The organism is Pseudomonas tructae (assembly GCF_004214895.1).
Classification (GTDB): Bacteria; Pseudomonadota; Gammaproteobacteria; order Pseudomonadales; family Pseudomonadaceae; genus Aquipseudomonas; species Aquipseudomonas tructae.
The window spans coordinates 5,601,962-5,657,218 of record NZ_CP035952.1 but is presented as its reverse complement, the minus strand read 5'-3'; the positions used below and the strand labels follow the sequence as shown (position 1 = coordinate 5,657,218).

Annotated in this window: 57 protein-coding genes and 2 tRNA genes (2 of these 59 only partly in view); 28 read left to right on the top strand and 31 right to left on the bottom strand. The window is 62.3% G+C overall.

The features are described from left to right. The 3 genes from tssC to tssA form a co-directional block, all read right to left on the bottom strand. Positions 1-464: the 5' portion of a type VI secretion system contractile sheath large subunit gene (gene tssC, locus EXN22_RS26035; protein ID WP_130266718.1), read on the bottom strand. It extends 1,030 nt beyond the left edge of the window; only the first 464 of its 1,494 coding nucleotides appear in the window; its start codon is at positions 462-464; its stop codon lies off the left edge, out of view. Positions 465-479: 15 nt separating this feature from the next. After that, positions 480-995, bottom strand: coding sequence for a type VI secretion system contractile sheath small subunit (gene tssB, locus EXN22_RS26030; RefSeq protein ID WP_010221277.1), 516 nt, complete (start codon positions 993-995; stop codon positions 480-482). Between the two features lie 95 nt (positions 996-1,090). Then, complete coding sequence (tssA, locus tag EXN22_RS26025) at positions 1,091-2,122, bottom strand: type VI secretion system protein TssA (RefSeq protein WP_130266717.1); 1,032 nt, start codon at positions 2,120-2,122, stop codon at positions 1,091-1,093. 392 nt (positions 2,123-2,514) lie between these two features. Between tssA and tagH the strand changes: the two genes are divergently transcribed. From tagH to rfaD, 15 genes are all read left to right on the top strand, one after another. After that, positions 2,515-3,846, top strand: a complete 1,332-nt coding sequence (tagH, locus tag EXN22_RS26020; RefSeq protein WP_130266716.1) for a type VI secretion system-associated FHA domain protein TagH — start codon at positions 2,515-2,517, stop codon at positions 3,844-3,846. Between the two features lie 36 nt (positions 3,847-3,882). Beyond that, positions 3,883-4,380 (top strand): type VI secretion system lipoprotein TssJ, encoded by a 498-nt coding sequence (tssJ, locus tag EXN22_RS26015; protein WP_130266715.1) that lies wholly within the window; start codon positions 3,883-3,885, stop codon positions 4,378-4,380. 15 nt (positions 4,381-4,395) lie between these two features. Further along, positions 4,396-5,730: a type VI secretion system baseplate subunit TssK gene (gene tssK, locus EXN22_RS26010; RefSeq protein WP_130266714.1), complete on the top strand. Its 1,335-nt coding sequence runs from the start codon at positions 4,396-4,398 to the stop codon at positions 5,728-5,730. Between the two features lie 6 nt (positions 5,731-5,736). Continuing rightward, positions 5,737-7,047 (top strand): DotU family type VI secretion system protein, encoded by a 1,311-nt coding sequence (locus EXN22_RS26005; RefSeq protein WP_130266713.1) that lies wholly within the window; start codon positions 5,737-5,739, stop codon positions 7,045-7,047. After that, the gene (tssM, locus tag EXN22_RS26000; protein ID WP_130266712.1) at positions 7,044-10,547 is read left to right on the top strand and encodes a type VI secretion system membrane subunit TssM; all 3,504 of its coding nucleotides are present in this window, start codon (positions 7,044-7,046) and stop codon (positions 10,545-10,547) included. The genes EXN22_RS26005 and tssM overlap by 4 nt, the downstream gene beginning before the upstream one ends. Next, positions 10,547-11,197, top strand: coding sequence for a type VI secretion system-associated protein TagF (gene tagF / locus EXN22_RS25995; protein ID WP_130266711.1), 651 nt, complete (start codon positions 10,547-10,549; stop codon positions 11,195-11,197). The genes tssM and tagF overlap by 1 nt, the downstream gene beginning before the upstream one ends. Continuing rightward, positions 11,198-11,917, top strand: a complete 720-nt coding sequence (locus tag EXN22_RS25990) for a PP2C family protein-serine/threonine phosphatase (RefSeq protein WP_130266710.1) — start codon at positions 11,198-11,200, stop codon at positions 11,915-11,917. A gap of 11 nt (positions 11,918-11,928) precedes the next feature. Next, a complete protein-coding gene (locus tag EXN22_RS25985; RefSeq protein WP_130266709.1) occupies positions 11,929-14,868 on the top strand; it encodes a serine/threonine-protein kinase in 2,940 nt (979 codons plus the stop codon). Next, positions 14,868-15,584 carry an ABC transporter ATP-binding protein gene (locus tag EXN22_RS25980; RefSeq protein ID WP_130266900.1) on the top strand — a complete coding sequence of 239 codons (717 nt, stop codon included), beginning with the start codon at positions 14,868-14,870 and terminating at the stop codon, positions 15,582-15,584. The genes EXN22_RS25985 and EXN22_RS25980 overlap by 1 nt, the downstream gene beginning before the upstream one ends. Next, positions 15,584-16,786 (top strand): ABC transporter permease, encoded by a 1,203-nt coding sequence (locus tag EXN22_RS25975; protein ID WP_130266899.1) that lies wholly within the window; start codon positions 15,584-15,586, stop codon positions 16,784-16,786. The genes EXN22_RS25980 and EXN22_RS25975 overlap by 1 nt, the downstream gene beginning before the upstream one ends. Continuing rightward, a complete protein-coding gene (locus EXN22_RS25970) occupies positions 16,779-18,518 on the top strand; it encodes a formylglycine-generating enzyme family protein (protein ID WP_130266708.1) in 1,740 nt (579 codons plus the stop codon). The genes EXN22_RS25975 and EXN22_RS25970 overlap by 8 nt, the downstream gene beginning before the upstream one ends. 81 nt (positions 18,519-18,599) lie before the next feature. Next, positions 18,600-19,559 (top strand): type VI secretion system-associated lipoprotein TagQ, encoded by a 960-nt coding sequence (tagQ, locus tag EXN22_RS25965; RefSeq protein ID WP_130266707.1) that lies wholly within the window; start codon positions 18,600-18,602, stop codon positions 19,557-19,559. Between the two features lie 80 nt (positions 19,560-19,639). Continuing rightward, complete coding sequence (locus tag EXN22_RS25960; RefSeq protein WP_130266706.1) at positions 19,640-20,572, top strand: NAD synthetase; 933 nt, start codon at positions 19,640-19,642, stop codon at positions 20,570-20,572. A gap of 2 nt (positions 20,573-20,574) precedes the next feature. Beyond that, a complete protein-coding gene (locus tag EXN22_RS25955) occupies positions 20,575-20,997 on the top strand; it encodes a hypothetical protein (protein ID WP_130266705.1) in 423 nt (140 codons plus the stop codon). A gap of 70 nt (positions 20,998-21,067) precedes the next feature. Next, positions 21,068-22,060, top strand: coding sequence for an ADP-glyceromanno-heptose 6-epimerase (rfaD, locus tag EXN22_RS25950; protein ID WP_130266704.1), 993 nt, complete (start codon positions 21,068-21,070; stop codon positions 22,058-22,060). A gap of 33 nt (positions 22,061-22,093) precedes the next feature. Here the strand turns inward: rfaD and EXN22_RS25945 are convergent, their stop codons facing one another. From EXN22_RS25945 to EXN22_RS25920, 7 genes are all read right to left on the bottom strand, one after another. After that, positions 22,094-22,432, bottom strand: a complete 339-nt coding sequence (locus EXN22_RS25945; RefSeq protein WP_130266703.1) for a hypothetical protein — start codon at positions 22,430-22,432, stop codon at positions 22,094-22,096. Between the two features lie 212 nt (positions 22,433-22,644). Beyond that, positions 22,645-22,720: transfer RNA gene (locus tag EXN22_RS25940), tRNA-Thr, on the bottom strand. A gap of 97 nt (positions 22,721-22,817) precedes the next feature. Next, the gene (locus EXN22_RS25935; RefSeq protein ID WP_130266702.1) at positions 22,818-23,084 is read right to left on the bottom strand and encodes a hypothetical protein; all 267 of its coding nucleotides are present in this window, start codon (positions 23,082-23,084) and stop codon (positions 22,818-22,820) included. Between the two features lie 24 nt (positions 23,085-23,108). Further along, positions 23,109-23,249 (bottom strand): hypothetical protein, encoded by a 141-nt coding sequence (locus EXN22_RS26270; protein ID WP_165392264.1) that lies wholly within the window; start codon positions 23,247-23,249, stop codon positions 23,109-23,111. A gap of 87 nt (positions 23,250-23,336) precedes the next feature. After that, on the bottom strand, positions 23,337-23,717 hold the full coding sequence (locus tag EXN22_RS25930) for a hypothetical protein (RefSeq protein WP_130266701.1): 381 nt from the start codon (positions 23,715-23,717) through the stop codon (positions 23,337-23,339). 18 nt (positions 23,718-23,735) lie between these two features. After that, a complete protein-coding gene (locus EXN22_RS25925; RefSeq protein WP_010221299.1) occupies positions 23,736-23,942 on the bottom strand; it encodes a helix-turn-helix domain-containing protein in 207 nt (68 codons plus the stop codon). A gap of 9 nt (positions 23,943-23,951) precedes the next feature. After that, a complete protein-coding gene (locus EXN22_RS25920) occupies positions 23,952-24,530 on the bottom strand; it encodes a hypothetical protein (RefSeq protein ID WP_010221300.1) in 579 nt (192 codons plus the stop codon). Positions 24,531-25,040: 510 nt separating this feature from the next. On the opposite strand from EXN22_RS25920, the gene EXN22_RS25915 reads away from it, so the two are divergent. Together EXN22_RS25915 and mdtI are read left to right on the top strand one after the other, a co-directional pair. Continuing rightward, positions 25,041-25,400 carry an SMR family transporter gene (locus EXN22_RS25915; protein ID WP_130266700.1) on the top strand — a complete coding sequence of 120 codons (360 nt, stop codon included), beginning with the start codon at positions 25,041-25,043 and terminating at the stop codon, positions 25,398-25,400. After that, positions 25,394-25,723, top strand: coding sequence for a multidrug/spermidine efflux SMR transporter subunit MdtI (gene mdtI / locus EXN22_RS25910; protein ID WP_010221302.1), 330 nt, complete (start codon positions 25,394-25,396; stop codon positions 25,721-25,723). The genes EXN22_RS25915 and mdtI overlap by 7 nt, the downstream gene beginning before the upstream one ends. 230 nt (positions 25,724-25,953) lie before the next feature. On the opposite strand, the gene EXN22_RS25905 is transcribed toward mdtI, so the two are convergent. The 5 genes from EXN22_RS25905 to EXN22_RS25885 are packed head-to-tail and all read right to left on the bottom strand — an operon-like array spanning position 25,954 to position 30,207. Beyond that, entirely contained in the window at positions 25,954-27,174 is a 1,221-nt protein-coding gene (locus tag EXN22_RS25905) for a methyltransferase (protein ID WP_130266699.1), read from the bottom strand. Between the two features lie 45 nt (positions 27,175-27,219). Beyond that, the gene (locus tag EXN22_RS25900; RefSeq protein ID WP_130266698.1) at positions 27,220-27,909 is read right to left on the bottom strand and encodes an ABC transporter permease; all 690 of its coding nucleotides are present in this window, start codon (positions 27,907-27,909) and stop codon (positions 27,220-27,222) included. Beyond that, the gene (locus EXN22_RS25895) at positions 27,906-28,601 is read right to left on the bottom strand and encodes an ABC transporter permease (protein ID WP_130266697.1); all 696 of its coding nucleotides are present in this window, start codon (positions 28,599-28,601) and stop codon (positions 27,906-27,908) included. The genes EXN22_RS25900 and EXN22_RS25895 overlap by 4 nt, the downstream gene beginning before the upstream one ends. 57 nt (positions 28,602-28,658) lie before the next feature. Then, positions 28,659-29,420: an ABC transporter substrate-binding protein gene (locus EXN22_RS25890; RefSeq protein ID WP_130266696.1), complete on the bottom strand. Its 762-nt coding sequence runs from the start codon at positions 29,418-29,420 to the stop codon at positions 28,659-28,661. 13 nt (positions 29,421-29,433) lie between these two features. Then, on the bottom strand, positions 29,434-30,207 hold the full coding sequence (locus EXN22_RS25885; protein ID WP_095163137.1) for an ABC transporter ATP-binding protein: 774 nt from the start codon (positions 30,205-30,207) through the stop codon (positions 29,434-29,436). A gap of 600 nt (positions 30,208-30,807) precedes the next feature. Between EXN22_RS25885 and gabP the strand changes: the two genes are divergently transcribed. Then, positions 30,808-32,202 (top strand): GABA permease, encoded by a 1,395-nt coding sequence (gene gabP, locus EXN22_RS25880; protein ID WP_130266695.1) that lies wholly within the window; start codon positions 30,808-30,810, stop codon positions 32,200-32,202. A 215-nt stretch (positions 32,203-32,417) separates the two neighbouring features. Here the strand turns inward: gabP and EXN22_RS25875 are convergent, their stop codons facing one another. The 3 genes from EXN22_RS25875 to EXN22_RS25865 all read right to left on the bottom strand — a co-directional run bounded on the left by EXN22_RS25875 (position 32,418) and on the right by EXN22_RS25865 (position 34,547). After that, the gene (locus EXN22_RS25875; protein ID WP_130266694.1) at positions 32,418-32,855 is read right to left on the bottom strand and encodes a hypothetical protein; all 438 of its coding nucleotides are present in this window, start codon (positions 32,853-32,855) and stop codon (positions 32,418-32,420) included. 70 nt (positions 32,856-32,925) lie between these two features. After that, positions 32,926-33,960 (bottom strand): polyphosphate kinase 2, encoded by a 1,035-nt coding sequence (gene ppk2, locus EXN22_RS25870; RefSeq protein ID WP_130266693.1) that lies wholly within the window; start codon positions 33,958-33,960, stop codon positions 32,926-32,928. A 98-nt stretch (positions 33,961-34,058) separates the two neighbouring features. Beyond that, the gene (locus tag EXN22_RS25865) at positions 34,059-34,547 is read right to left on the bottom strand and encodes an HPP family protein (RefSeq protein WP_130266692.1); all 489 of its coding nucleotides are present in this window, start codon (positions 34,545-34,547) and stop codon (positions 34,059-34,061) included. Between the two features lie 108 nt (positions 34,548-34,655). Here EXN22_RS25865 and EXN22_RS25860 point away from each other — a divergent pair, with 108 nt between their 5' ends. After that, complete coding sequence (locus EXN22_RS25860; RefSeq protein ID WP_130266691.1) at positions 34,656-35,189, top strand: TetR/AcrR family transcriptional regulator; 534 nt, start codon at positions 34,656-34,658, stop codon at positions 35,187-35,189. On the opposite strand, the gene EXN22_RS25855 is transcribed toward EXN22_RS25860, so the two are convergent. The 5 genes from EXN22_RS25855 to EXN22_RS25835 all read right to left on the bottom strand — a co-directional run bounded on the left by EXN22_RS25855 (position 35,186) and on the right by EXN22_RS25835 (position 39,456). Further along, positions 35,186-35,590: a hypothetical protein gene (locus EXN22_RS25855; protein ID WP_130266690.1), complete on the bottom strand. Its 405-nt coding sequence runs from the start codon at positions 35,588-35,590 to the stop codon at positions 35,186-35,188. The two genes, EXN22_RS25860 and EXN22_RS25855, sit on opposite strands and share 4 nt — an antisense overlap. A 119-nt stretch (positions 35,591-35,709) precedes the next feature. After that, positions 35,710-35,785: transfer RNA gene (locus tag EXN22_RS25850), tRNA-Phe, on the bottom strand. 91 nt (positions 35,786-35,876) lie between these two features. Then, a complete protein-coding gene (locus EXN22_RS25845; protein WP_130266689.1) occupies positions 35,877-36,149 on the bottom strand; it encodes an oxidative damage protection protein in 273 nt (90 codons plus the stop codon). Further along, the gene (gene mutY, locus EXN22_RS25840; protein ID WP_130266688.1) at positions 36,146-37,213 is read right to left on the bottom strand and encodes an A/G-specific adenine glycosylase; all 1,068 of its coding nucleotides are present in this window, start codon (positions 37,211-37,213) and stop codon (positions 36,146-36,148) included. The genes EXN22_RS25845 and mutY overlap by 4 nt, the downstream gene beginning before the upstream one ends. Further along, on the bottom strand, positions 37,210-39,456 hold the full coding sequence (locus EXN22_RS25835) for an AsmA family protein (RefSeq protein ID WP_130266687.1): 2,247 nt from the start codon (positions 39,454-39,456) through the stop codon (positions 37,210-37,212). Before EXN22_RS25835 ends, mutY begins: the two co-directional genes overlap by 4 nt. Before the next feature lie 338 nt (positions 39,457-39,794). Between EXN22_RS25835 and EXN22_RS25830 the strand changes: the two genes are divergently transcribed. The 6 genes from EXN22_RS25830 (at position 39,795) to hisF (ending at position 44,727) form a co-directional block, all read left to right on the top strand. Continuing rightward, positions 39,795-41,456, top strand: a complete 1,662-nt coding sequence (locus tag EXN22_RS25830; RefSeq protein ID WP_130266686.1) for an OFA family MFS transporter — start codon at positions 39,795-39,797, stop codon at positions 41,454-41,456. 218 nt (positions 41,457-41,674) lie between these two features. After that, entirely contained in the window at positions 41,675-42,268 is a 594-nt protein-coding gene (hisB, locus tag EXN22_RS25825) for an imidazoleglycerol-phosphate dehydratase HisB (RefSeq protein WP_130266685.1), read from the top strand. Continuing rightward, entirely contained in the window at positions 42,268-42,906 is a 639-nt protein-coding gene (hisH, locus tag EXN22_RS25820) for an imidazole glycerol phosphate synthase subunit HisH (RefSeq protein WP_130266684.1), read from the top strand. The genes hisB and hisH overlap by 1 nt, the downstream gene beginning before the upstream one ends. Beyond that, positions 42,906-43,166, top strand: coding sequence for a DUF2164 domain-containing protein (locus tag EXN22_RS25815; RefSeq protein WP_130266683.1), 261 nt, complete (start codon positions 42,906-42,908; stop codon positions 43,164-43,166). The genes hisH and EXN22_RS25815 overlap by 1 nt, the downstream gene beginning before the upstream one ends. Before the next feature lie 42 nt (positions 43,167-43,208). After that, positions 43,209-43,946, top strand: coding sequence for a 1-(5-phosphoribosyl)-5-[(5-phosphoribosylamino)methylideneamino]imidazole-4-carboxamide isomerase (hisA, locus tag EXN22_RS25810; RefSeq protein ID WP_130266682.1), 738 nt, complete (start codon positions 43,209-43,211; stop codon positions 43,944-43,946). A gap of 10 nt (positions 43,947-43,956) precedes the next feature. After that, entirely contained in the window at positions 43,957-44,727 is a 771-nt protein-coding gene (gene hisF / locus EXN22_RS25805; protein ID WP_130266681.1) for an imidazole glycerol phosphate synthase subunit HisF, read from the top strand. Positions 44,728-44,792: 65 nt separating this feature from the next. Here hisF and choV read toward each other — a convergent pair whose 3' ends face one another. From choV to EXN22_RS25790, 3 genes are all read right to left on the bottom strand, one after another. Further along, entirely contained in the window at positions 44,793-45,971 is a 1,179-nt protein-coding gene (gene choV, locus EXN22_RS25800; protein ID WP_130266680.1) for a choline ABC transporter ATP-binding protein, read from the bottom strand. Continuing rightward, positions 45,968-46,816, bottom strand: coding sequence for a choline ABC transporter permease subunit (gene choW / locus EXN22_RS25795; protein ID WP_176794313.1), 849 nt, complete (start codon positions 46,814-46,816; stop codon positions 45,968-45,970). The genes choV and choW overlap by 4 nt, the downstream gene beginning before the upstream one ends. A gap of 67 nt (positions 46,817-46,883) precedes the next feature. After that, complete coding sequence (locus tag EXN22_RS25790) at positions 46,884-47,831, bottom strand: choline ABC transporter substrate-binding protein (RefSeq protein WP_130266679.1); 948 nt, start codon at positions 47,829-47,831, stop codon at positions 46,884-46,886. A gap of 447 nt (positions 47,832-48,278) precedes the next feature. Between EXN22_RS25790 and EXN22_RS25785 the strand changes: the two genes are divergently transcribed. Further along, positions 48,279-49,655, top strand: a complete 1,377-nt coding sequence (locus EXN22_RS25785) for an L-serine ammonia-lyase (RefSeq protein WP_130266678.1) — start codon at positions 48,279-48,281, stop codon at positions 49,653-49,655. 408 nt (positions 49,656-50,063) lie between these two features. Continuing rightward, positions 50,064-51,167: a choline metabolism transcriptional regulator GbdR gene (gene gbdR, locus EXN22_RS25780; protein WP_130266677.1), complete on the top strand. Its 1,104-nt coding sequence runs from the start codon at positions 50,064-50,066 to the stop codon at positions 51,165-51,167. Between the two features lie 83 nt (positions 51,168-51,250). Here the strand turns inward: gbdR and EXN22_RS25775 are convergent, their stop codons facing one another. The 5 genes from EXN22_RS25775 to choX form a co-directional block, all read right to left on the bottom strand. After that, the gene (locus EXN22_RS25775) at positions 51,251-51,505 is read right to left on the bottom strand and encodes a hypothetical protein (protein WP_130266676.1); all 255 of its coding nucleotides are present in this window, start codon (positions 51,503-51,505) and stop codon (positions 51,251-51,253) included. A 161-nt stretch (positions 51,506-51,666) separates the two neighbouring features. Continuing rightward, positions 51,667-52,137 carry a thioesterase family protein gene (locus tag EXN22_RS25770; RefSeq protein WP_130266675.1) on the bottom strand — a complete coding sequence of 157 codons (471 nt, stop codon included), beginning with the start codon at positions 52,135-52,137 and terminating at the stop codon, positions 51,667-51,669. 13 nt (positions 52,138-52,150) lie between these two features. Further along, a complete protein-coding gene (locus EXN22_RS25765) occupies positions 52,151-53,116 on the bottom strand; it encodes an L-carnitine dehydrogenase (RefSeq protein ID WP_130266674.1) in 966 nt (321 codons plus the stop codon). 15 nt (positions 53,117-53,131) lie between these two features. Then, positions 53,132-54,016, bottom strand: a complete 885-nt coding sequence (locus tag EXN22_RS25760; protein WP_130266673.1) for a BKACE family enzyme — start codon at positions 54,014-54,016, stop codon at positions 53,132-53,134. Positions 54,017-54,077: 61 nt separating this feature from the next. Then, positions 54,078-55,022: a choline ABC transporter substrate-binding protein gene (choX, locus tag EXN22_RS25755; RefSeq protein ID WP_130266672.1), complete on the bottom strand. Its 945-nt coding sequence runs from the start codon at positions 55,020-55,022 to the stop codon at positions 54,078-54,080. Positions 55,023-55,190: 168 nt separating this feature from the next. Here choX and EXN22_RS25750 point away from each other — a divergent pair, with 168 nt between their 5' ends. After that, on the top strand, positions 55,191-55,257 hold the start of the coding sequence (locus EXN22_RS25750) for a GlxA family transcriptional regulator (protein WP_130266671.1). Its footprint extends 884 nt past the window's final position; the window shows 67 of its 951 coding nt (coding positions 1-67); its start codon is at positions 55,191-55,193; the stop codon falls past the right edge of the window.

The window sequence follows — 55,257 nt, the reverse complement described above, 5'->3', positions numbered from 1 at the left end:
CCGAACTGGCCGTATTCTTCTTCGTACATCTTCTTGAACAGCGGGCTCTGGTCCCAGGCCGTGCCCTTGAATTTCTTCAGGGTCTTGTGCAGGTCCGGCTTGGAGATGTTGAGCACACGAATCTTCAGTTGCTCGTCGCTCTCGGTGTTGTTGACCAGGTAGTGCAGGCCACGCCAGGCGCTTTCCAGTTTCTGGAACTCGGGGTGGTGAATCACCTGGTTGACCTGGGCGGTGAGCTTGGCGTCGATGGCGGCGATGATCGATTCGATCGACTTGATCGCGTCATTGGACACCAGGTCGGTTTGCGCCAGGGCCTGTTCGGCCAGAGTGCGAACCGCGGTTTCGACGGCTTCGCGAGCGCGCTCGGTCTTGGGTTTGAATTCTTGCAGCAACAGCGAAGCGAACTCGCTGGCTTGCTCGGTGGCCGCTGGCTGGGCCTGGGTATCACGCATCGGATCGGTCATGAGGCAATGTCCTGGTTAAGCGTTCGGCTCGGCGTCCTGGGGCTTTGGCGCGCTGGCCAAGGCCTGGAGCAGGGCCGGATCCTTGATGGCTTTCATGATGATTTCTTCGGCGCCAGTCTTGCCGTCCATGTAGGTCAGCAGGTTGGCCAGCTGGGTCCGCGCTTCGAGCAGCTGGTTCAGCGAGTCGACCTTGCGCGCCACGGCGGCGGGGCTGAAGTCGTCCATGCTTTCGAAGGTGATGTCCAGGCTCAGGTTGCCTTCGCCGGTCAGCTCGTTGGGCACGTGGAAGGCCACCCGGGGCTGCATGGCCTTGAGGCGCGAGTCGAAGTTGTCGACGTCGATTTCCAGGAACTTGCGCTCGGCGACCGGCGCCAACGGCTCGGCAGGCTTGCCGGCGAGGTCGGCCATGACACCCATGACGAACGGCAGCTGGACCTTCTTTTCGGCGCCGTAGAGCTCGACGTCATACTCGATCTGCACCCGCGGCGCGCGGTTGCGCGCAATGAATTTCTGAGAACTGGGGTTCGCCACGTTGTTCCTCCTGGTCGCAGGTGCGACGGTATTGGCGTCATCGATCGTTGCCGGTAACGGTGGTGCGTAATTGCGTTGGATCTTGCCCGCAGGCGTCAGTCAGTCTCGGGGCCACGCAAGGTTTCGAACTGCGACAGCCCATCGGGAATCAGGTCGCGGACGATCGCGGCAAAATCGGCGTTCACCAGATTTTTCGCGCGGTTCAACAGCACCGGCAGCGGGCTCGAGGGCTCGTGACGGGCGTAGTACTTGAGAATTCGGTCCAGGCTGCGCAGCACCTCGTCGCGGCTGGCGATATCGGCCGAAGCACGGGCAACAGCGGGCGCAGGAGCAGCACTGGCCAGCACTGTCGGGCTGTCTTCAGGGCTGCTGGTTTCGCTGGCGTCGTTGGCGGCTCGCTCGGCTGCCGGCGCATGCTCGGCAAGAATCTGTGCGGCCTGGCGCAGCGGCTGCTTGAGCGCACTCAAATCAACACCGCTGGCCGATCCGACCTGCTCGTTGACGTACTGCTCGATTGCCTCGGCGGCCTCACGGGCTTGCTGTAGCGCCTCGCGGATGGCCTGCAACTGCTCGCTATCGCTGTCGCGCAGGGCACCGCCGAGCTCGTCGGCGTTCAGTGTCTCACTGGCAAAGTGCTGCAAGCCGCTGGCATGCAGGGCCGCGCGCAGGCTGACCGGGCCGAAGGCGCGGGAGCGGATCAGCAGGCTTTCGCGCAGCAGGGCGATGTTGCTGTCGCAAACCAGGCCAGCCAGGGCGTTGATGCGCACGGTCGGGTCGTTGTCATCGTCGGCGTCGAGCTGCGGATGCAACTGCGACCAGTATTGGCGCAACAGGTCGTTGATCAGTTGCAGGCTGCTGGCCAGGCCCACGATGCCGTGCAAGGCGAGGGCACTTTGCACCAGAAAGTGGGTGACGCGCAGGTCTTTGCTGCGTTGCAGCAGGGCGGTACAGGACTGTTCGATCTGCCGCCATTGGGGAGGCTCGGCAGGCTGGATGGCATCCCCCATGACACGCTCGGGCCGGCCTTGGGCATCACGCTCCAATTGCAGGAAGTCCGGGTCGTATTCAAGGTCGTCGCCGCAGGGGAAGTTTTCCGAAACGGCAGCGAGCAAAGGCGCTGAGTTCACCAGATATCGATCTCCATATCGTCCCTTGGTAGGGGTCGCTAATGTGCGCAAGTTGGTTTTGTGACACAGCGCACATAATTTGCCGAGTTATCCTTAGTTGATATCAAAGTGATATCACTGCCGTTCAGCAAGTTGCGCATTTTTGGTTTATTTCCAATTGGCTGTCAAGGTAAGCTATCGGGCCACCGTGACCTGAGTACTGGGCCGTGCAGGCTTACTGACCTGCTGGTCAGGGTAGCGGTGGATGCCGTTTGTACATGACATTGGTCAGTGAAAAACGGCGAAAATTGGACATTTGGTAGACTTTTTCAGGGATTTGAAGCGAATCGCGCTATGTGCAGCAGGCCTGCGACGGGCCAGCGAGCGATTCGGGATGTTGCTAAGGAGGCGTGATGTCGCTGAGTCTTACTATTACCAGTTATCACAAGATTACCCCTGGCCAATGTCCTGAGAAGTTCATCGAAACGGGTGCCATCAGTATTGGTCGCGGCCCTGATAATGACTGGGTGTTGCCCGATCCGGAACGCCTGGTTTCTTCGCAGCATTGTGTTGTTCAATATAAAGATGGCCGTTATTACCTGACCGATAACAGCACTAACGGTGTCGAATTAATTCACGCCGGTATTCGTTTGCGTCGCGGTAACAGCGAACCGCTGATGGACGGAGAGGTTATCCGCATTGGCGAGTACGAGATCCAGGCGCGGATCGATTCCAGCTTTCAACTGGGCGACAGCCATCTGCCTGGCGCGGACGCCGCCAACAGTTTCGAGGCACTGATGGCCAACCAGGCCAATGCCGTCCCCCAGCCGACAGGCGGTAGCGCACCGGCATTCATCCAGGGTGCTTCGAGCAACGATACCCTGCCGGACCTGTTCGACTTCCTGGCACCTGCAAGCATTGCACCGGTCACCCAGGCCGATCATGTACCGGCCCAACAGCATGATTTTCGCCCGCCAACGCCTGTCATGCCGGCGCCGGTGCCGGTAGCGCCGAGCCCTGGCGTCATTCCCGAAGACTGGGACCTGTTTGCCGAACCTGCAGCCCCCGTGGCGCCCGTACCTGTAACCACGCCTGCCGCAACGGCCATGCCCAGCCCGGTGGCAATGCCCGAAGCGCCTGCACCGGCCAGTGATTCAAGTGCACTAGTGCAGGCGTTTCTACGTGGCGCGGGCCTAGAGCACCTGCGTATCGACAGTGCCCAGGTCGAGGCGCAGATGGAAGCGCTCGGCCGCAGTTACCGCTTGATGGTCGAGGGCCTTATCGATGTGCTGCGCGCGCGCAGCAGCCTCAAGGGCGAGTTCCGCATGCAGCAGACCATGATACGCCCGGCCGAGAACAACCCGCTCAAATTCGCCCCGAATGCCGATGAGGCCTTGCTGTTGCTGCTGCGTCACGGCAACCACGCGTTCATGGCCCCGGATCAGGCAGTACGCGACAGTTTTGACGATCTGCGCGCGCACCAACTGGCGGTCATGGCCGGGGTGGAAGCGGCGATCAAGCACCTGCTCGGTCGTTTCGAGCCGGCGCAGCTGGAGTCGCGCCTGGGTGAGCCGGCCGGTCTGTCGAAGTTGTTCGGCAGCTCGCGCCAGGCGCAGTACTGGCAACAGTTTACCGAGCTGTACAGCAAGATTTCCCAGGAAGCCGAAGACGACTTCCAGGACCTGTTCGGGCGCGAGTTCAGCCGCGCCTATGAGGCGCACAGCGCGCGTTTGCAGCGCTCCTGAAACAAACGCAAAGTGCCACGTCATTGAGGACGCAGGATGATTCGAACAATGCTGATGGCAGCGGTAACTGCACTGCTGCTCAGTGGTTGTAGCAAGGATGAAGTCGCAGCACCGGTCCAGCCCGCGCTGGCAGGGCCTACCAGCGTCACCTTGTATTTCAGTGCCGCCGCCGGGCTCAACCCGGGCGCCAACGGTCAGGCCGCGCCTGTGCGCGTGCGTATCTACGAGTTGAAGAACAGTGCCAATTTCAATCGTGCCGACTATTTCGCTCTGGCCGAACGGGCGTCCACGACCCTGGGCGCGGACCTGCTTGATCAGGACGAAGTGCTGGTGCAACCGGGCGAACAGCTGCGTATCGAACGTGCGCTGAGCCCGGCCACACGCCAGATAGGCCTGGCCGTGGGCTATCGCGAAATCGACCAGGCGCAGTGGCGCAGCCTGTTGCCGGTGCCGCCGCTGGATTACCAGATCAGCCTCGATGTTCGTGCTGTGCGCAGCGCTGTCCATACCTCCCCAACCAGCACCGCCCAATAGGCAATCGGAGAAACCATGTCCTGGAACAATCGTGTGGTCTGGTCGGAAGGCATGTTCCTCGCAACCCAGCACTTCCAACAGCATGACCGTTACCTGGAAAACCTTATCGATGCCCGCAGCCGGCCGTTGTCGGCGGGGGCCTGGGGTTTTTCCGAACTGCTGATCGACCAGGGCCTGCTGGCCCAGGGCAAGCTGGCCATCATCTCGGCCCGCGGCCTGCTGCCAGATGGCACACCGTTCAACATTCCCCAGGATGACCTGGCGCCGAGCCCGCTGAACATCGACGACAACCTGCGTGATGGCCTGGTTTACCTGGCCTTGCCGCTCAAGCGTGCCGGAGCCCGCGACACGGTGGACGAGGGTGAGCAGGCGGGTGGTGCGCGCTATGTCAGCCGGGTGGCCGAAGTGCGCGACGACAATGCCCCGTTCGAGAACCGGGCGCCGGTCGCTCTTGGCTCCCGCGCCTTGCGCCTGATCACTGCCGACGAGGGCCTGAGCGACTACGCCGCGCTGGGCCTGGTGCGCATCAAGGAAAAGCGCGCCGACCGCGCCCTGGTGCTGGATGACAGCTACATCGCTCCGGTGCTGGATGTGTCGGCGAGCAAGAGCCTGTCGGCCTTTCGCAGCGAGTTGCTGGGCCTGCTACATCAACGCGGCGAGGCCCTGGCCGGACGAGTGGTGGCCTCGGGCGCGGGCGGCGCCTCGGAAATCGCCGACTTCATGCTGCTGCAACTGGTCAACCGCGCCCAGCCCCTGGTCGAACACCTGAGCCAGGTGAGCCCGCTGCACCCGGAGCGGCTGTACAGTGAATTGCTCGGCCTGGCCGGTGAGTTCGCCACCTTCTGCGCCAGCAATCGGCGCCCGGGCGAGTTCCCGGTGTATCAGCATGATGACCTGGCAGCGAGTTTCACCCCGGTCATGCAGGCGCTGCGCGAAGCCCTGTCGATGCTGATCGACAGCAAAGCCACGCCGATTCCGATTGTCGAAAAAGCCTATGGCATTCATGTGGCCATGCTTGCCGACCGCAGCCTGCTCGACAACGCCAGCTTCATCCTCGTGGTGCGCGCCGATGTGCCGAGCGAGACCCTGCGCGGGCGCTTCGCTCAGCAAAGCAAGATCGGTGCGGTCGAGCACATCCGTGACCTGGTCAACCTGCAATTGCCGGGCATCGGCCTGCTGCCATTGCCGGTGGCGCCACGGCAGATCCCGTTCCACGCCGGTTCCACCTACTACGAACTCGACCGCGGCAGTGAGCATTGGCAACAACTGCAGAACGCCGGGGGCTTTGCCTTCTACGTCGCCGGCGAGTTCCCGGGGCTGAACCTGGCCTTCTGGGCCATCCGAGGATAAGCCGCGATGCAGCCTAACGACCCGTCGGCACCCGCAGCCAACGACCGCACCCAGTTCATGCCGCGCCCCGGTGGCCGCAGCCCGCAGGCGGGCACGCCGGAGCCGGCGGCAACGCCGTCGATGCCAGCGCAACCGTTGCCCGGTGGCCAGGCCCTGGGCTTGAACCCATTGGAAAGCGCCGCAGGGCCGTTGCTGGCGTTGCTCACCCGCTTGCGCAGCACCATCGCCCATCCGGCCCCGGCCAGCCTGCGTGCGCAGTTGCTGGCTTATCTGCGTCAGTTCGAAGAGCGCGCCGAAGCCGCTGGTGTGGCGCGCAACGAAGTGTTGCTGGCCCGCTACGCGCTGTGTACCGCGCTCGATGAAGCGGTGCTCAGCACGCCCTGGGGCAGCGGCAGTGACTGGGGCAAGCAGAGCCTGCTGATCACCGTGCACAACGAAGCCTGGGGTGGCGAGAAGGTCTTCCAGCTGCTTGAACATTGCCTGCAGAGCCCGCGCGAGCGCCTGTTCCTGTTGGAGTTGCTGTACCTGTGCATGTGCCTGGGATTTGAAGGCCGCTACCGGGTGATGAACGGCGGCCGTGCCCAGCTTGAAGCACTGCGCGAACGCACTGCCGCCGCCATTCGCAGCGCCCGTGGCGAATTCGAGCGCGAGCTGTCGCCGAATTGGCGCGGGGTCAGTGTCAGCCGTGATCGCTTGTCGCAGTTCATGCCGCCCTGGGTAGGCCTGGCTATTGCCCTGGCGTTGCTTCTGGCCTTGCTGTTCGCCCTGCGCTTGATGCTCGCCGCCGACGCCGAGCCGGTCTTCAAGAACATTCATGCCCTGGGCGAAATCCCGGTGCAGGCCATCGATCGCCCTGTGACCCAACCCAAGCCGGTTGAGCGCCCGCGCCTGGCGGGTTTTCTGGCCAGTGATATCAAGGCCGGGCGGGTCAGTGTCGAAGACGCCGTCGACCGCTCGGTGGTGACCCTCCGTGGCGATGAGCTGTTCGCTTCGGCCAGCTCCAGCATCAACGACAGCCTGCAGCCGCTGATGCTGCGCATCGCCGACGCCATCGGCCAGGTCAAGGGCCAGGTACGCATCACCGGCCACAGTGACAACCGGCCGATCGCGACCTTGCGCTTCCCGTCCAACTGGGCGCTGTCCCAGGCCCGCGCCGAGCAGGTCCAGCAGATTCTGGCCGCCAAGACCGGCCAGCCAGCACGTTTTAGCGCCCAAGGCCTGAGCGACACCGAGCCGCTGGCGCCGAACAACACGGCCGAAGGCCGGGCAAAGAACCGCCGGGTTGAAATCACTGTATTGGCGGAGGGGGTCGAGTGAAGGCGTTTTTCGGTTTTGTCATTCGCTGGGTCATCCCGCTGCTGGGTCTGATTGCCCTGAGCTTGATCATCTGGTTCGTCGGCCCGCTGTGGGACGTGCTGGTTCCGGCAGGGCGCCGCTGGACGCTGATTGCGCTGCTGTTTGCGGTGTGGATCGGTTATCGCCTGTGGCGCCTGATTCAGGCTCGTCGCCAGGCAGCAGAAGTCATGCGCAGCCTGGCCGCAGAAACCGCTCCCGACCCTGCCAGCGTCGCCACCGCCGAAGAGTTGGCCACCCTGCGCCAGCGTATGGACGAGGCCCTGGCGTTGCTGAAAAAAGCCCGCCTCGGTGGTGATGAGCGGCGTAATCTGTACGAACTGCCTTGGTACGTGATCATCGGCCCGCCAGGCTCGGGCAAGACCACGGCGCTGGTCAATTCCGGTCTGCATTTCCCATTGGCCGCACAGCTTGGCGCCGGAGCGATCCGTGGCGTGGGCGGTACCCGCAACTGCGACTGGTGGTTTACCGACCAGGCGGTGTTACTCGACACCGCTGGCCGCTACACCACCCAGGACAGCCACGCCCAGGTCGACAAGGCGGCCTGGCTGGGCTTCCTCGACCTGCTGAAAAAACAGCGCGCACGCCGGCCCATCGATGGCGCTTTCATTGCCATCAGCCTGTCCGATCTGCTGCTGGGCAGTGATGCCGAACGCGCCGCCCATGCCGCGGCTATCCGCTCACGTATTCAGGAGCTGTACAGCCAGTTGGGCGTGCGCTTTCCGATCTACCTGATGCTGACCAAGCTCGACCTGGTGCCGGGTTTCATGGAGTTCTTCGACACCCTGAGCAAGGAAGAACGTGCCCAGGTCTGGGGCATGACCTTCGGCCTGGACGACGACACCTCGGCGCAAGGGCCGCTAGCGCAGTTCCAAAGCGAGTTCGCCGGCCTCGAGCAGCGCCTCAACCAACGCTTGGTCGAGCGCCTGCAGCAGGAACGCGACCCGGCACGGCGTGACCTGGTCTATGGCTTTGTCCAGCAGTTCGCAGCCTTGCGCTCGAACCTGCAGAGCTTTCTCGACGGCGTGTTCAAGCCCAACGCCTATGAAGAGCGCGCCCTGTTGCGTGGGGTGTACTTCACCAGTGGCACCCAGGAAGGCAGCCCGATCGACCGCCTGATCGGCGCCATGGCCCAGAGCATGGGCCTGGACCGTCAGCACCTGGCGCGCCAGAGCGGCACGGGTCGCAGCTACTTCATCGAAAAACTGTTCAATGCCGTGGCCTTTGCCGAGCGTGGGCTGGTCGGGGTCAACCCGCAGGTCGAGCGCCGACGCAAGTGGCTGGCCCGCACTGCGCTGGCCGCAAGCGTTGCCCTGGTGGTGCTGGTCGGCACCTTGTGGGCCGTAAGCTATCGCGCCAACCAGGCCTACATTGCCCAGGTCGAGCACAAGCTCCAGCCCTTGGGGCAAACCTTGCAAACCTTGAGCCCAGCCCAGCGCGACGTGCTGGCCGTGCTGCCGCTGCTCAATGCCGTGCGCCATCTGGCCGAAGATCCACCCGGCTGGGCCGAGGGCCTGGGGCTGTACCAGGGCGACATGCTCGAAGCCGAGTCGGCCAGCGTTTACCGCAAGTTGCTGATCGCGGTGTTTGCCCCGCGCCTGGTCACGCGCATTGAAGAGCAACTGCACAGTGGTGGTGGTTCCGACTTCCTCTACGAAGGCCTCAAAGCCTATCTGATGCTGGCCGATGGCGAGCACTACGACCCGGACTTCATCAAGGCCTGGGTCAGCCTCGACTGGGAACAGAGCCTGCCCCGCGACCTGGCGCCCGAGCAGCGTGCAGCCTTGGGTGAACACCTGCAGGCGCTGTTCGAAAAGCGTCCGCCCAATGCGCGCCTGGATGCCAACCTGATCGAAGACTTGCGTCGCCAGTTGCAGCAGTTGCCAGTGGCCCAGCGCGTCTATGACCGGGTCAAGCGCCAGAAACTGCCGGAGGGTGTCAGCGATTTTCGCCTGAGCGAAGCTGCCGGCCGCGATGCCGCACTGGTGTTCAGCCGCAAGAGCGGCAAGCCGTTGGGCGAACCCTTGAGCGGGTTGTTTACCGTTGAGGGGTATCGCAAGGCGTTCCTCGCCACCAGCCTGCAACACAGCAATACCCTGGCCGAAGAACGTTGGGTGCTGGGCCGCGAGCAGGCCGATGAGGGCGATGTCAGCAGCCTTGCCGCCGACGTGCGCCGCCTGTATTTCGCCGACTACATCCGCCACTGGGATGCGCTGCTGGCCGATCTCGACTTCGTGCCGATTACCAGCGTGGCCCAGGCTGCCGATGTACTGCGGGTGATTTCCGGTCCCACCTCGCCGCTGAAAAAGCTTCTGAGCGCTGTGGCCAAGGAAACCAACCTGCAACAGCAGGACCCGCTTGCGGCCGCCCAGGCTAAAGCCAGTGAGGCCGGTGTCGACCAACTCAAGCAGCGCCTGGGCAACTTGCTGGGCCAGGATGCACCGGCCGATAGCCGCCAGGTGCAGCAAGACCAAGACCCGGTGAGCGCGCACTTTGCCGACCTGGCCAGTCTGGTCAGCAAGGGCGAGGGCGAGCCTGCGGCTATTGACGGCCTGCTCACCGACATGAACGCCTTGTACGTGCAGGTCAGCGCCATGGTCGGTGCCAGCGGCGACGCCTTGCTCGGCGAGGCCAAGAACCAGGCAACTGCCGCTGCCAGCCGTGTCAGCCTCAGTGCACAGCGTCAGCCACCGATGGTCCAGGGCCTGGTCAAATCGGTGGTGAGTTCGACCACCAATACCATGATGGGTGGCGTGCGCAACCAGCTCAACGCTGCCTGGGTCAGTGAAGTGGTCAACGTTTACCGCCAGTCCCTGAGCGGTCGTTACCCGCTGGCGCCGGGTAGCTCGCGCGATGCCACCCTGGACGACTTCGGCCAGTTCTTCGGAGTCGGCGGGGTGATGGACAGCTACTTTCGCAAGTACCTGCAGCCTTATGTCGACACTTCGGCCAACCCTTGGCGCTGGCAGCCGGGCGCGGCGCAGAAACTCGGCATCGGCCCTGGCGTGCTGCACACTTTCCAGCGCTCGGCGGCAATTCGTGATGCGTTCTTCCGCTCCGGCGGCATGCAGCCGACCGTGCGCTTCGAGCTCAAGCCGGTGGCCATGGACGCCTCGATCACCCAGTTCCTGCTTGACCTCGACGGCCAGCAAATTAGCTATGACCACGGCCCGAGCCGACCGGTAGCCATGCAGTGGCCGAACCCCAACAGCATCGGCGTGGTGCGCCTGTCGATCATGCCGCCGGCGGCCAGCGGCCGTTCCGGCCTGACCCTGGAAGGGCCGTGGGCCTGGTTCCGCTTGCTTGACCAGTCCGATCTGGTGGCCGGCAACGGCCCGGACCGCTTCAGCCTGCGCCTGCGGGTCGATGGCGCCAGCGTGTCCTATGAGCTGCGCGCCAACAGCGCGTTCAACCCATTCAAGAGCCGCGTGCTCAGCGGCTTCAGCCTGCCGGAGCGGTTGTGATGGGCGACGTTGGCTTCTACGGCAAGCTGGCCAGCCGCGGTGACTTTGTCAGCCGGGGCTTGCCGCACAGTTTTATCCAGCCCTGGGACCAGTGGTTGGCTGCCGGGCTAATGGCCAGCCAGCAGCAGTTGGCCGAACAGTGGTTGCCGGCCTATCTGGTCAGCCCGTTGTGGCGCTTCGCCCTGGCGCCGGGCGTCTGTGGGCCGCAGGCCGTGGTCGGCGTGCTGATGCCCAGCATCGATCGGGTAGGGCGCTATTTTCCTCTTACCCTGGCCCAGCTTCTGGCGCCGGATGAGTCGCTGGCGGCGGTGGTCAGTGGCCCGGATGACTGGTTCGAACACTGCGAAGCGCAGTTGCTGGCTACCCTGGAGCCGCACGCTGCGTTTGAAGCCTTCAACGAGGCGCTTCGAGGTGTTGCTGTGCCGCGCCTGAATACGCTGTCGAGCCCGACAGTAGCTGGCTTGCAGCGTTTCACTGCAGTGACCCCCGAGGCTCGCCAGGCGGCCCTGGCCGAAAGCGCCTGCGCTGACATGAGCCTGTGGTGGGGGCGGGGTTCGGAACGTATCGAGGCGGGATTGTTGCGTTGTGCCGGCTTGCCGCGCAGCGAGGATTTCGCCAGTTTTCTACTCGGCAGTGAGGCGGCGCGCTAGATGACGGCTTTGCACTACAGCGCAGCCAGCTACAGCCATGTTGGCATGGTGCGCAGCATCAACGAAGACGCTTGCCTGGATCTTGCCAGCGAGGGCCTGTGGGCGGTTGCCGATGGCATGGGTGGGCATGCGGCGGGTGATTACGTCAGTTGCCTGATCGTCGATACCTTGCGCCGGTTGCCGGCCACGCCGTCCCTGGATGAATACACGCAGGTGCTGCGCGAGCGGCTGTCGGCGGTCAACGCGGCGGTGCGTGAGGAAAGCGTCCGGCGCGGTGTGGCGATGATGGGCAGCACCCTGGTGTTGCTGGCAGTACGCGGTGATCAAGGCATCTGCCTGTGGGCCGGTGACAGTCGCCTGTATCGGCTGCGCGACGGGCGTCTGGAAGGCATTTCCCGCGACCACAGCTACGTCCAGGAACTGCAGGACAGCGGCCTGCTCAGCGAAGCCGAAGCGCGGGTGCACCCGCGCGCCAATATCGTCACCCGGGCCATTGGTGTCGAGCCTGCGCTTGAGCTTGAGGCCGTGCCCCTGCAGATCCTCGCCGGCGATACCTACCTGCTGTGCAGCGACGGCGTCAACAAGACCGTCGAGGACCATGAAATCCGCGAAGTGCTGGGCCACAGCGATCCCTATCAGGTGGTCCGCAGCCTGGTGCACCTGGGCCTGACCCGGGGCGCCCCCGACAACATTACCGCCGTCGTCATCAAGGCCAGCTGAAGACCCTGCACATGGACAAAGTGATCCCCGGATACGACATCGACGGCGAGATTGGCGAAGGCGCCATGGCCACTGTCTACCTGGCCACCCAGCGTTCATTGGAGCGCAAAGTGGCCTTGAAGGTCATGGCCGCCGCCTTGGCTGCCGACCCGACCTTCTGCGAGCGCTTCTTGCGTGAAGGCCGCACCCTGGCGCGGCTGTCACACCCGCACACGGTGACCATCCACGACATCGGCAATGTCGGCGAGCTGTACTACATGGCCATGGAGTACCTGCCCAACGGTACGCTCAAGGAGCGTATCGCCGCCGGGGTCACGCCGGAGCAGGGCCTTGTGTACATCCGCCAGATCGCTTCGGCGCTGGGTTATGCCCATGCCCAGGGCCTGGTGCACCGTGACGTGAAACCGGCCAACATTCTGTTTCGTGCCGACGGCAATGCAGTGCTGTCGGACTTCGGCATCGCCAAGTCACTGGATGACCGAACCCAGTTCACCCAGGCCGGCTTTGCCGTCGGTACCCCCAGTTACATGAGCCCGGAGCAGGCACGCGGCCAGGAGATCGATGGCCGCGCCGACCTTTATGCCCTGGGTGTGGTGTTTTACGAGATGCTGGTGGGCAAGCTGCCGTACAGCGGCAACGATGCCCTGTCGACAGCACTGGCGCACCTGACCGAGCCGTTGCCGGAGTTGCCGATCGAGCACGGTCGATACCAGGACATCCTGCGCGGCCTGTTGGCCAAGGACCCGGCTGAACGTTTTGCCGATGCCCGGACCTTGCTGGCGGCGCTCGACCGGCTGCCTGTGCAAGAGGCTGACAGCACCTTGATCCAGCCCCTGCCGATTGCCAACGCGGTAGCCCTTGAGCCGCCACAGGCGCCTCCCGCACCGAAGCCGGAACCCATGGTCAAGGCTGCGCCACCTGCAGCTGCGCGCAAGCGTCCGGCACTGGCCTTGCTCGCGATTGCCGTTGCCGCCGCACTTGGCCTGGGCGGGCTTGGTTATTGGGCCATGAGTGGTGATCAACAGGTGGTTGAGGCGCAGCCGGTGCAAACCCGCGAGCCAGTGCCGCAGACACCTGTAACCGCAAGCAACGACGACAATCGCCCGCTGCTGATGGCCGGCAAGAAAACCCTGTTCCAGCGCGTGCTGAGCAGGCCCGGCGCGCAGGTGGTCAGCCAGCCGGGGGCCACGCCCAGCGACACTTTACCGGCCTTCACTGTGCTCTATGTCTATCAGCGCCAGGACTTCGACGGCAGCCCCTGGCTGCAGGTTGGCACCGCCAGTGACGGCCGCCGTGACGGCTGGTTGCCGGCTTCCCAGGTCAGTGACTGGAAGCAGAGCCTGGTGCTCAAGTTCACCGAACGCTCGGGGCGTGCGCCAGTGATGTTCCTGCGTCAGGCCGATCAGCTCGAACGCTTGCTCGGCGATACCTCGGCTGCCCGTGCCGAACTGCTCAAGGCGCAGAACACACCGGAGCAAGTACCTCAAGTGATGGCCCTGGAACCCAGTGCCAGCGCCGTGCCACAGGATCAGTTCTACCTGATGCCAATTTTCGAGGCGCGCGAGAGCTTCGACGAAAACGGCCAGCCGTTGCAGCTGCTCAATGTTGCCTCCATCGACCCGGGCAGCAGTGCCCGCAGCAGCGAGCCCAAAGCTGCGGGCGTGGCCACCTCCAGCGATGCGTTCCGCACCGCTGTGGTGCTGGTGGTGGATACCTCGGTATCGATGCAGCCCTATATCGATCAGGTGCGCCAGGTGGTGCACGAGTTGCACGGGCAAATCTCACAACGAGGCGAGCTGGACAACGTCAGCTTCGGTCTGGTGGGTTTTCGCAACAACACCACGCGCACGCCGGCCCTGGAATACCTGACCAAGACCCTGGTGACCCTGGACCAGGGCCGCGACCCAGAGCGCTTTTTGAAGCTGGCCGAACAGGTGAAAGCCACCAACGTCTCCAGCCACTCGTTCAACGAAGACGCCTTTGCCGGGATCATGCAGGCGGTCGATGGCATGGACTGGTCCGGCTATGGCGGGCGCCTGATATTGCTGGTCAGCGACGCCGGCTCGCTGCGCAAGAACGACCGCTACAGCAGCACCCAGATGAACGAGGCCGAAGTTCGCCAGGCGGCCCTGAGCAAGCAGATCAAGATCTACGCCCTGCACCTGCGCACCGATGCCGGCAAGAAGAACCATGCGTACGCCGAGCAGCAGTACCGGGTGCTGACCGCCGACGCCAACCCGAAAATCGGCGACCTGTACGTCTCGGTGCCCGGTGGTGATGTGAACAAGTTCGGTGAGCGGGTGCGCGAAATTGGCTCAAGCTTCGCCGACCTGGTCCACCAGGTGCGCAGTAATCCGACGCAACCCGCACCGTTGCTGGCGGCTGCGCCAAGCGTTGTGGATAAATCAGCGGCCATTGGTTATGCCATGCACATGGATTTTCTTGGCCGCAAGAGCGCAAGCCAGGCCCCGCAACTGGTCAGCGCCTGGACTTCAGACCGCGACCTGACCAACCCGGCGCTGCCCACCCTGCAGGTCTGCGTGATGCTCACCAAGCTGCAACTGAACGACCTGCAGCAGTCGCTGAAACTGATCGTCGATGCGGCGCGCAAGACCCGCACCTCACCCAGGGACTTCTTCCAGGAAATCGCCAGCGCCAGTGCTTACATGAGCCGCGACCCGGCCGCCCTGCGCAAGGGCGCCAACCTCGCCGAAGGCGGAGTACTGGGCGAATACCTGGACGGCCTGCCTTACCGCAGCAAGTCTTTGAGCATGACCCAGGACCTGTGGTTGTCGCTCAGCGTGGCCGAACAGGAGGACTTTATCGACGAGCTGGATTCGAAGATCCGCCTGTACGAAACCTTCCACAACGACATGGCCAACTGGGTGCGCTTCGGCAATGCCGAGCCGGGTGACGCCTTGTACCGTGTACCGTTGTCGACGCTGCCGTGATGATCAGTCTGCAGGCGCTGCGCAAGACCCGTGGCCTCGGTACCCAGCGCTTCAGCCTGGAAATCGAGCGCCTGGAGCTGCGCGCCGGTCAGCAGTTGGCCCTGGTCGGCCCCAGTGGTTGCGGCAAGAGCACCTTGCTCGACTTGCTGGCCATGGTTCTGCAGCCAGACCATGCGCAGCAGTTTGTGTTCAGCAGCGACTTGCAGGTTTTCGATGTTCGTCAGCTCTGGCAGGACCAGCGCCAGGACCAGTTGGCCCACGTACGCCGGCGGCATCTGGGTTATGTGCTGCAGGCGGGTGGTTTGTTGGGGTTTCTCGATGTGCGCAGCAACATCGCCCTGCCGCGCCAGGTGCTTGGCCTGGGCGACGACGGCAGCGTGCAGCGCCTGGCCGAGCAACTGGAGATCGCTGATCAGTTGGACAAGAAGCCGGCGGCGTTGTCGATCGGCCAGCGTCAACGGGTCAGCTGCGCCCGCGCCCTGGTGCACAACCCCACGCTGCTACTGGCCGACGAGCCGACCGCAGCCCTGGATCCGGTCAATGCCGAACGGGTGATGCAGTTGTTGTTGCGTCAGGCCCAGGCGCGGCAGGTGGCTTGCCTGATCGCCACCCACGACGAGGCATTGGCCCGCGCTGCCGGGTTGCAGGTATTGCGCATGGCCTGTCGCCGCGATGCCGATGGCGGTGTCACCGCCACGCTGGAGCGCCAACCATGATGCGCCCGCTGCTGATTGCCGCCCTGGCCTGGCAGGACTACCGCAGCGACGCACGCCTGTCCGCCTGCAGCGTACTGGCGCTGGTGGCGGTGATCGCGCCATTGCTGGTGCTGTTCGGTTTGAAGTTCGGCCTGGTCAGCAGCCTGACCGAGCGTCTTGAGCGCGACCCAATGGTGCGTGAAATCATCCCGCTGGGTGGTGGCCGCTTTAGCGCCGACTTCGTCGCCGAACTGGCCGAGCGCGACGATGTGGCCTTCGCTTTGCCACGCACCCGGCAAATTGCCGCGACTGCCGACCTGGTGTTGCCGGCGCGCAAGGTGGTGGTCAACGTCGAGATGATTCCGACGGCGCTTAACGACCCGCTGCTGCAAGGGCTTCAGGTCCCCAGCGCTATCGACCAGATCGTCCTTAGCCGCACGGCGGCAGAAAAGCTCGGCGCGCAGGCGGGGGATCAACTCGATGCCGCGTTCACCCGTCAACTGGCGGGGCAGCTTCAGGTGCAGCGCAGCACGTTGCGGGTGTTGGCTGTTTTGCCGCTGGAGGCCTTTGAACGTGATGCGTTGTTTGCCCCGCTGACACTGCTGGAGGCCGCCGAAGACTACCGCGATGGCCGCGCCGTACCGGCGCTGGGCTGGCAAGGCAAGACAGATGCTGGCGAGGCGCAACGGGTCTATCCAGCCTTTCGCCTGTATGCGCGAAACCTCTCTGACGTCGAGCCGCTACGCCGCTTCTTTGCCGACCGCCAGTTACTGGTGTCGACCCAGGCCCCGGCCATTGCCCAGGTGCAGTCGTTGAGCCGCAACCTGACCCTGGTGTTCTGGATCATTGCCAGCCTGGCGCTTGTTGGGGCGTTTGCCGCAGTTTGCGCGGGCGCCCTGGCTGCCGTCGAGCGCAAGCGCCGCGAGCTGTCGGTGATGCGCCTGCTGGGCTTCAGTACAGCGGCCTTGCTGGCATTCGTGGTGCTGCAGGCGCTGTACAGCGCTGTGTTTGCAGCCGGCATTGGCGCTGCGCTGTACGCCCTGGCCGAAAGCGGCCTCAACCAATTGTTCATGCAGATGCCCGGCGAGTACGCCAGCCATCTGCTCCCGTCGCATTACCTCGTTGCCCTGCTCGCTGTGCTGCTGGCCAGCGCAGCCGCTGCCGCCCTGGGGGGCTGGCGCGTGGCGCGAATAGACGCTTGTGAAGGAATTCGAGATGTTTGACCGTCGCCTACCCGCCCTGGCGCTGATCGTTGCCGCCCTGAACCTGGTGTCCTGCGCCCAGGCCGAAGACGAGCCCAAGCCCGCCAGCAGCAAACTGGACAACCCCAAGCCCCTGGCTGACGACATCAGCCTGCCGTTGCCCTGTGACGGTGAGATGGTGTTCCGTCACGTCTATGTCCTGGCTCAGGGCAGCCTGGATGATCGCGAAGTAAGCCTGGGTTACCCCTTCAGCGAAGGCGAGGCGGGTTACAAGCAGTCGTTTATTTCCGGTTATCGCCGCGACTTCATCAACGGCCAGTTCAGCCTGCAGGACTTGTCCGCAGACTGGAAAAAGCGCATCAGCCCGAGCCTGCCGAAAACCGATGCCGGCAGCCCGCTCAAACCGATGATGTACTTTATCGGCAAGTACGAAGTCACGGCCCAGCAGTACGCCCGGGTGATGGCCCAGGCCCAGTCGCTGGCCAGCGGTGAACCGGCGCCGGCCTGTGAAGCGGCGAGCGGCATGGCCGGGCGATTGCCCAAGGTCAAGCTGTCGCGCTTTGAGGCCGAGCGGTTCTCGGCGGTTTACAGCGCCTGGTTGATGAAGAACCACCGCGACCTGCTGCCGGTCAGTGGCCGGGGCAAGCAGGCTGAAGACGGCGGTATTGGCTTCGTCCGCCTGCCGACCGAAGTGGAGTGGGAGTTTGCCGCCCGGGGTGGCTCCGCCGTCAGCCGTCAGGAACTCGAAGGGCGGTTGTTCCCACGACGTCTTGAGGGCAGCGAAAGCGACGGCCCGCTGGCCGACTGGGCAGTGTTCAACCAGGTCGCCGGCGGCACCGGTCAGGCCGCACGCCTGACCCCGATCGGCACCAAACTGCCCAACCCCCTGGGGCTGTTCGACGTGATCGGCAACGCCGCGGAAATGGTCCAGGAGTCGTTCCAGCTGGTGCATGCCGGGCGCCGTCAGGGGGCTTACGGTGGCTTCGTGGTCAAAGGCGGCAATTACCTGGAGGGCGAGGGCACGTTGTTCACCGGCATGCGCCGCGAGTACCCGCTGTTCGGCGCCGATGGCACTGAGCAAAGCAATGAAACCACCGGTTTTCGAGTCGCCATCGGCGCCCTGTCGGCACCGCGCTCGCGCTACGAGGAACTGTTCGAGCAGTGGCAGAAAGAAGGCCGCCTGGCGGCGCTGACCGACGCCATCGACGACGCCCAGGACCCGACCAAGCGCCTGGACAGCATCATCGCGGCAAGTGCCGACCCGCAGTTGCAGGCCGAGCTTGGCCTGGTCAACGAAGAGCTCAAGCGCAACGTCTCGCTGATCGCCCAGCAGCGTGAAGAAGCGGCCGGCAACCTGATCCAGTCCGCCGCCCTGGTGGCCGAAACCATCAACAACTACAACATCCGCCTGACCAACCTGCAAAAGACCCAGCAGCAGGCCAAGGCCTCCGGTGACGAGACCAGCGCCAAGCTGTTTGCTGCCGCGATCAACAACGGCCGCAGCGCCCTCGATGGCGCCGTGGCGATCTACATCGACAACCTTGCCACTGGCACGCGCTACACCGATGCGGTGATCCAGGCGCAGTTCCAGCGGGTCAAGGAAGAACTCAATCGCAAACCGGTACTGGGCAAGAGCCTGCTCAGCCGGGCGACCCTGTTCGTTCGCCATGTCGGGGCTTATCGCCAGCAACGGCGTGCGGACCCAGGGGCGATTTTGAAAGAACTGCTCGCATCAGCCGCTGTGCAACCTTGAGCGGCTGTGGAGTGAACATCGTAGTGACCGGGGCGGCATGAGGCTGTCCCCAGCGTGTTTCAACAGAGAGAGAACCTGACCATGCTTTCAACTCGCAAGCCCTTCTTCACTGCTTCCAACGGCCGGGCCGCGCTGCTGCTGGCGGCCGGTTTCAGCACCGTCCTGCTGACTGGCTGCGCCAGCTCGCCGGCATCCAAGGTCGGCGCGACGACCAAGGTCGAGTACTACCCAAGCTGCTACGAACCGGTCCAGCACCTGCGCTCGACTGATTCGGACATGACCAAGTCAGTCGCCACCGGCGCCCTGATCGGTGCAGTCGGCGGCGCCCTGACCGGCGCGCTCACCGGCAACTCCGACACCCGAGGCCGCAATGCTGCCATCGGTGCTGCCGGCGGTGCCCTGGTCGGCGGCGCCGCCGGTTACTACACCGAGCGCCAGAAGCAGATCAGCGACGACAACCAGCGCATCGGTTCCTACGCCACCGACATCAACAAGAGCGCGGCCGACATGGACCGCAGCACCGCTTACGCCAAAGCCTCCCAGGCTTGCTACCAGCGTGAGTTCGCCAACCTGATGGACGGCCGCAAGAGCAACACGATCAACGACAGCGAGGGCCGCAAGCGTCTGGCGGAAATCATCGCCGGCCTGCAGGAGTCGAACAACCTGATCAGCGCGGTCAATGGTCGTCTGGGTGAGAACCTGAACAACTACACCCAGGCCTACGAGCAAGACCTCAAGCAGGTCGGCGTACAGCGTAACGACGTTGTGGTGGTTGCCGAAGCCGAAGCGCCAGTACTGGCCACCGGCAACGCCAAGAAAGCCACGACGGCCAAAGCCAAGACCAAGGCTCCGGCCCAGGCGAAGAAAAAGCTGCCTGAAGTACCGAAGGAAGCCGTCGCCACCGAGAAGACCCTGCAGGACGCCAACGCCAAGAAGGCTGAAAGCCAGAAGGTTGCCAGCGCCGGCCAGAGCCAGGTCAACAACATGTGCAAAAACCCGGACATGGGTGACTGGGCACCGGTGCCTTGCCCTAACGTGTAAGGCTTGAGCAGCGCAGTTGCCCGCCACCTTGGAGGCAAGGCGGCGGGTGATTTGCGTTGCAGGTTCAAGGAAACGAATCAATGAGCAGCGCCATCCCCCGTTTTGGCTACATCGATCCCCAGTTCAACGCGCGCCAGCGCATCCAGTCCACCATCAATCTGCCCAGGCTGTTTGCTGGCATCGATGCCGATCCCTCGATCGTCGGTGCTGGCGTGGTGTACATCGACCTGGACTACAACGTTGTCGTACTGCGCGAGTTCCAGCCGATCTGCAGCATCCGGCCCAAGCGCATCATTTTGCGTGAGCTCAAGCGTTACCAGACACCTGACCAGTACACCCAACAGCTACAGACCAACCCGCGCGAATCGAAGGCACTCAAGGAAGGCGTCAACACCACCTTGTCCTGTGCGGGTGCGGTACTGGGCTGGATGGTGGTGGTCAGCGGCACTATCGCCGCGCCATTTTCCGGTGGTGCGAGCATGGTTGTGACCTACATCGGCATCGCTGCGGCCACGGCCAGCAGCGTGCAGTGCGGTGTCGGTGTCATGCGTACCGTGCGTGAAGCAAACAACCCAGGCGCCAACGACGCGCTCGACCAGGAAGAGTGGTACCAGAATGCAAGCATGGTGCTGGATGCGGTGTCTTTGCTGGGCGTCGGCACCTCAGGGCTGACCACCTTCAAATACCTGCAGATGCACAAGGCAGCTACCGGACGTAAGTGGTTCGAGCTGAGCAAGGGTCTGAGTCGTCAGCAACGCAAGGCGCTTACCGATGAACTGTTGTCGGTCAAGCACCCGTCACTGACGGCCAAGCAGCTCAAGTTGCAGCAGAGCGCAGGCTTGCTGACCAAGCGTTATACCCCGACCGAAATCAGCCATGCGACCAAGACCCTGCTCAAGGATTCGATTGGTGCCGGTTTCGGCCTGGCTGGGAGTTCTTCCGTGCAGGGGGTTGTAACCTCCGCGAGCAGTGAGATCAAAACCATCGCCATCGGTTTGTACGAGGAGTTCTGAGCATGAGTGTGAGTCAGGATTACGCCGCGTTCATGACCCGTTACTTTCCGACGTTCATCTGTACGTTTTTTCTTTCGTTGTTTTCCCTGGCCTGCGCGGTGACCTTGTGGACTGACACTCACTTGCGCAACCACCCCGATAATTCGGCCTTCAGCGTTGGCTTGATGGCCGGCAGTATCGTGCTGCTGTGCCTGGGCAATTTCCTGATCATTCGTGGCAGGGCCTGGAGCCTCTGGCTGATCGTGCTATTGCTGCTGCTCAGCCTGCTGACAGTGATCAGCCTGTTCGATGAGCGAATCAACAAAGGTCTGTTTGCTTTTGCCTTGTTGTTGCCGCTGCTTGCCGGGCTGATGCTCAATGGCAAGCGTCATCGGCAGATGCGCGAGTACCTGGTCGAGCTCCGGCAAAAACGCCAAAACCATTGACCCTGGTTAATAGTTGCGCAAAAGCCACCCCCTAGACTGAGGCCTCTGCACCCTCAAAGGGGGACATGGCATGACCATTATCGTCACCGGCGCCGCCGGTTTTATCGGTAGCAACCTGGTTCAGGCCCTCAACCAACGCGGCGAAACCGAGATCATCGCCGTCGATGACCTGAGCGATGGCGACAAGTTTCGCAACCTGGCTGATGGCGAAATCGCCGACTACCTGGACAAGGACGACTTTCTCCACCGCTTTCGCGCCGGTCAGTTCGGCAAGGTACGCGCCGTGCTGCATCAGGGCGCCTGCTCAAGCACCGTCGAAAGCGACGGACGCGTGATGATGGACAACAACTACCGCTACAGCCGCGACCTGCTCGACGCCGCCCAAGGCCTGCAAGTACCGCTGCTGTATGCCTCATCGGCAGCGGTGTATGGCGCCGGGCGCGATTTTCGCGAGCAGCGTGAATGCGAGCGGCCATTGAACGTCTACGGCTACTCCAAATTCCTCTTCGACCAGCGCGTACGCCGGCAACTGCCCCAGGCCCGCAGCCAGATCGTCGGCCTGCGTTATTTCAACGTCTACGGCCCCCGCGAACAGCACAAGGGCGCCATGGCTTCGGTGGCCTTGCACTGCTTCAACCAGTACCAGGCCGATGGCAAGGTCAGCCTGTTCGGCAGCTATGGTGGTTATCCCAGCGGTGGCCACCTGCGTGATTTCGTGGCGGTCGAGGATGTGGTCAGGGTCAACCTGTTCTTCCTCGAGCGGCCGCAGTTGAGTGGCCTCTTCAACGTCGGCAGCGGCCGCGCCCAGCCGTTCAATGATGTGGCCCTGGCGGTGATCAACCGCCTGCGCGAGCAACAGGACCAGCCACCGTTATCGCTGGAGATGGCCCTGTTGGAAGGCGTCCTTGAATACAGCGAATTCCCCGAACACCTGCGCGGCAAGTACCAGTGCTACACCTGCGCTGACCTTGAGCGTTTGCGTAGCGTTGGCTATCAGCAGCCAATGCTGACGGTGGAGCAGGGGGTGGGGCGATACTGCGAGTGGTTGCAGGGGGCGCGGTAGTTTGCGAGCGCCATCGTCCTCGGGCGTTGCTGATCAGTCCTCTGAAACATGCGGACCCTGCCTTGCCCGAGAACTCAGGTACCAAAGCAGCGTCAGCACGCTCGGCCAAAACAACGTGTTCAGCACATCATGAAGGCTTGCCTGCCAACGCCAGTAGCCAAGGCTTTGCACGTCATCCCAGCAGTCGACTGTTTCGCCCAGACAAGCTAGGGCCAGCACACAGGACCAGGCCAGATAGGGCCTCAGTTGCTTGCTGATTGCTGCAAGGAAAACGAATACAGCCATACCGAAGTAGATATGCAGCGCATCTTTTGAAAGCCCGGTGGTCGAGACAATGGCCAGTTTGATGGCTTGTACGGTGGAGGTTTCCATGTTGATGATCTGCCTGTCCTTGGAGGGCTGAGAGGACAGTGTTGATCATCCCGCAAAAGATGTGTTGGAGCGGGACTTGTCTGCGATCGAGCGCCGCTTGATGGGCTGAATTTGCTGGCCTTATCGCGGGGCAAGCCCGCTCCTACCGAAGTGGGGGTAGGCTACGGAAACAAAAAAGGCCCACCTCGCGGTGAGCCTCTTCTTACTGCGTATGGTGCCGGCACCAGGAATCGAACCCGGGACCTACTGATTACAAGTCAGTTGCTCTACCATCTGAGCTATACCGGCACAGGGGCGTCATTATAGCGATCAGTTTGCGTCTGTAAACTACTTCTGCAACTTTCCTCGCGATACCTGCTTTGAGCGGGTATCGCGGGGTGTTTTCTTACCAGTCGCGGTGCATTGTCGTGGCGCTGGGTTCGGCTTTGGTGGGGTCGAATATCAGCGGTTTGTAGCGGCAATCGTGCTTTTTACAGTGCTCTCGGCAGCCGTGCTTTTTCTTGCAGGTGTAGGCCGGGCCCGAGTAGCCCTTGTCGCCGTATATCTGCATCTGCGGGATTTCCCAGCCGGACATGGGGGTGTAATCGCCACTGGTGCAGCCGCTCAAGTAAAACGCGCACGCCAGCAGGATGAAGGATCTGATGATAGCCACAGGCAATTCCGTTTGGTCGAAGTGTCAGTGTTTGTGGGTGTCGAGGTAGTGCTGGATGGCCATGTGGTCTTTGCTGAAGTCCGGCCCGGGGAAGCTGCTGGTGCCGTACGTCTGCAGCGGCGGTTGCCAGCCGGACTGGGGAGGCGGGAACTGCCAGTCAGACATGAGGGAGCAGCCGCTTAGGTAAAACGCGCACGCAAGCAGGGCGATGGATCTGATGATATCCACAGTCAATTCCGTTTTATCGAGGTGTCAGTCTTTGTTGAGGATGCGGTGGATGGTGCCGCCGCAGGCCTGGTAGCAGCTGTCGTAGTCGCTGCCGCATGAGTAGCTCGAACCGCTGCTGAACGGGTAGCTGGGGTAGTAGCAGCTTTTGCGCGCTTCCTTCTTGCTCTTGCCGACCTGGCAGTGCTGGTAGCTTCTGAGGTTGGCCTGGTACAGGGCCTGGTCGCTGTTTTCCTGCAGGCGCGCCATCTGTTTGCAGTGGTTGCGTTCCATCGAGCAGGAGTTGATGCAGTTCATGCCCGCCATGCTTGGCGGAGGGGAGTATCTATAGGTGTAGCTGGGGCCGCAGCCGCCGAGCAGGCCGACGGCCAGCAGCAGCGCGGCGCGCCACTTGAGTGAATTGCTCACGAGTTGCCAGTTCCTTGTTCATTCCTCGCTGAACTCCAGCAGGTCACCTGGCTGGCAGTTCAACGCGCGACAGAGCTTCTCGAGGGTTTCCATCTTGAAACCCTTGATCTTGCCGTTTTTCAGCAACGACAGGTTCGCCTCCGTAATACCGATAATCTCGGCCAGATCCTTGGAGCGGATCTTGTTCTTGGCCATGACTACATCGAGTCGAATAATTATCGGCATAGGGGCAAGCTAGACATAACAGTTGTGTTCATCGCTGATGGTTTTGGCGTCACGCATGAGGAGTGAAAAGGCGCACAGGAAGATGCCTTTCATGATCTCGTAAACCGCCTGGGATGATACACCGATCGATACGCTGAAGCTTCTTTCGCCTTTGGGCAGGTCGATGGAGAACGCCAGGCCCTGCAAGGTGCCGATCATGGGCCAGACCATCGGCAAGCCGATGCACAGCAAGCCCACCCACCAGAGCATCTTGATGTTCTGCGTCGTCCAGGTTTCGCCCCGGGACAGGCGCAAAAAGAACAAACCGGTCAGGTACAGGGCAAAGGCCGAGAGGCTGGCGGGGATGAGTTCCAGGCCGATGACCAGGCCCAGGGCCAGGTGCGAGGGCTGATAGTCCGGGGCCAGCAGCAGCGGCATGTTTTCGCCGAAGCTTTGCAGGTAGGCGCCTTGCACCTGGGCTTTTTCGAACACCCACAACAGTACGTTGCCGCCGAACTCGACGATCCCTGTACCCCAAGCGAGTACCGCGGCGAATGCACCGATCACTCGCAGACGCGATCTCGCGTAAGCCACTGTCTTACTGTTCATGGTTTCCCTCCGTGCTAGTTGAGCGGGGCGCATTATTTGTGAAAAATTATCGTATTACAATAATTAATTGTGATTTTGTTGGGGGTGCGGCGTTTTGACACGAGGGGGAGGCGGGATCTGAAAGGGGTATCGCGGGGCAAGTCGGCCGCCGCACCGCCGCTCCCACAGGGTAGGAGCGGGCTTGCCCCGCGATGCTTTTTCAGGCCGGGTAATATAATTTACGAACCTTTCTGCAACCTTTAAGGGCTTTCAGCTAAATACGGACTGAAAGACAGGAAAATTAATTAGCCATTTTCTATCGATTTGACTTCAACGATGCCTTGAGCTAATTTGCTGTTCATTATGTTGAACACTAAAGCGTTTCCGCTCTTCACCTCCCGCCTGGTTTCCCGTGAACGTCACTGGACTGGCGACCTCTAGCGCCTCCCCCGACAAACAGCCTCGTTTCTCTATTTGTCTGCAGCCGTCAGCGTGATTTCGCTCGGCTTGTGTCGCCCGTGGGAGGGCATCATGCGTTCCTGGATCTATCTGTTTATCGCCATCACCGCCGAGGTGATCGGCACCGCGTCGATGAAATTCGCCGCCAGTCATTTCCCCGTTCTTGGTCACGGGTTGATGTACCTGATGATCGGCCTGTCGTACTTCTTCCTGGCGCTGGCAGTAAAGCGCGTGCCGGTGGGCGTGGCCTACGCCCTGTGGGAAGGTATCGGCATCGTTCTTATCACCCTGATCAGCGTCACCTGGCTTGGCGAAAGCCTGGGCCTGCTCAAGGCCGCCGGCCTGGGTGTGATGATCGCCGGTATCTTGCTGATCAAGTCGGGTACTCGCGCCGCACCTGCAGCTCGTAACACGGAGGCCCTGCCATGCTGAGCATGAACTGGATTCCCTTCGCCTGGCTGGGTCTTGCGATCGTGCTGGAAGTGATCGCCAACCTGCTGCTCAAGTATTCCGACGGTTTTAAAAAGCGCGGCCTGGGCATTGCTTCGATTCTCTGCGTGCTGGCCGCCTTTACTGCGCTGGCTCAGGCTGTGCGAGATATCGAACTGTCGCTGGCCTACGCCATTTGGGGTGGTTTCGGCATTCTCGCCACCGTGGCCATGGGCTGGGCGTTGTTTGGTCAACGTCTGATGGGCCGTGGCTGGTTGGGGCTGGCCTTGCTGCTGGTGGGCATGAGCCTGCTGAAACTGGCCTGATTCGGTCTGTTTAGCGCGATTGGTTCGAAGGCTTATGCACAAGGCGCATGCCAAACGTGAGGGCATTGCATCGGCGCAACGCCCGCCGTTGGTCTTTGCGCAAATGGCTGTTTTTGCTGGCGATTAATTAATGAACAAAAAATGACCAGGGTGTTAAAGCGCTTGGATCCATTAATTTGCAGGGGTTCGGCGCAAGGTTGCGCACAGACTTATCCACAGGCTGCGAACCTTTACCGACGTTCAGCCAGCAGCAGCAAGTTGCGCGGAGTGAGCGGCTGTTCACAAAACACGCCGAGCTGTACCTCGTAGGACTGTTCCTGCAGAAACAGTGCGCGGTCGAGCACCAGCCACAGTTCCAGCGGACGGCGGAACAGGTTGCGCAGCAGTTCCAGGTTGCGCACCTGGGCCAGGCGTTGCCAGCCGGCAGTTTCCAGCGTGTGCCAATCAGGCTCGGCACCTACCGGCAAGCCCTTGAGTTGGGCCAGGCCCAGGCAGTAGTCGGCATAGGGCTTTTGCAACCAGCTGACTGCTAGCGACGGAGTCGGCAGGTAATCATTCACCCCGCGCAACTGCCGTTGCCACAGATCGAAACCCAGGCGCCTGGCCATGGACTCATCACGCTGGCGACGCACCCGTGCACCGGCGGTCACCGTTTCGCTCAGTGGCAGGCCAAGGTCATCGATCGACAGCTGCAGGCTGGAGGTTTTGGCGGCTGTGGATAACGGCTGATACCGCGGCGCCTGGATGCGGTTGTAGCAGCACGGGGCAATGGCCAGTTGGCGACAGCCCTGACGGCTGGCCAGTTGCATCAGACGTACATGCAAATCGCCACAGGCGTGCAGGGCCACTGCCGTGTGCCCGGCGTTCAGGTGCAATGCGGCATCCTCGGCCAGTACATCCTGCAGATGGTGCTCGGCGGGCAGGTGGTGATGCTGGCTCAGGGCGATACCGGCCTTGACCAGTGTGGGGTCGTATTCCAGACAGGTCAGTTGTTGGCTGTGCGGCTGCAGCAGGCGCCGGCCCAGGTGGCCTTTGCCGGCGCACCAGTCCAGCCAGTGCCGTGGGCTGTGGATAAAGCCCAGGTGGCTGGCGAAGGCTTCGATCTGCTGCCATTTGCGCCCTGGTACGTCGACGTTCAGGCGCTGGCTCGCCGCAGGCAGGGCCATGCTGGGTAACTCACCGACGGCAGACAGCGCTGCGGCCATGCGCGCCAGTTGTGGAAAAGGCGCCGGTGCGTCCAGTTGCCCGGGATCATTGTGCACCGCTTCCGCTTCGCTCAATGAGCGCTGGCGCAACCAGCCGGCAAGATCCGGGTGCTCGGCCTCCCAGGGCAGCTCAAGCTGGGTGAAAGGCCGTGGCCGCCAGAGTGCCTGATGCTCGCACAGAAAACCGTCCAGCGCCTGGAAGCGGCTGAGCAGTTGGGAACCTGAGAGAGGAAGGGGGGAGGTCATGAGCAGATACGAAAACGGGGCTGATATCAGCCCCGTTATACAGGTTTATCGACCCTGGCAGGCATCGACGCGCAGCCAGCGTTCCAGTTGCTTGAAGGCTTGTACCAGCACAAAGGAGATCAGCAGGTAGAACAGCCCCGCGGCAAAAAAGATCTCCACCGGCAGGTAGGTCCGGGCAATGATGGTCCGTGCCATGCCGGTCAGTTCCAGCAGGGTGACGGTGCTCGCCAGGGCGCTGGCCTTGAGCATCAGGATCACTTCGTTGCTGTAGGCTGGCAGGCCGATGCGCGCTGCGCGTGGCAGCATGATGTAGATCGTCGCTTTGGCCCGTGACATGCCCAGGGCTCGGGCCGCTTCAATCTCGCCACGGGGAATGGCCTGCAGGGCGCCGCGCAGAATTTCGGCAATGTAGGCGGCCGTATGCAGGGTCATGGTCAGCACCGTGCACCAGAACGGGTCCCGCAGGTAGGGCCACAAGGCACTGCTGCGTACGGCATCGAACTGGGCAAGCCCGTAGTACACCAGAAACAGCTGGACCAGCAGCGGTGTGCCACGGAAGAAAAAGATGTAGCCAAACGGCAGGGCGCGCACGTACCAGTGCCGCGAGGAGCGGGCGATCCCCAGGGGGATGGCGATGATCAAACCGGCAATGACCGCTATGGCGACCAGTTCCAGCGTCAGCGTGGCGCCCTGGGCCAGGCGCGGCAGCCATTTGACGATGATTTCCCAGTTCATTGGTTGGCCCTCGCGAAGCCGCGACCGGCGCGTTTTTCCATGAAGTGCATGCCGATCATGGCCAGGACGGTCAGGCCCAGGTAGATGACGGCGGCGACCATGTAGAAGGTGAAGGGCTGCTTGCTCACCGTCACGGCGATTTGCGAGTGACGCATGATTTCTTCCAGGCCGATGACCGAGACCAGTGCGGTATCTTTCATCAGGATCATGAACAGGTTTCCCAGCCCCGGTAGCGCGATGCGCCACATTTGCGGCAGAACCAGTTTGGAAAAGATCCGCCCTTTGGACAGGCCCAGTGCCAGGCCGGCTTCCCGGTGGCCCTTGGGGATGGCCAGGATCGCGCCACGGAACACTTCCGTGGCATAGGCGCCGAAGCACAGGCCCAGGGCAATGACCCCGGCGGCAAAGGCATTGAGCTCCAGGCCAGGTATGTTCAGAAGCTCGCCAAGCCGGTTCATCAGGCTGACGGTGCCAAAGTAGATCAACAATACCCAGAGCAGTTCGGGTACGCCGCGAACGATCGTCGAGTAGAAGCCGCCCAACCATTGCAGGGGTTTGTACGGCGAGGTCTTGGCCAGGGCGCCAAGCAGTCCCAGTACCAGCCCCAGAAGCAGGGCCGACAAGGCGAGTTTGACGGTCATCAGTGTCCCGGCCAGCAAGGCCGGACCGAATCCGTAAAGATCAATATTCATGGGCAGGTTTGTTCAAGGGACCGGCATCGCCGCCAGGGCAATGCCGGTCGGGGCGAATCAATAGATGCTGAACGGGAAGTACTTGTTGTTGATCTTCTCGTAGGTGCCGTCGGCAACGATTTCCTTCAGGGCGGCGTTGAGCTTGTTGCGCAGTTCGTTGTCACCTTTGCGCACAGCGATACCGACCTTGTCGCTTTCGTTGACCGGATCGCCTTTGAACTCGTAGTTCTTGCCGGCTTCGGATTTGAGCCAATCGTAGTTGGCGTACTTGTCAGCCAGCAGGGCGTCGACGCGGCCTGAAGTCAGGTCCAGGTAGGCGTTTTCCTGGGTGTCGTACAGGCTGACTTTGAACTTGCCGTCCATGCCGCCGTTATCGTCCAGCCAGATGGCCGCCTGAGTTGCGCGCTGGGTGCCCAGGGTCTTGCCTTCGAGCGACTTGGGATCGGTCTTGAAGTCGACGTTTTTCGGGGCGATGAACTGCTGCTTGTTCGAGTAGTACGGGTCGGTGAAGTCCACCGCCTGCTTGCGCTCGTCGGTGATCGACAGGGACGAGACGATGAAGTCGGATTTTTTCGCGTTCAGGGCAGGAATGATGCCGTCCCAGTCCGACACCACGACCTCGCACTCGACCTTCATCTTGGCGCACAGGGCGTCGCCGATGTCCTTGTCGAAACCGACAACCTGGCCGCTGGCATCCTTGTTGTTGAACGGCGGGTAGGCCGCCTCGATGCCCATCTTCAGTTTCTCGGCAGCCATGGCATTGGCCGAGAACACCAGCGTGGCGGCAGCGGCCAGGAGGAATTTCTTATAGCTCTGCATGCGTGTTGCTCCGTTAGCGGTTGCTGGACATGAATTGTTTACAACGCGCCGAGGTCGGGTTTTCAAAAACCTGCTGCGGCGTTCCTTGCTCTTCGACCAGCCCCTGGTGCAGGAAGACGACTTCGCTGGACACCTGGCGGGCAAAGCCCATTTCGTGGGTAACCAGTAGCATGGTCCGGCCTTCTTCGGCGAGGGCGCGGATGACGTTGAGCACTTCCTGGACCATTTCCGGGTCCAGGGCCGAGGTCGGTTCATCGAACAGGATGACCTTGGGCTTCATTGCCAGGGTACGGGCGATGGCCGCACGCTGTTGCTGGCCCCCGGACAGTTCGGCCGGGTAGCTGTGACGCTTGTTGTGGATGCCGACCTTGTTCAGCAGCGCTTCGGCATGCTCGATGGCCTCGGCCTTGCTCTGGCCCAGCACCCGGCGCGGCGCCTCGATGATGTTGTCGAGGATGCTCATGTGCGGCCACAGGTTGAAATTCTGGAAGACGAAGCCGATCTCGCTGCGCAAACGATTGATCTGCTTGTTGTCGGCGGCCACCAGCTCGCCGTTTTTCGCCGCCTTGAGCTTGAGCTCTTCGCCGGCCACCAGGATCTGGCCCTGGTGCGGGTTTTCCAACAGGTTGATGCAGCGCAGCAGAGTGGACTTGCCGGAGCCGGAGGATCCCAGGATCGAGATCACGTCGCCATCACGCGCGGTCAGCGAAATTCCCTTGAGGATTTCCTGGTCGCCGTAGCGTTTGTGCAGGTTGCGGATTTCCAGCGCGGGCGTGGCCTCAGCCATGTGCGGTCCTCATGTGTTCTGGTGCGCTCCTGCTGTTAGCGGCCTTCCTGGCGAGGCGCCAAGCTAGCATAGCGGTCCGAAGACAGCCAATAACGTCGGGAGAGGCAAGCGGTTGGTGGGAGGGCGGTTGTCGCATCGTTGCAGTGGACTGTCGCGCGGATGTCCGCCTGCCCTCGTTTCCAGGGCCGGAGCCTTGATGAAAAAAGGCGCGATGGTGCCAGTTTTGGCCGGTGCTGGGAAGTCGTTTCTGTCTTTTGCGCTTGAGGATAACCCGCACGGTAGACGCAAGTTGCGCCGTTGGGTTGCGCCTTTTTGTCCTGGATTTGTGCGCGGGTGTTACCGAGGGCTTCTTTTGGTGCACCTGTAACTGGGTATTTCAGTAATTAATTATTACCAGGTATTTTTAAAGGGCTTTCGGTCAAGGAGTGGCAGAAAAGCCTGTAAGCCTTGTTGCACGGGGCCGTGAGAAATTCCGAACGAACGGTCGTGCACATGGCGCAGTTATTGCCTGCTAGGTAGCCCACAGGATGTAGCACTCTTTTATTGGAGCTTGCGACCCCGGTTGCAGGCTCGGAACGCCATTCCTTCAAAGGTAGTTTTATGAGCGGTACGCACAATTCCAATGACCTCGCTCAGGGGCTCAAACAGCGGCATGTCACCATGTTGTCCATTGCTGGCGTGATCGGTGCCGGCCTGTTCGTCGGTTCCGGCCACGCCATTGCCGCCGCCGGCCCGGCAGTGTTGTTGGCCTACCTGGGGGCTGGCACCCTGGTGGTGCTGGTGATGCGCATGCTGGCCGAGATGGCCGTGGCGTCGCCAGATACAGGCTCGTTCTCGACTTACGCCGACAGGGCCATCGGCCACTGGGCCGGCTTTACCATCGGCTGGTTGTACTGGTGGTTCTGGGTGTTGGTGATTCCGCTGGAAGCCAACGCCGCAGCGACCATCCTGCATGCCTGGTTCCCGGACATCGGCATCTGGGTGTTTACCCTGGTCATTACCTTGCTGCTGACTGCAACCAACCTGTTCAGCGTGAAGAACTACGGTGAGTTCGAGTTCTGGTTCGCCTTGCTCAAGGTCGTGGCGATCATCGGCTTCATTGTCCTGGGTGTGGCGGCTGTCTTCGGCCTGCTGCCTGACAGCCAGGTCAGCGGCGTCAGCCACCTGTTCGACACCCAGGGCTTCATGCCTAACGGCATGGGCGCAGTGCTGGCTGCGATGCTCACCACCATGTTCTCGTTCATGGGTACCGAAATCGTCACCATTGCTGCCGCTGAATCGAAAGATCCGGGCAAGCAGATCACCAAGGCCACCAACTCGGTGATCTGGCGGATCTTCCTGTTCTACCTCGTGTCGATCTTCCTGGTCGTGGCCCTGGTGCCGTGGACCAACAGTGACCTGGCCGAAGTCGGTTCGTACCAGACCGTGCTGAACCTGATGGGCATTCCCAACGCCAAGCTGATCGTCGACATCGTCGTGCTGATCGCGGTGACCAGTTGCCTGAACTCGGCGCTGTACACTTCCTCGCGCATGCTCTTCTCCCTGAGCAAGCGTGGTGATGCCCCGGCCATGGCCCAGCGCACCACTTCCAGTGGTACGCCGTATGTAGCGGTGGTGCTGTCGACGGCGGCGGCGTTCCTCACCGTAATCGCCAACTACCTGGCGCCTGCCCAGGTGTTCGAGTTCCTGCTGGCAAGCTCCGGCGCCATTGCCTTGCTGGTGTACCTGGTGATTGCCGTGTCGCAACTGCGCATGCGCCGTCAGCGGATGCAGCGTGGCGAGAAGATCGCCTTCAAAATGTGGCTGTTCCCGGGCCTGACCTGGGCGACCATCGCGTTCATCGTTGGCATTCTGACCGTGATGCTGATCCGTCCGGATCACCGGATCGAGATTATTGCTACCGGCTTGCTGTCCATCGCCGTGGTGGCCGCAGGGCTGTTGGTGGCGCGCAAGCGCAAGGCCGCAGCAGCCGGACAGGTCGTGCTGGATAACTGATGTAGCGTTGCTGAAATGAACAAGGCCGCGATCTGTGAGGATCGCGGCCTTTTTTGTGGGTGCCCGAGCAACCGGTGGGAGCGGAGGTGCGACGCCTCGACTGGTCCCGCGATGGCATTCTGTCAGTTACATCGCATCGCGGGGCAAGCCCGCTCCCACAATGGGTCTGTGTGCACCGTTAAGGTATGAAGGTCGACCGGGAGCCAGTCATGCAGTCAGCCGAACTTCTTCTGCTGCTTGGACACCGCTTCCGACGCTGCGATATAGGCTTCCTGGAACTCGTCGCTCTCGAGCCAGGCCATGGTCGTGGCTTCGTCGGCGCCGTCCAGCCAGGCGCGGTAGGCGGTGAAGACCATGACGATGTAGTCGGTGGCGTGTTCTTCCTTGTGGCCCTTGAGCACCAGGGTCAGCAGCGGGTCGACCAGGAATACCGAGATCAGCGCCACCAGGCCGCTGTCCTGGGCTTGCTTCATCTTCTCGAACAGGGCGTTGTAGCTACCCGATTCCATGGCCTTGTTGAAGACTTGCTCAACGCTGGCGCTGGAGCTCTCGCCAGAGCTCTTGACTGCCTGGCCGCTGCGTACCATACGGTTCTCACGCGCTTTGCTGGCGGCGCGCTTGGCGCGTTTCTGTTGTTTGCTGCTGGAAGCCATTGGTGAACCCTGAGCCGGTTAAAAATTGTGCGTATTGAAGCGCAGTTGGCCAGGAAACCCAAGTCGCATCTCAGGCCGGCTGGGCCAGTTCGCCGCGGTCCTCTTCTGCCAGCACCCGTGAGGCGCGGTCTACCAGCAGTGGGTCAGGCTGATGGGCGACGCTCAGGTCCTTGCCGGGGTAGTCCAGCGAATGCAGGAAATGGCGGATGCAGTTGATCCGGGCGCGCTTCTTGTCGTCGGACTTGATCACCGTCCACGGTGCGTCGGCGGTGTCGGTGTGGAAGAACATCGCTTCCTTGGCGGCGGTGTATTCGTCCCACTTGTCCAGCGACTTGATGTCGATCGGTGACAGTTTCCAGTGCTTGAGCGGGTCGTCGCGGCGCGAGATAAAGCGGCGCAGCTGTTCTTCGCGGTTGACCGAGAACCAGTACTTGAACAGCAGAATGCCGCTGTTGCACAGCATGCGTTCGAGGTCCGGCGCCTGGCGCATGAACTCCAGGTATTGCAGCGGCGAGCAGAAGTCCATGACCCGCTCTACCCCGGCGCGGTTGTACCAGGAGCGGTCGAAGAAGACCATTTCACCGGCTGTGGGCAGGTGCTGGACATAGCGCTGGAAATACCACTGGCCTTTCTCCTGCTCGGAAGGCTTCTCCAGGGCGACGATCCGCGCACCGCGCGGGTTCAGGTGCTCCATGAAGCGCTTGATGGTGCCGCCCTTGCCCGCAGCGTCGCGGCCTTCGAACAGGACGACGATGCGCTGGCCGGTTTCCTTGACCCAGCTTTGCACCTTGAGCAGCTCGATCTGCAGTTCGTGCTTGGCCTTCTCGTACTCGGCGCGGCGCATGCGGTGGCGATACGGGTAGCTGGTCGGCAATTTGGCCAGGGCGCTGTCTTCGTTGGAACCGCGTGGCGCCGAGGCGACCTTCAGCGCTGCCGGTTGCTGGCTGATGGCGCTGATTTCAGCGTCTGCGGCTGCAGGCTTGCGTGGGGTGCGCGGACGGCGTGGGCGGGTGCTGGCAGCTTTGCGTGCCGGGCTTGGGCTGGTGCTCGCGGGTGTTTCAGCTGTGGGCGAGGGCAGGGGCAGGGCAGTGGATTCTTCGCTCATGGGGAGGCCTGTTGGTTCCTTCTAATATCCTCAGAGCATTTTATCGGGGCGGGCCAAGGGCATATTGACGGTGATCAACAGCCCTTGGCATAGCGCCATCAGTACCAGTATTTCGGGTAGCTGTTGGCCTGGCGCGCATTGTTCAGGCACCAGGCCACGGCGACGATCACCAGCGAGCCAGCCAGCACCGGGGTCACCACGAAGCTCAATGGGGCATGGCTGGCGATCACCACCAGTGGATTGGCCCCGGCAGGGGCGTGCAGGGTGCGGGTCTGCTGCATGGCGGCCAGGGCCAGGCCGACGGCCAGGGCTGCGCTCCACCAGCTGTCGCCAAGGCTGTACAGCACTGCCAGGCCCACCAGGGTGGCAATCACATGCCCGCCGATGATGTTGCGCGGCTGCGCCAGGGGTGAGTCGGGCATGCCGAAGGCCAGCACGCAGCTGGCCCCGAACGGTGCCATCAGCCACAGGGCGCCAGATACCTGGCTGAGCCAGCCGGTGGCGCCGATCGCCACGGCCGCGCCTATCAGTGACAGCAGGCTGAAGTGCAGGGAAGGGGCGGCGGGCGCCTTGGATTTGAACGGCATGGGCACAGTCTCCGGTTGGGCAATTTGCGTCGAGGATACCGATCGGTTTACCTGTAAGTCAACCGATCGGTATACACTACTCGCAATTGTCCTGAGCGAAGGTGTGAGATGAGTACGTCCGAGAAAATCGCCGAGTCGGCGCTGCTGCTGTTCTACCGCCAGGGTTACCACGGCACCGGGGTCGAGCAACTGAGTCAGGAAGCCGGGGTGACCAAGAAAACCCTGTACCGGCATTTCCCCAGCAAGGAGCTGTTGATCGAGGCAGCACTGCAGCGGCGGGATCACGATTTCATAGCGCGCCTGGAAAGCGCTCTGGCGGCCGTAGAGGCAAAAGCGCGGCCGCTGGCCTATATCGACTTCATCGAGGCCTGGGCGCGCTCTGAAGGCTTCCATGGCTGTGCCTTCATCAATGCCTCGGCCGAGTATGCCGGGCCGGGTGAGCCGCCTCATGCGCTGGCCAAACTGCACAAGCACAAGGTCATGACGGCACTGGAGCAGGCGTGCAAGGACGCAGGATGCAAGCCGCAGGCTGCGCAGCAGCTGTTTCTGCTGGGTGAAGGGCTGATTGTTGCGTCGCAGGTTAGCGGGCCGCAGGCGCGGCTGTTCGAGGCGGCGCGGTCGATGGTGGTTGCGCTGGCCTAGCGCATCATCCCGCAGATCTGATTGCCTTCGTAACCATGGATGATCGGCGCGAGGATCATCATCGGGCCGCATGCGTACATGGGCGAGCTGATGGTCTGCCGGGCGTTGAACAGCACGACCTGGTCGCCATCGATATCAGGGCCGTAGGCCACTTCGCTGTAGGTCCTGCACACCGGCAGTAGCAAAGGCACCGGCACGACCACTGCCCAGAGGGTGACGCCGCACCACTCTCGAGTGACGTTGTATTTCTCCGATTTGCTGACCTTGGGGGTGATGTTCTTCAGGCGCAGGATGCGATGGGCCCCAGTGGGGGAGGTCTGTTTTTCCGGCAGCACGACGGTGGCGCCGACACAGCCAGTCAGGCTCAACAGTATGGCGACGACAACGGCAATCGATTTCATCCCTGGCTCCGATTAGGCTCGCGGCATTTCCGTGCGCGAGAAGGCCTGCGTTTGCGGATAAATCGCAGGCATGAAAAAAGCCCCAAGGAATCACTTCGCTTGGGGCTTTTCGGTATTAGTGGTGCCCAGAGACGGAATCGAACCGCCGACACGGGGATTTTCAATCCCCTGCTCTACCGACTGAGCTATCTGGGCAACGGGGCGCATTAAAAGACTTTTTCGGGGTTACGTCAACGACTTTTTGAAAATTTATTAAATTAATTCCGTCGCTTACGATTTTCCGGGGTTACTCGGCAGGTGGAACGTAACCTTCGGCCTTTTCGTAATCCTGACCGGAGAAGAACTTGTCCATCTCGCCCTGGAGGAATTTGCGGTCCTCGGCGTTCATCATGTTCAGGCGCTTCTCGTTGATCAGCATGGTCTGTTCTTTTTGCCAGTCGGCCCAGGCTTGCTGCGAGATGTTCTCGAAGATGTCCTGGCCCTTGGCGCCCGGGTAGGGTGGACGCTCCAGGCCTGGCAGTTCTTGGTTGTACTTGCGGCACATTACGGTGCGGGTCATCGCGACTCTCCTGTAAGCAATACGTCGGCCGCGCGTTTGAGCAGTTTTTTCACCGGGGCGGCAAGGCCCAGGCGCGGCGGGGTGGCGAGGTTATACCAGAGCCAGTCGGCCTCGGCCACGTGCTCGGTGGCGCTGTCGACGCGTACCAGCCAGGGTTCGATGGCCAGCTGGAAATGGCTGAAGGTGTGGGTCAGGCCGTCCAGCGCCTGGCTGCCGGACAGGCGCAGGCCGTGCTGGTCGGCCAGGTCATCGATCTGTTCGAGGGTGTCCAGCTCCGGCAGGCTCCACAGGCCGCCCCACAGCCCGGTAGACGGCCGCCGGTAAAGCAGGATGGCGCCTTCGTGGTTGGCCAGCAGCGGCATCAGGGTGCGCTTGCGCGGCAGTTCCTTGCGCGGTTTGGGCACCGGGTAGCGGATTTCCTGGCCGAGCATGTGCGCCTCGCAGCCCACCTTGAGCGGGCACAGCAGGCAGCTGGGCTTGCTGCGGGTACACAAGGTAGCGCCCAGGTCCATCATTGCCTGGGTGTAGTGATTGACCCGGCTGTGCGGCGTATAGCGCTCGGCATTGGCCCACAACGCCTTGGCCACCTTCGGCTCGCCCGGATAGCCCTCTTGCGCGGTGTAGCGGGCCAGCACGCGCTTGACGTTGCCGTCGAGGATCGGCGCACGCAGGCCCATGCTGATGCTGGCGATGGCGCCGGCAGTAGACAGCCCAATGCCGGGCAGGTCGGTGAGCTTCTCGACATCGCGCGGAAACTCGCCGGCGTATTGCTCGACGACGATTTTCGCGGTTTTTTGCAGGTTGCGCGCCCGGGTGTAGTAGCCCAGGCCCGTCCACAGGTGCAGCACTTCGTCTTCAGGCGCCTCGGCCAGGGCCTGGACCGTGGGCAGGGCATCCATGAAGCGGCCGAAGTAGTTGAGCACGGTGCTCACCTGAGTCTGCTGCAACATGATCTCCGAGACCCACACCCGGTACGGGTTGATGCCCTGTTGCCAGGGCAGGTCATGGCGGCCGTTGCGGTCGTACCAATCCAGCACGGCGCTGGAAAACTGCTCGGGACTCATCGCTTGAACAACCCCTTGAGCGCATCTTTGAGCTCAGGGCTGACCTTGTCACCGAGCTTCTCGTCGATCTTTTCGCTGAGCTTTTCACTGACCTTGTCGCCGGCAAGCTTGGCCGCGACCTTGCCCAGGCCGTCCTTGTCCAGGCGGCAGGCCTTGGCGCCGAGCTCCAGCGGGCCACGGCAGCGCAGCGGCAGTTCAAGGCCGACATAGCGCTCGCCAACCTGGCAGGCCGGGTCGGGCATGTCACGCTTGTCGCCTTCGACAACAACGCCAATGCGGTAGTCCATGCCCAGTACGCGCAGGTCGAGGTCGCCATTACCGTTGACGGTCAGGCCAGGAATTCGCACCTTGAGGTCAGGGTTGCTGGCCACACCGTTTCGCATCACCAGGCTGCCCTTGAGCTCCTGGAACGGCGTGTCCTTGCCACGTGGCTCACCGCTCAAGGCCTTGCGGTTGAGGGTGGCGATGGCCTGGCACAGCTGCTGTTCGAGGTTGGCGTTGACCAGGATGCCGTCGTTGATGACGAAGCTGGCGTTGCCATTGAGGGTGTCGACCAGGGCCTTCTGGCTATTGCCGGTAGCGGTCAGGTCGCTGCTCAGGGTCAGCAGGCCCTTGACCGGTGGTGTACCGCTTTCGCTTTTGATGAAGTGCTCGACCGGTACCCGGTTGATGCGGGTATTGAGGCCAATTTGCGGCACTGCCGGGCGCACGTCGAGGGTGCCCTTGGCTTCGAAGTCGCCGTTGTACAGGCCGCCTCGCAGGGTTTGCAGAGTGATCAGGCCACCCTGGCCCTGAGCCTTGAGGTGGGCGTTTTCGATCGGCAGTTTGTCCAGGTTCAGCTGGCCGAATGTCAGGTCGGCCTGCAGGTCGACTTTGCGCAGGCGATCAACTGGCAGCAACTTGTCGCTGCTCCAGGCCACCTGGGTCGGCGCGTCAGGCAGCGGCGTAGTGCCGGCGCCGGCCAAGGCACCGGCTTCTTTGCTCTGCACTTCGGCCTGGCGCGCGGCCTTGGCGCCTTTGGCCGCATCGCTCTTGGCCAGCGCGTAGCGGTCGGCGTCGAACTTGTCGGCCTTGAGTTGCACGCGCAGGGCTTGCTTGGCGAAGTCTTCGATCGCCAGGCGGCCGCTGAAGGTGCTGTCATCAAGCTTGATCGCCAGGTCTTCCAGGGCCAGGCTGTTTGGCGTGCCCTGCAGGCGGCTGACCAGCTCGACCTTACCCAGGGTGCTGGCATCGGCCGAAGCCGGCAGCGGGTGGCCGATGCTGTCGAGGAAGTTGCGCAGGTCGAACTGGGCAATCGACAGGCCGCCGCTCAGTTGCGGGGTTTTGTCGAGATCGCGCAGGTTCAGCTCGCCAAGGGCGCGCAGCTGGTTGGCCGAGAGCTTCAAGCCATTCCATTCGGCGACGTTGGCTGCCAGGTCAACCAGCAACTGGCCCTGGGCGGCGAAGGTCATGGTCTTGCCTTGCAGCGGCTCGCCCGAGGCTTCGCCGCTGAGCTTCATGTCTTCGAACTGATAGCGCTTGAGCCGACGGTCGAAGCGCAGTTCGCCGTTAAGCTCGGTGCGTGCCTTGATCACGGGTTGGCCGGAGCTGAGGAAGGCGGTCATCTTCAGCGGGATGTTCACCCCTTCATGTACCGCACCGGTACTCAGCTGGATGCTCTCGGCGCCGAAACTCTGCCCGGTGCGGGCATCGTTGTACTGCACTCGGGCGTTGTTGACGGTCAGGCTGTCGATATCGAGCTTGACCAGGCGCTCGCTGGCGTTGTCGCCGCTGGCCTGTACCGGGGCGTCGGCGGGGGCGGCGCTGCCAGCCTCGGCCGAGGCCGCAGTTGCGGCGGGCAGGGGCTTGCCGATGTCTTCCCAGTTGCCGTGACCTTTTTCGTCGCGGCTCAGGTTCAGGTTGAGGCCCTCGACGCGTACGTCGCTCATTTGCACTTCACGGCGCAGCAATGGCAGGACACGCACCGACAGGCCGAGCATCTGCAGGTCGGCAAACGGTATTTTCGGGTTGTTCAAGGTGGCGATGCTGGCTTCATGCAGCTCAAGGCCGAGCCAGGGGAACAGGCTCCAGCCGATGTCGCCATTGAGCGTCAGCTCGACGTGGGCCTTGTCGCGTGCCAGCTGGCGAATCTCGTCTTTATAGTCGTTGGGATCGAAGAGGTGGGTCAGGGCAAAGCCCAGAGCCACAATGATCAGCAACAACCCGAGAAGCACCAGCCCCAGGATTTTGCCGAACGCTTTCATGGGCGAGTCCTTGTAGTCCGATTTCTAAATTCAGCCGCAGAGTATAGCGCTGCGGTTATCACCACTGTGTGATATGGCCCGAAGGTTTAGTCCTGCAAATGTGTCGGATTCGACAACAGGGGGACGCACAGTTCCTTGCCGGGGAGATCAGTTGCTGCGCAAACGAGGGTATCAGTTGCCCAAACCGGCTGGCGCAAGTGCTACTCTCTCGCCGCTCTCAGGCCCTGCTGCGGCTATTTGCCGCGCACAAGGGCCGTTCGCCAAGAAAAAACGACCAGTTGCCAGTGGGCCAAGGTCGAGGGCGGTGAGCGCTTCATTCCTACGAGGGGAACACAACAATGAACAGCAGCATTACGGCCGGAGCCATTGCCAGCGCGCCCGGCTTCTTGTCCAAGGAGCGGATCATCGCCCGCCCGGGCTTCAACCGCTGGCTGGTGCCGCCAGCGGCCCTGGCCATTCACCTGTGCATCGGCATGGCCTACGGTTTTTCGGTGTTCTGGTTGCCGCTGTCGCAGGCCATCGGCATCAGTGCGCCAGTTGTCTGTTCGGAGCAGACCAACTTCCTGATGCGCATGTTCACCACCGAGTGTGACTGGCCGATTTCGATGCTCAGCTGGATCTACACGCTGTTCTTTGTCTTCCTGGGTTGCTCTGCAGCCATCTGGGGCGGCTGGCTGGAGCATGCCGGGCCGCGCAAGGCCGGGGTGGTATCGACCCTGTGCTGGTGCGGCGGCCTGCTGATTTCCGCCTTTGGCGTGTACACCCACCAGTTGTGGCTGATGTGGCTGGGCTCGGGGGTGATTGGCGGGATCGGCCTTGGGCTGGGCTACATCTCGCCGGTCTCGACCCTGATCAAATGGTTCCCGGACAAGCGTGGCATGGCCACCGGCATGGCGATCATGGGCTTTGGCGGCGGTGCCATGGTCGGTGCACCGCTGGCCGCCGCGCTGATGAACCACTTCGCCAGCGGGCAAGACGTCGGCGTCTGGCAGAGTTTCGTGGTGATGGCGGTGATCTACTTCGTGTTCATGCTCGGCGGCGCCCTGGCCTATCGCGTACCGCCTACCGGTTGGAAGCCTGAGGGCTGGAGCGCACCGCTGAAAAAAGCCAACAACGCGATGATCACCCATCGCCATGTACATGTCAGTGTGGCGTGGAAAACCCCGCAGTTTGTGCTGATCTGGCTGGTTCTGTGCCTGAACGTGTCGGCGGGTATCGGTATTCTCGGTATGGCTTCGCCGCTGTTGCAGGAAGTGTTTGCCGGCAAGCTGCTGGGTAACGACCTGAGCTTCAGCCAGCTCAATGCCGCGCAACTGGGCCAGATCGCGGCAATTGCCGCCGGTTTCACCGGCTTGCTGAGCCTGTTCAACATCGGTGGGCGCTTCTTCTGGGCGTCGTTCTCCGACTATATCGGGCGCAAGAACACCTATTTCGCCTTCTTCGCCCTGGGCGTGGCCTTGTATGCGCTGGTGCCGAACATGGGTCACCTGGGCAACATTGCCCTGTTCGTGGCGGCGTTCTGCATCATCCTGTCGATGTACGGCGGTGGCTTTGCCACGGTGCCGGCGTACCTGGCCGACCTGTTCGGCACGCAGATGGTCGGTGCCATTCACGGTCGCCTGCTGACCGCCTGGGCCGCGGCCGGGGTGCTGGGCCCGGTGCTGATCACCTACCTGCGCGAGTACCAGCTGGCGCTGGGCGTGCCACGGGCGGCGGCCTACGACATCACCCTGTACATCCTCGCCGGGCTGCTGGTGCTGGGCTTTATCTGCAACGCGCTGGTCAGGCCGGTGGCTGACAAGTACTTCATGACTGACGCCGAGCTGGCTGCCGAGCGGGCCCTGAGCCACGACCAGGGCAGCGTCAGTGAGCGGGTACTGGAGTGGAAGGCGGATCCGGCCAGCAAGCCCCTGGTGCTGGTGGCCTGGCTGCTGGTCGGGGTGCCGCTGGCCTGGGGTATCTGGGTGACGCTGCAGAAAACTGCGGTGTTGTTCAATTAGAGGTATCGCGGGTCATGTGGGAGCGGCGGTGCGACGACTCGACTTGCCCCGCGATTGAGTGTAGACCTCATCGCGGGGCAAGCCCGCTCCCACAGAAATAGCTGAAAATTGCCAGATCCCAGGTAAATTCCCTGCCACGCGTCATCTGCGTTTCAAGCTGTGCGCTTCTGGGCCTATAATGATCACCTTTTTCGCCCAATGATTTTGCGGAGCTGGTGATGGTCGAACGTAAGGCTTCCGTCGAGCGCAATACTCTGGAGACCCAGATCAAGGCCTCGATCAACCTGGATGGCAGCGGCAAGGCCCGATTCGATATCGGTGTGCCTTTCCTTGAACATATGCTCGACCAGATCGCCCGACATGGGTTGATCGACCTCGATATCGAATGCAAGGGCGACCTGCATATCGACGATCACCATACTGTCGAAGACGTCGGCATCACCCTGGGCCAGGCCTTCAACCAGGCCATCGGCGACAAGAAGGGCATCCGCCGCTACGGCCATGCCTATGTACCGCTGGACGAAGCGCTGTCGCGGGTAGTCATCGACTTCTCCGGCCGCCCGGGCCTGCAGATGCACGTGCCGTACACCCGCGCCTCGGTGGGTGGCTTCGATGTCGATCTGTTCCAGGAGTTTTTCCAGGGCTTCGTCAACCACGCCAACGTCAGCCTGCACATCGACAACCTGCGTGGGCACAACACCCACCACCAGATCGAGACCGTGTTCAAGGCCTTCGGCCGCGCGCTGCGCATGGCCATCGAGCTGGATGAGCGCATGGCCGGGCAAATGCCATCGACCAAGGGTTGCCTGTAATGCAGACGGTTGCCGTTATCGACTATGGCATGGGTAACCTGCACTCGGTGGCCAAGGCCCTTGAGCACGTAGGCGCCGGCAAGGTCCTGATCACCAGTGACGCTGATGTGATTCGCGAAGCTGACCGCGTGGTGTTCCCGGGTGTCGGCGCGATCCGTGACTGTATGGCTGAAATCCGCCGCCTGGGCTTCGACAGCCTGGTACGTGAAGTCAGCCAGGACCGGCCGTTCCTCGGCATCTGCGTGGGTATGCAGGCGCTGCTCGATCACAGCGAAGAGAACGACGGCGTCGACTGCATCGGCCTGTTCCCGGGCAATGTGCGCTTCTTCGGCAAAGACCTGCACGAAGACGGCGAGCACCTCAAGGTGCCACACATGGGCTGGAACGAAGTCGCCCAGAGCATCGAGCACCCGCTGTGGCACAACATTCCTGACCTTGCACGCTTCTACTTCGTGCACAGCTACTACATCACCGCCGGCAAGCCGGGCCAGGTGGTCGGTCGCGGTCACTACGGCGTCGACTTCGCCGCCGCATTGGCCGAAGGCTCGCGTTTTGCCGTGCAGTTCCACCCGGAGAAGAGCCATACCCATGGCCTGCAGTTGCTGCAGAACTTCGCTGCCTGGGACGGGCGCTGGTAATGGGCAAGTCCAGGGCCAAGCCGCCGATCCTCACGCTGGCAGCGGAACAGGAACGCGAAGCGCTGGCGACCCTCAAGCGCTTTCTCGAAGACCGTTTCGAGCTGCAGCTGGGGTCGTTCGAGGTGGCTGAAGTCCTGGAACTGTTCACCAAAGAGATTGCCCCGCACTACTACAACAGGGCGATTTTCGATGTGCAGAACCACCTCAAGGAACGGTTCGAGAGCATCGAAAGCGACCTGTGGGCGCTCGAGAAGAACTGACTTTTCGAGCATCACTGTTTACCGAATAGACAGGTTTTGCAGATGCTGATTATCCCCGCTATCGATCTCAAGGACGGTGCTTGCGTACGCCTGCGCCAAGGCCGCATGGAAGACTCCACCGTATTCTCCGATGACCCGGTGAGCATGGCCGCCAAATGGGTTGAAGGGGGCTGCCGCCGGCTGCATCTGGTTGACCTCAATGGCGCCTTCGAAGGCCAGCCGGTCAACGGCGAGGTGGTCACCGCGATCGCCAAGCGCTACCCGAACCTGCCGATCCAGATCGGTGGCGGTATCCGTTCGCTGGAAACCATCGAGCACTACGTCAAGGCCGGCGTCAGCTACGTGATCATCGGCACCAAGGCGGTCAAGGAACCTGAGTTCGTCGCCGAAGCCTGCCGCGCCTTCCCGGGCAAGGTCATTGTCGGCCTGGATGCCAAGGACGGTTTCGTCGCCACCGATGGCTGGGCTGAAGTCAGCTCGGTGCAGGTCATCGACCTGGCCAAGCGTTTCGAAGCCGACGGCGTCTCGGCCATCGTCTACACCGACATCGCCAAAGACGGCATGATGCAGGGCTGCAACGTACCCTTCACCGCTGCCCTGGCTGCGGCCACGAAGATCCCGGTGATCGCCTCCGGCGGCATCCACAACCTGGGTGACATCAAGGCCCTGCTCGACGCCAAGGCACCGGGCATCATTGGCGCGATCACTGGCCGTGCCATCTACGAAGGCACCCTGGATGTCGCTCAGGCGCAAGCCTTCTGCGACAGCTACACAGGCTGAGGACTCCCACATGGCACTGGCCAAGCGCATCATCCCTTGCCTGGACGTGGATAACGGCCGGGTGGTCAAGGGCGTCAAGTTCGAGAACATCCGCGATGCCGGCGACCCGGTAGAAATTGCCCGGCGCTACGATGAACAAGGGGCTGACGAGATCACCTTCCTCGACATCACCGCCAGCGTCGATGGCCGTGACACCACCCTGCATACCGTCGAGCGCATGGCCAGCCAGGTGTTCATCCCGCTGACCGTGGGCGGTGGCGTACGCTGTGTGCAGGACATCCGCAACTTGCTCAATGCCGGTGCCGACAAGGTTTCGATCAACACCGCCGCAGTGTTCAACCCGGAATTCGTTGGCGAAGCGGCCGCGCATTTCGGTTCACAGTGCATCGTGGTGGCCATCGATGCCAAGAAGGTCTCGGGCCCGGGCGAAACCCCGCGCTGGGAAATCTTCACCCATGGCGGCCGCAAGCCGACCGGCCTGGATGCGGTGGAGTGGGCAAAGAAGATGGAAGGCTTGGGCGCCGGCGAGATCCTGCTGACCAGCATGGATCAGGACGGCATGAAGAACGGTTTTGATCTGGGTGTAACCCGGGCCATCAGCGATGCCCTGGGCATTCCGGTGATTGCTTCGGGTGGTGTGGGCAACCTGCAGCACCTGGCTGACGGGATTATCGAAGGCCATGCCAGCGCGGTGTTGGCGGCGAGCATCTTCCACTTCGGTGAGTACACGGTGCCGGAGGCCAAGGCCTTCATGGCCAAGCAGGGTATCGTCGTTCGCTGACGCTCCTCTATCGCGGGGCAAGCCCGCTCCCACTTGGTGGGAGCGGGCTTGCCCCGCGATGCTTTTTACCCCAGATTCTTGCCCAAGAGCGCGTGATACAGCTCGCTGTCACCAAGAATCCCCACCACCTTGTTACCTTCCTGAAGCACCAGCTTGTTGCCGGTCTGGTAACGGATCTGCAAGGCTTCGCGCATGCCGATATTGACGCTGACCAGGGTCGGTTTGCGGCCCAGGCCTTCCACCGCTTCCCCCGGTGCCCAGTTTTGCAGGTCCATGCCGTTGGCGCCCTGACGTGCGCCCTTGATGGTGTTGCCTTCGGCCAGGTCCAGCCAGGAGTCGCCGCCCGGGTCCAGGCATACCGAGCCGTTGATGCGCTTGCACTTGTCCAGGGTGCGCATCAGGCTGCGGCCGCACAGCACATTGAGCGGGTTGGTATGGGCGACGAAGGTGCGGACATACTCGTCGGCCGGGTTGAGAACGATCTCTTCGGGCCTGCTGTACTGAATGATCTTGCCGTCTTTCATGATTGCGATGCGGCTACCCAGTTTCAGCGCTTCGTCCAGGTCATGGCTGACGAACACGATGGTTTTGCTCAGTTTGCGCTGCAGCTCCAGCAGCTCGTCCTGCAGGCCCTGACGGATCAGCGGGTCGAGGGCCGAAAAGGGTTCGTCCATCAGCAGGATGTCGGCATCCATGGCCAGCGCCCGGGCCAGGCCGACCCGCTGCTGCATGCCGCCCGACAGCTCGTCGGGCTTTTTGTTGCGCCACTGGGTCAGGCCCACCAGTTCGAGTTTCTCATCGACCAGCTTGCGCCGTTCCTTCTCCGGGCGGCCCTGCATTTCCAGGCCGAAGCTGATGTTTTCGCGCACCGTCAGCCAGGGCATCAGGGCGAACTTCTGGAACACCATGGCGATGCGCTTGGTGCGCATCATCTTCAGTTCCGCCGGGGTGCAGTGGGCGATGTCGATGTGCGAGCCTTCGTGTTCGACAAACAGCTTGCCGCGGCTGACAGTGTTGAGGCCGTTGATGCAGCGCAGCAGGCTGGATTTGCCCGAGCCGGACAGGCCCATCAGTACGCAGATCTCGCCTTTGTTGATATCGAGATTGGCTTTCTCTACCCCGACCACCAAGCCGGTCTTTTTCAGGATCTGCTCCCGCGAAAGGCCTTGGTCAAGCAGGCTCAGGGCCTCGCGCGGTCGGCTGGAGAAGATAACGTCTACGTCTTCGAAGCGAATAATGCTCATGCTTCACTCCTTACCGGCGCGTCGGGTTGTTTGCAGATGCGGTCGAGCATGATTGCCAGCAAGACAATTGCCAGACCCGCTTCAAAGCCCAGGGCGATATCGGCGGTGTTCAATGCGTTGACCACGGGTTTGCCCAGGCCGTCGGCACCCACCAGCGCCGCAATGACCACCATCGACAGCGACAGCATGATGCATTGGGTCACGCCGGCGGCGATGCTCGGCATGGCGTGGGGCAGTTCGATGCGCGACAGCAACTGGCGGCGGGAGCAGCCAAAGGCCTTGCCGGCATCGAGCAGCTCCTGGGGCACGTCACAGATGCCCAGGTAGGTCAGGCGGATCGGTGCGGCGATGGCGAACACCACCGTCGAGATCAGCCCGGGCACCACCCCCAGGCCGAACAGGGTCAGGGTCGGGATCAGGTAGACGAAGGTAGGTACCGTCTGCATCAGGTCGAGGACCGGGCGCATCGCGGTGTAGAACATCGGCTTGTGCGCGGCGAGGATGCCCAGCGGCACCCCGATGGCCACGCAGACCAGGGTGGCGAACAGCACCTGGGCCAGGGTCTCCATGGTCTCCTGCCAGTAACCGAGGTTGAGGATCAGCAAAAATGACAGTACGCAGAATGCGGTCAGCGCCCATTTGCGCTGGATCAGGTGCGCGATCACTGCAATCAGGCCGATCAGGACGAAGGGATTGAACCAGGTCAGCGCCCCGGTCACACCGTGAATCATGTATTCCAGTGCCGCCGCGAAGGCATCGAAGTAGTTGGCGCCGTGTTGCGTCAACCATTCAACGAAGCCTGCGATGTACTGGCCCAGAGGGAGTTTTTCATCGATCAGCATGATAGCGAGCATCCACCTGCAAAAGTTTGAAGACTCACCTGCGGCGGGGCCAGCCCGCCGCAGGCAGTGCTTACTGCGTGAGTTTGGCTTTGGCTGCCTCCAGGCCAGGCTTGCCATCTACGGTGGTGACCCCGGCCAGCCAGGTGTCGAGCACCTGGGGGTTGTTTTTCAGCCAGGCCTTGGCGGCAACGTCGGGTTTCATCTTGTCGTCCAGGACATTGCCCATCAGCTTGCTTTCCATGTCGAGGGTAAAGGACAGGTTTTTCAGCAACTGGCCAACGTTGCTGCATTCTTGCGCATAGCCCTTGCGGGTGTTGGTGAGGACAGTGGCCTTGCCATATTCGGGGCCGAAGAAGTCATCGCCGCCGTCCAGGTATTTCATCTTGAAACGGGTGTTCATCGGGTGCGGTTCCCAGCCCAGGAACACCACGGCGGTGTCACGGCGCTGGGCGCGTTCCACTTGCGAGAGCATGCCGGCCTCGCTGGACTCGACCACCTTGAAGCCGGCGTCCTTGAGGCCGAAGGCGTTCTTGTCGATCATGCTCTGGATGGTACGGTTGCCGTCGTTGCCCGGTTCGATACCGTAGATCTTGCCGTCCAGTTCCTTCTTGAACTTGGCAATATCGGCGAAGTTCTTCAGGCCCTTGTCGTACAGCGCCTGGGGCACCGCCAGGGTGTACTTGGCGTTCTCAAGGTTGGCCCGCACGGTTTCCACGGTGCCGGCATCACGGTACTGCTTGATGTCGTTCTCCATAGTCGGCATCCAGTTGCCGAGGAACACGTCCATGTTCTTGCCATCGGCCAGCGACTTGTAGGTCACCGGGACCGAAATCATCGTGGTCTTGGTTTTGTAGCCCAGCGACTGGAGCACGACGCTGGTGACCGCGGTGGTCACGGTGATGTCGGTCCAGCCAACATCGGAGAAGTTGACGGTGTGACACTGCTCAGGCTCGGCGGCCTGGGCCAGCACCGGCAGACTCAGCACTGCGGCCAGCAATAGCGAGGGTGAACCTTTCATTCGATGGACTCCTGGTTTTTTTTCGGATGTCCCATGGGACCGCCGTGCTTTATGGTTTGCATTCGGTCGGGCCTGACTATCGGGCGATAGCGGGACGGCTGCCGTGCAATCGAGTCGATACCGATCATCTAACAGCGAAAATCAAACGCCTACAGGGTGCGTCGTATCCAGTACAGACAGGGTCGCATCCAGTGTCGATGAGGTCGTTTACAGGTTTATCCCACCCGGTAAACGCAGTTTCGACACCTGTGCACCGCAAAAAAACGGCGCACGGGCACGGCTGTCAGTTGGCGGCGTTGCTGGGCAAGAACGCGTCGGTTGCAGACGTCAGAAGTCCTGACAAAAGCCTGATGATGCGCGGAATCGGCGGATTGCCGCCTATTTAGCGTAGCAGTTGCGGCGCCCTTGGCTTGGGCTGCGGGGCCGCCTACTCAGGAGGTAGATGGCATGGCCATCAGTGTGTTCGACCTGTTCAAGATCGGCGTTGGCCCATCCAGTTCCCATACCGTCGGGCCCATGCGCGCGGCAGCGCTGTTCGTCCAGGGCCTGGGCCTGCGCGACGAGCTGGAACAGGTACGGCGTATTGAAGTTCGCCTGTACGGCTCGCTGTCGGCCACCGGTATCGGCCATGGCAGCGACAATGCGGTGATCATGGGCCTGATGGGCGAGTGGCCGGACGCCATCGACCCTGCGCAGATCGGCCCGCGCATCGCTGCCCTGCGCGAAACAGACACCTTGCTGCTCGATGGCCGGCTGCCAGTCGGCTTCGTCTGGGCCCGCGACATGCTGCTGCTCGACGAGAATCTGCCGTACCACCCCAACGCCATGACCCTGATTGCCGAAGGCGCCGCTGGCGAGCTGCACCGCGATACCTATTACTCGGTGGGTGGCGGCTTCGTTGTCGATGCGGCCCAGGCTGCAAGCGGCGTGCTTGACGCGGACAACACCGTGTTGCCCTACGACTTCGACAGCGCAGTGCAACTGCTGGAGCTGTGCAAGCAAAACGACCTGCGTGTGTCGCAATTGATGATGGAAAACGAGAAGGTCTGGCGCAGCGAAGCGGAAATTCGTGCCGGCCTGTTGAAGCTGTGGCGCGCCATGCAGGACTGTGTCGAAAACGGTCTCAAGTACGAAGGCATCCTGCCCGGCGGGCTCAATGTGAAACGCCGCGCGGCCAAGCTGCACCGCAGCCTGCAGGAGTTGGGCAAGCCCAATGTGATCGGCTCGACCCTGAGCGCCATGGAGTGGGTCAACCTCTATGCCCTGGCGGTCAACGAAGAGAATGCCGCTGGCGGGCGCATGGTCACCGCGCCCACCAATGGCGCGGCGGGGATCATTCCGGCAGTGCTGCACTACTACATGCGCTTCAGCGACGAAGTCAGCGAGGCCAACGTTGTCGACTTCTTCCTCGGTGCGGCGGCGGTGGGCATCCTGTGCAAGAAGAACGCTTCGATCTCCGGTGCCGAAGTCGGTTGCCAGGGGGAGGTTGGTTCGGCTTGCGCCATGGCCGCAGCCGGCCTTGCCGAAGTGCTCGGGGCGACGCCGGGGCAGCTGGAAAACGCCGCCGAGATCGGTCTTGAACACAACCTGGGGCTGACTTGCGACCCGGTCGGCGGGCTGGTGCAGGTACCGTGTATCGAGCGCAATGCGATAGCCGCGGTCAAGGCCATCAACGCCGCGCAGATGGCCTTGCGCGGTGATGGCGAACACTTCATCTCTCTGGATCGGGTCATTCGCACCATGCGTGATACCGGCGCCGACATGCACGACAAGTATAAGGAAACCTCGCGCGGGGGCCTTGCGGTCAGCGCCATCGAATGTTGAATCGACGAAGTGGCCTGCGCCGTTTTCGTTCACCCTCGAGCTGTGCGCTGCCTTTCGGCGCGCAGGTCGACTCTACCTCGGGCAATCGGCTGTCACCCCCGCGCCTGGCGCCTTGGGTGACAGTTGCCGCTGTCGTTTCTGGGCATCCTTCACACAAGTGCTACCGAATTGCTCACGCGTCCTACAGACCGGCACTAGGCCGGTCGTTTGCGTTTATAACCGGGTGTGGGAACAAGGGCCATATAGACGTGGCGCGACGTCGTTTTTGGGTTTTATTGAATGGCCATTCAATTTCCGGCATGGCATTTGCGTTGTGATTGGCAAAGCCCCTGCATCCGAATGGGGGCCGTGACAAAAAAGCCCGTGCCTGCCTGAGGCACAACCTGCATTGTGTGAGGAGATATCGCGATGACGTCGTACAACTCCGGGACCCCAACCCAGAACCGCACACCTCAATCCATCGGCTTTCTGCTGTTGGACAATTTCACGCTGATTTCCCTTGCTTCCGCTGTTGAGCCACTGCGCATGGCCAACCAGTTGTCCGGCCGCGAGCTGTACCGCTGGAGCACGTTGAGCGTGGATGGTGGCCAGGTCTGGGCCAGCGACGGCTTGCAGATCACCCCCGATGCAGCCATGCACAAGGCACCGGCCATGGACACCGTAATTGTCTGCGGTGGTATTGGCATTCAACGCACCGTGACCCGCGAGCACGTCACCTGGCTGCAGAGCCAGGCGCGCCAGTCCCGTCGCCTGGGTGCGGTGTGCACCGGCAGTTGGGCCCTAGCCTGCGCCGGCCTGCTCGACGGCTTTGATTGCAGCGTGCACTGGGAATGCCTGGCGTCCATGCAGGAAGCTTTTCCGCGGGTGAGCATGAGCACCCGCTTGTTCACCCTCGACCGTAACCGTTTCACCAGCTCCGGCGGCACTGCGCCGCTGGACATGATGCTGCACCTGATCAGCCGTGACCATGGCCGCGAGCTGTCGGCGGCGATCTCCGAGATGTTCGTCTACGAGCGCATCCGCAACGAACAGGATCACCAGCGTGTGCCGCTCAAGCACATGCTTGGCACCAACCAGCCCAAATTGCAGGAAATCGTTGCGCTGATGGAAGCCAATCTGGAAGAGCCGATCGACCTGGACGAACTGGCTGTTTATGTGTCGGTGTCGCGGCGCCAGCTTGAGCGCCTGTTCCAGAAGTACCTGCACTGCTCGCCGTCGCGCTACTACCTGAAGCTGCGCCTGATCCGCGCCCGGCAACTGCTCAAGCAGACGCCGATGTCGATCATCGAAGTGGCCTCGGTGTGTGGCTTCGTGTCGACGCCGCATTTCTCCAAGTGCTACCGCGAATACTTCGGCATTCCGCCGCGTGACGAGCGTGTGGGCTCCAATACCGCCCAGCAGGTGGCGATGATGCCGATCCCGCAGGCCCTGGTGCTGTCGCCGCTGGCCGGGCCGATGTCAGCCTTGAGCCAGGCGCGCAATGAGTCGACCTTTGCCAGTGTGAGGCTCTAGGGCAGGGTGGAGTTATCGCGGGGCAAGCCCGCTCCCACAGGATGTTCTCCACCCTGTGGGAGCGGGCTTGCCCCGCGATGCTTCTAGCGATTCTGGAACTGCGCCAGCGCCGGCAACAGCTGCTGTTCGATGGCCTGGCGCACGGCCGGCAGAATGGTCGCGTTGCCGGTGTACATCTGCTCGACCATGCCCTTCAAGGCCTTGGCCCGCGGCTCGCTCAAGCCTCGTACCGCGTACTCACAGGCCTGCTCGGCACTGGCATCGGTGGGCATCTCGAAACCCAGGGCGCGCAGTTGCCCCAGCAGGTCGTCCTGATCAATCAAATCCGCATGCATCATGGTTGTTGTCCTTGTTTGCAGGTGTGATCGTCAGTCGATTCTGTGGGCACTGCCGCACTGCGGCAAGGACAGAATGTCGCAATGGCTGCTTTACCTAAGAGCAGGTCGTTTTCGGGTAAATCGACAGAGTAGGACTGCGGGCTTGCCCCGCGATAACGCTCTTATATTGGCAATCCAATCACCCGGCCAACAAACTCGGCCGCCGGCAGATCAACCTGCTCATCGACAATCCCCTGCAAGCGCTCCACTACGGCGGGCGCAAACGGCGCCGACCTTGGCCCCGCCAGGTCCACATGCAGCAGCATCTGTTCACTGGCCGCCAACGCCTCGTCGAATCCCTCGCGGTGCAGGCTGTGGTACAGATGCAAGCGCTTGCGGTCAAAGCCGATGATCTGGGTCTGCACCCAGACCTGGGTACCAAGCTTCACTTCGTGCAGGTAGTTCAAGTGACACTCCAGGGTGAACAGTGAATTGCCGCTGGCGCTGCGGTTTTCGCTGTCCAGGCCCATGCGGTCCATCAAGGCGTCGGTGGCATAGCTGAAAATCAGCAAGTAAAAGGCATCGCGCAGATGCCCGTTGTAGTCGACCCAGTCCGCCTGGACCGGGGTCTGGTAGGTGATCAATGCGGGCATCGTTGCACTCCGGTCAGTCGCAAAAAGCCATGCCGTGCTTGGCCTTGGTGGTTTTTACCGCATCCAGCACCGCCAGCAGGCAATCATCACGATAGCGCTCCAGCGCGCTGATGCTGCGTTCGCCCAGTTGTTCGCTGGTGCCCTCGACCACGGCGTCGATCAGGTCGTCGGTCAGCTGCGGGGCTGGCAGGTAGGTCCAGGGCAGTTGCAGTGCCGGACCGAACTGGGCCATGAAGTGGCGCATGCCGGCATCGCCACCGGCCAGGGTATAGGTCAGGAAGGTACCCATGAACGACCAGCGCAGGCCGGCGCCAAAACGAATCGCATCATCGATCTCGCCAGTCGTTGCCACACCGTCGTTGACCAGGTGCAAAGCTTCGCGCCAGAGCGCTTCGAGCAGGCGATCGGCGATAAAACCGGGCACTTCCTTGCGTACATGCAGCGGGCGCATGCCAAGGCGGGTATAGACGGTTTTCGCCGCTTCGATGGCTTCGGGCGCGGTCTTGTTGCCGCCGACGATCTCCACCAGGGGCAGCAGGTAAACCGGGTTGAACGGGTGGCCGACCACGCAGCGCTCGGGGTGGGTCGACGATTCGTAGAACTCGCTGGGCAACAGCCCCGAGGTGCTGGAGCCGATCAGCGCGTTGGGCTTGGCTGCGGCGCTGATCTTGCTGTGCAGCTCAAGCTTGAGCTCCAGGCGCTCGGGAGCGCTTTCCTGGATGAAGTCGGCATCGCCCACGCATTCCTCGATGGTCGCGACAAAGCGCAGCCGGTCCTGTGAGGCGCCGGTGGCAAGGCCTTGTTGCTCCAGGGCTGGCCAGGCGTTGGCAACACGTATACGCAAGGCCGCTTCGGCGCCGGGAGCCGGGTCCCAGGCGACTACGTCCAGGCCATGGGCCAGGGCGCGGGCCACCCAGCCGCTGCCGATTACGCCGCTGCCCAGGGCTGCAAAGGTCTTGATCTCGGTGATAAAGCTCATCGGTTTCTCCAGTAATCAGCGGCGGGTCAGGTTCATTTTGGCGCGGCCTTCGGCAGGGCTGAGGACCCGTGCGCCAAGGCGGCTGAGAATCTCGCTGGCGCGCTCCACCAGTTGGCCATTACTGGCCAGCACGCCTTTGTCCAAGTACAGGTTGTCTTCCAGGCCCACCCGCACATTGCCGCCCAGCAGTACCGCTTGCGCGGCCATCGGCATCTGCATGCGACCGATGCCGAAACCAGCCCAGGTCACGCCGGCCGGCAGGTTGTCGACCATGGCTTTCATGGTCGTGGTGTCGGCCGGAGCGCCCCAGGGAATGCCCAGGCACAGCTGGAACAGCGGATCGTCGAGCAGGCCTTCCTTGATCATCTGCCTGGCGAACCACAGGTGGCCGGTGTCGAAGATTTCCAGCTCGGCTTTGACGCCCAGTTCAGTGATGCGCTTGGCGCCCGCGCGCAGTTGCGCCGGGGTCGACACGTAGATGCTGTTGCCGTCGCCAAAGTTGAGGGTGCCGCAGTCCAGGGTGCAGATTTCCGGCAGCAGCGCCTCGACATGGGCCAGGCGTTCCAGTGGGCCGATCAGGTCGGTACCGGCGCCGAACTCCAGCGGCGTTTCGCCCGGGCCGATCTCCAGGTCGCCGCCCATGCCGGCGGTAAGGTTGACGATGATGTCGACGTCCGACTCGCGGATGCGCTCCATGACTTCGCGGTACAGCGCTACGTCGCGGCTGAAGCGGCCGGTTTGCGGGTCGCGGACGTGACAGTGGACCACCGTGGCGCCGGCTTTGGCGGCTTCCACGGCGGCTGCGGCAATCTGTTTCGGGGTGACCGGGACCAGGTGGCTCTTGCTGGCGGTGTCACCGGCGCCGGTCAGGGCGCAGGTGATGATGACGTCGTGGTTCATGTGCGGTTTCCTTCGGGCGAGTTGGGGCCATCGCGGGGCAAGCCCGCTCCCACAGGGGCTGTCAGTTGGCAGTCAGTTGCAGATTGTCGGCGGCCGGCTTGCCGTCAAAAGTGCTCACCCCTTCAAGCCAGCGCTTCTGGTCTTGCGGGTGATCCTTGAGCCACTGGCGGGCGGATTCGAGCGCGTCTTTATGCTCGAGCAGCGGTTGCATCATGCGGCTCTCGTCCTCGGCGCTGAAGGTCAGGTTGGTCAGCAACTGGTGGACGTTCGGGCAGCGCTGGGCGTAGTCCGGGGCAGTGACGGTCCACACCGTGGCGCGGCCTTCGTCCGGGCCCAGGGCGCCTTCGCTGCCGCTGAGGTAGGCCATGTCGATGTTGACGTTCATCGGGTGCGGCGCCCAGCCGAAGAACACCACCGCCTCGTTGCGCCGCACCGCGCGGTCGACGGCGGCGAGCATGCCGGCCTCGCTCGACTCGACCAGCTGGAATTTGCCCAGGCCGAACTGGTTCTTGCTGATCATCGCCTTGATCTGGGTGTTGGCGCCGGAGCCTGGCTCGATGCCGTAAATCTTGCCGCCCAGCTCCTTCTCGAATTTGGCGATGTCGGCAAAAGTCTTCAGGCCCTTGTCGGCCAGGTACTTGGGCACCGCAAGGGTCGCGCGGGCATCGTCGAGGCTGGGTTGGTCAAGCACCTTGACCTGCTTGGCATCGATGAAGGGGGTGATGGTCTGGGTCATGATCGGGTTCCAGTAGCCGAGGAACAGGTCCAGGCGCTGGTCGCGAATGCCGGCGAAAATGATCTGTTGCGAGGCACTGGTCTGCTTGGTCTTGTAACCCAGGCCATCGAGCAGAACCTGGGTCATGGCGCTGGTGGCCATCACATCGGTCCAGTTCACCACGCCAAGGCGCACGTTCTTGCAGGCGGCCGGTTCTGCGGCCATCACGTTGGTGCTGAGGATTGCGGTACCGACGAGCGTGAGCAGGCTACGACTGATCAATCTGTTCATGGTGGCTCCTCCAACGGCAGTTCTAATTGTTATAGGGGCGGCCTCTGCGTGCCGTGTGATCAAACTACGCGGGTGCCCTGGGTAAAAGTCGCACTCCAGCGACCGGCACTTGCACAGTGGCGACCAGCGCGCTATTAACCCAGCATCGGTGGCCGTCGAGTTGTCGCTATGCCCCAGGATTTCCATTTCTTGCTGTTGCCTGGCTTCTCCGCCATCGGCTTTATTTCCGCGATAG

Excerpts from the sequence above, each read along its gene's own strand:
- tagH (WP_130266716.1), top strand. The coding sequence starts at position 2,515 with ATGTCGCTGAGTCTTACTATTACCAGTTATCACAAGATTACCCCTGGC.
- tssJ (WP_130266715.1), top strand. The coding sequence starts at position 3,883 with ATGATTCGAACAATGCTGATGGCAGCGGTAACTGCACTGCTGCTCAGT.
- tssK (WP_130266714.1), top strand. The coding sequence starts at position 4,396 with ATGTCCTGGAACAATCGTGTGGTCTGGTCGGAAGGCATGTTCCTCGCA.
- EXN22_RS26005 (WP_130266713.1), top strand. The coding sequence starts at position 5,737 with ATGCAGCCTAACGACCCGTCGGCACCCGCAGCCAACGACCGCACCCAG.
- tagF (WP_130266711.1), top strand. The coding sequence starts at position 10,547 with ATGGGCGACGTTGGCTTCTACGGCAAGCTGGCCAGCCGCGGTGACTTT.
- EXN22_RS25990 (WP_130266710.1), top strand. The coding sequence starts at position 11,198 with ATGACGGCTTTGCACTACAGCGCAGCCAGCTACAGCCATGTTGGCATG.
- EXN22_RS25985 (WP_130266709.1), top strand. The coding sequence starts at position 11,929 with ATGGACAAAGTGATCCCCGGATACGACATCGACGGCGAGATTGGCGAA.
- EXN22_RS25980 (WP_130266900.1), top strand. The coding sequence starts at position 14,868 with ATGATCAGTCTGCAGGCGCTGCGCAAGACCCGTGGCCTCGGTACCCAG.
- EXN22_RS25975 (WP_130266899.1), top strand. The coding sequence starts at position 15,584 with ATGCGCCCGCTGCTGATTGCCGCCCTGGCCTGGCAGGACTACCGCAGC.
- EXN22_RS25970 (WP_130266708.1), top strand. The coding sequence starts at position 16,779 with ATGTTTGACCGTCGCCTACCCGCCCTGGCGCTGATCGTTGCCGCCCTG.
- tagQ (WP_130266707.1), top strand. The coding sequence starts at position 18,600 with ATGCTTTCAACTCGCAAGCCCTTCTTCACTGCTTCCAACGGCCGGGCC.
- EXN22_RS25960 (WP_130266706.1), top strand. The coding sequence starts at position 19,640 with ATGAGCAGCGCCATCCCCCGTTTTGGCTACATCGATCCCCAGTTCAAC.
- EXN22_RS25955 (WP_130266705.1), top strand. The coding sequence starts at position 20,575 with ATGAGTGTGAGTCAGGATTACGCCGCGTTCATGACCCGTTACTTTCCG.
- rfaD (WP_130266704.1), top strand. The coding sequence starts at position 21,068 with ATGACCATTATCGTCACCGGCGCCGCCGGTTTTATCGGTAGCAACCTG.
- EXN22_RS25945 (WP_130266703.1), bottom strand. The coding sequence starts at position 22,432 with ATGGAAACCTCCACCGTACAAGCCATCAAACTGGCCATTGTCTCGACC.
- EXN22_RS26270 (WP_165392264.1), bottom strand. The coding sequence starts at position 23,249 with ATGTCTGACTGGCAGTTCCCGCCTCCCCAGTCCGGCTGGCAACCGCCG.
- EXN22_RS25925 (WP_010221299.1), bottom strand. The coding sequence starts at position 23,942 with ATGCCGATAATTATTCGACTCGATGTAGTCATGGCCAAGAACAAGATC.
- EXN22_RS25920 (WP_010221300.1), bottom strand. The coding sequence starts at position 24,530 with ATGAACAGTAAGACAGTGGCTTACGCGAGATCGCGTCTGCGAGTGATC.
- EXN22_RS25915 (WP_130266700.1), top strand. The coding sequence starts at position 25,041 with ATGCGTTCCTGGATCTATCTGTTTATCGCCATCACCGCCGAGGTGATC.
- mdtI (WP_010221302.1), top strand. The coding sequence starts at position 25,394 with ATGCTGAGCATGAACTGGATTCCCTTCGCCTGGCTGGGTCTTGCGATC.
- EXN22_RS25905 (WP_130266699.1), bottom strand. The coding sequence starts at position 27,174 with ATGACCTCCCCCCTTCCTCTCTCAGGTTCCCAACTGCTCAGCCGCTTC.
- EXN22_RS25900 (WP_130266698.1), bottom strand. The coding sequence starts at position 27,909 with ATGAACTGGGAAATCATCGTCAAATGGCTGCCGCGCCTGGCCCAGGGC.
- EXN22_RS25895 (WP_130266697.1), bottom strand. The coding sequence starts at position 28,601 with ATGAATATTGATCTTTACGGATTCGGTCCGGCCTTGCTGGCCGGGACA.
- EXN22_RS25890 (WP_130266696.1), bottom strand. The coding sequence starts at position 29,420 with ATGCAGAGCTATAAGAAATTCCTCCTGGCCGCTGCCGCCACGCTGGTG.
- EXN22_RS25885 (WP_095163137.1), bottom strand. The coding sequence starts at position 30,207 with ATGGCTGAGGCCACGCCCGCGCTGGAAATCCGCAACCTGCACAAACGC.
- gabP (WP_130266695.1), top strand. The coding sequence starts at position 30,808 with ATGAGCGGTACGCACAATTCCAATGACCTCGCTCAGGGGCTCAAACAG.
- EXN22_RS25875 (WP_130266694.1), bottom strand. The coding sequence starts at position 32,855 with ATGGCTTCCAGCAGCAAACAACAGAAACGCGCCAAGCGCGCCGCCAGC.
- ppk2 (WP_130266693.1), bottom strand. The coding sequence starts at position 33,960 with ATGAGCGAAGAATCCACTGCCCTGCCCCTGCCCTCGCCCACAGCTGAA.
- EXN22_RS25865 (WP_130266692.1), bottom strand. The coding sequence starts at position 34,547 with ATGCCGTTCAAATCCAAGGCGCCCGCCGCCCCTTCCCTGCACTTCAGC.
- EXN22_RS25860 (WP_130266691.1), top strand. The coding sequence starts at position 34,656 with ATGAGTACGTCCGAGAAAATCGCCGAGTCGGCGCTGCTGCTGTTCTAC.
- EXN22_RS25855 (WP_130266690.1), bottom strand. The coding sequence starts at position 35,590 with ATGAAATCGATTGCCGTTGTCGTCGCCATACTGTTGAGCCTGACTGGC.
- EXN22_RS25845 (WP_130266689.1), bottom strand. The coding sequence starts at position 36,149 with ATGACCCGCACCGTAATGTGCCGCAAGTACAACCAAGAACTGCCAGGC.
- mutY (WP_130266688.1), bottom strand. The coding sequence starts at position 37,213 with ATGAGTCCCGAGCAGTTTTCCAGCGCCGTGCTGGATTGGTACGACCGC.
- EXN22_RS25835 (WP_130266687.1), bottom strand. The coding sequence starts at position 39,456 with ATGAAAGCGTTCGGCAAAATCCTGGGGCTGGTGCTTCTCGGGTTGTTG.
- EXN22_RS25830 (WP_130266686.1), top strand. The coding sequence starts at position 39,795 with ATGAACAGCAGCATTACGGCCGGAGCCATTGCCAGCGCGCCCGGCTTC.
- hisB (WP_130266685.1), top strand. The coding sequence starts at position 41,675 with ATGGTCGAACGTAAGGCTTCCGTCGAGCGCAATACTCTGGAGACCCAG.
- hisH (WP_130266684.1), top strand. The coding sequence starts at position 42,268 with ATGCAGACGGTTGCCGTTATCGACTATGGCATGGGTAACCTGCACTCG.
- EXN22_RS25815 (WP_130266683.1), top strand. The coding sequence starts at position 42,906 with ATGGGCAAGTCCAGGGCCAAGCCGCCGATCCTCACGCTGGCAGCGGAA.
- hisA (WP_130266682.1), top strand. The coding sequence starts at position 43,209 with ATGCTGATTATCCCCGCTATCGATCTCAAGGACGGTGCTTGCGTACGC.
- hisF (WP_130266681.1), top strand. The coding sequence starts at position 43,957 with ATGGCACTGGCCAAGCGCATCATCCCTTGCCTGGACGTGGATAACGGC.
- choV (WP_130266680.1), bottom strand. The coding sequence starts at position 45,971 with ATGAGCATTATTCGCTTCGAAGACGTAGACGTTATCTTCTCCAGCCGA.
- EXN22_RS25790 (WP_130266679.1), bottom strand. The coding sequence starts at position 47,831 with ATGAAAGGTTCACCCTCGCTATTGCTGGCCGCAGTGCTGAGTCTGCCG.
- EXN22_RS25785 (WP_130266678.1), top strand. The coding sequence starts at position 48,279 with ATGGCCATCAGTGTGTTCGACCTGTTCAAGATCGGCGTTGGCCCATCC.
- gbdR (WP_130266677.1), top strand. The coding sequence starts at position 50,064 with ATGACGTCGTACAACTCCGGGACCCCAACCCAGAACCGCACACCTCAA.
- EXN22_RS25775 (WP_130266676.1), bottom strand. The coding sequence starts at position 51,505 with ATGATGCATGCGGATTTGATTGATCAGGACGACCTGCTGGGGCAACTG.
- EXN22_RS25770 (WP_130266675.1), bottom strand. The coding sequence starts at position 52,137 with ATGCCCGCATTGATCACCTACCAGACCCCGGTCCAGGCGGACTGGGTC.
- EXN22_RS25765 (WP_130266674.1), bottom strand. The coding sequence starts at position 53,116 with ATGAGCTTTATCACCGAGATCAAGACCTTTGCAGCCCTGGGCAGCGGC.
- EXN22_RS25760 (WP_130266673.1), bottom strand. The coding sequence starts at position 54,016 with ATGAACCACGACGTCATCATCACCTGCGCCCTGACCGGCGCCGGTGAC.
- choX (WP_130266672.1), bottom strand. The coding sequence starts at position 55,022 with ATGAACAGATTGATCAGTCGTAGCCTGCTCACGCTCGTCGGTACCGCA.